The sequence below is a fragment of the Mycobacterium sp. E1747 genome (assembly GCF_001667775.1).
In the GTDB taxonomy this organism is placed as follows: Bacteria; Actinomycetota; Actinomycetes; order Mycobacteriales; family Mycobacteriaceae; genus Mycobacterium.
Window position 1 is genome coordinate 1 of record NZ_LZJI01000246.1, and the last position, 50,193, is coordinate 50,193.

Sequence of the window (50,193 nt, forward strand, 5' to 3'; positions counted from 1 at the left end):
CCGGCGGCGCGCGCGCTGCGGGTCGACAAACTCACGCTCGCCGCGCTCGAAGCCACCCTGACCGGCCCGCCCCCGCCCGTGGCCGAGGCGTTGGTCGCCGACGTCGGCGAGTTGCGGGCCCGCGCCGCGTCGCTGGCCGCCGCCCTGCCGGGGGCCGAGGCGGTGGATTGCGTCGCGGCCGTCGGCGGGGGCGGGGCCCCGGACGTGCGGCTGCCGAGCGCCGCCGTCAGCCTGCCCGAGTCCTACGCCGCCGCCCTGCGCGCCGCCAGCCCGCCCGTCGTCGGGCGGCTGGAGGCGGGCCGCTGCCTGCTCGACCTGCGCACGGTGGCGCCGGAGGACGACGCGCTGCTGGCCGCGGCGGTGCGGGCATGTTCGTCCTAGCCACCGCCGGCCACGTCGACCACGGCAAGTCGACCCTGCTGCACCGGCTCACCGGCATGTGGCCAGACCGGCTGGCCGAGGAGCAGCGCCGCGGCCTGACGATCGACCTCGGGTTTGCCTGGACCGAGATCGGCGGCCGGCAGCTGGCGTTCGTCGACGTGCCCGGGCACGAACGGTTCGTCGCGAACATGCTCGCCGGCGTCGGCCCGGTCCCGGCGGTCCTGTTCGTCGTCGCCGCCACCGAGGGCTGGATGCCGCAGTCCGACGAGCACCTCGCGGCGCTGGATGCCCTCGGTGTCCGCCAGGGACTGCTGGTGATCAGCAAAGCGGACCTCGCCGATCCCGGCCCGGCCATCGAGCAGGCGCGCGAAAGATTCTCCGCCACCTCGCTCACCGATGTTCCCGTCGCGATCGGCACCGACCTGGACCAAGTGCGCGCGGGGCTGCTGGCGCTGACCGACCGGCTGCCGGTCCCCGACCCGGACGCCGACGTGCGGCTGTGGGTGGACCGGAGCTTCACCGTCCGGGGCGCGGGCACCGTCGTGACCGGCACCCTGGCCGCGGGCACGGTACGGGTGGGCGACGAGCTCGAGCACGCCGGCCGGCGCGTGACGGTTCGCGCGGTGCAATCGCTGGGCCGCGACCAGGCGGCGGTCGCTCCGGTGGCGCGCGTCGCGCTGAACCTGCGCGGAGTCGACCGCCAGCACATCGGCCGGGGCGACGCCGTCCGGACACCGGGTGCGTGGCTTGACACGACGGAGGTTGACGTCGCGCTGCGGTCGGCGGGGGCGTTACACCGGCAGCTGGTACTGCACGTCGGGTCCGCGGCCGTGCCGGTGCAGGTGCGTACGCTCGGGGCGGCGGCGGCCCGGCTGCGGCTGGCGAAGACCTTGCCGCTGCGCGTCGGGGACGTCGGGCTGCTGCGTGACCCCGGCGAGCACCGGATCGCGGCGGGCGTCGAAGTGCTCGACGTCCGGCCGCCTGCGCTGCGCCGCCGGGGCGCCGCGCGGGAGCGGGCCGCGGAGCTGGCGACCGGCGCGGCCCGCCCGCCCGCCTGCGCGCGGGCGGCCGAGCTGCGCGCGATGGGTCTGCCGCTCGTCGGCCGGCGGGTGGGCGACTGGGTGGTGGATCCCGACTGGTGGGCCGGTCGGCGCGACCGCGCGACCACGGCGGTTCGGCGTTGGGCGGAAGACCACGACCTCGCGGCGGGGATGCCGATGGAGACGTTGCGGCAGCGGGCCGGGCTGCCGGGGGCCGAATTGTTGCCGAAGCTGCTCGAGGGCACCGAACTTCAGGTGGTCGACGGCGTGGTCCGCGCACCGGGGGCGGGCCTGCCGGCCCGCGTCGACAAGGCGGTGCGCACCGTCGAGGAGTGGCTGGCCGCCGAGCCGTTTCGGGCGCCGGAGGCCGACGAACTGGCCGAGCTCAAGCTCGGCCCCCGGGAGCTGGCCGCGGCGGTACGCGCCGGGCGCCTAGCCCGGATCGCCGACGGCGTCGTGCTGGGAGCCGGCGCGTTGGAGCGGGCGGCCGGCGTCCTCGCGGGGCTGCCGCAGCCGTTCACCGTCAGCGACGCGCGCCGGGCGCTCGGCACCACCCGGCGCGTCGCGGTCCCGCTGCTGGAGCAGCTCGACGCCCGGCGGGTGACCAGGCGGGCCCCGGACGGCACTCGGGTGGTGCTGGCTACAGCCGCTCCTTGACCGCCGCCGACAAGCGCGCTCCGTCGGCCTTGCCGGCCGCGATCGCGGTGGCCGCCTTCATCACCAGGCCCATCTGCTTCATGCTTGGGCGCTCGCCGATCTCCTCGGCAACCTGGGCGATCGCGGTGTCGGCGACGTCGGCGAGTTCGGCCTCGGTGAGCGGCGTCGGAAGATATTCGTCGATGATGCGGGCTTCGGCGTGCTCGTTGGCGGCGAGTTCCCCGCGGCCGTTCTGCGTGTAGATCTCCGCCGATTCAGCCCGCTTGCGGGACTCCCGCGCCAGCACCTTGATCACTTCGTCGTCGGAGAGGTCCCTGGCCTGCTTGCCGGAGACCTCCTCGGTTTGGATCGCGGCGAGCAGTAGGCGCAGCGTCGCCGTGCGCAGCTTGTCCTTGCTCTTCATCGCGTCGGTAAGGTCGGCCCGCAGCCTGGATTTGAGTTCGGCCATGCCGAAGACGCTACGCGCCGACCGCCTGGCCATGATTGAGAAATGCCCGGACCACCGACAGGATGGAGCCCATGACGAACGACGGGCCCGCTTGCGAACAACACGGAACACGGTGACCGCGCCGCCCCCTGGCTATCCGGTTGGCCCGCCACCGGCCTACGGCCCCCCGCCCGGCTACGGCCCATCACCGGCCTACGGCCCGCCACCGGGCTACGGCCCCCCGCCGGGCTACGGCCCGCCACCGGCCTACGGCCCGCCACCGGGCTACGGGCCGCCACCCGGCTATGGGCCGCCGCCCGCGTGGCAGTACGGCCCGCCGCACCTGACTCCCGGGGCGGTCAAGCCCGGCATCATCCCGCTGCGACCGCTGACCCTGGGCGACATCTTCAACGGCGCGGTCGGCTACGTCCGGGCCAATCCCAAGGCGACGCTGGGGCTGACCGCCATCGTGGTGGTGGCCATTCAGATCATCACGAAGGTCGCCTTCTTCGGACCGTTGGCGGCCTACGGCAGGCTGACGACGGATCGGGCCGACGAGCTGACCACCGGGGTGATCGGCGCGTGGTTGACGTCGGTGGGCGCCGGCGCGGTGGTGGCCTGGCTGGGCGGCATGCTGCTGTCCGGGATGCTGACCGTCATCGTCGGGCGGGCGGTGTTCGGCACCCCGATCACCATCGGGGAAACCTGGGCCAAGCTTCGGGGCCGACTGCTGCCCCTGCTGGGTCTGGCGGCGCTGGAGGGGGCCGCGCTGGCGGTCATCGCCGGCCTGGTGGCGGTGATCATCGGGGTGCTGGCGGCCATCGGCCGTGCCGCCGCGGTCGTGGTCCTGGGTCTGCCGCTGGCGCTGGCCGTGACCGCGTTGCTGGTGTACCTGTACACCGTGGTGTCGTTCGCACCCGTCCTGATCGTGTTGGAGCGGCTGCCCGTCCTGGACGCCATCACTCGATCGTTCAGGCTGGTCCGCAACGGCTTCTGGCGGGTGCTGGGTATCCGGTTGCTCACTTTCCTGGTGACCTCGGTCGTCGGGGGTGCGGTCGCGGTGCCGTTCAACATCGTCAGCCAGTTCTTCATGATCACCTCCTCCACGGCCGCCTTCCTGGTGAGCACCGCGATCGCGTCGGTGGGCGGCGCGATAGGCGAGATCATCACGGCCCCGTTCAACGCAGGAGTCATCGCGCTGCTCTACACGGATCGCCGAATGCGCGCCGAAGCATTCGATCTCGTGCTGCAGACCGGCGCCGCCGGCGGGCCGTACGCGGGCGCCTCCACCGACAACCTCTGGCTGACCCGGCCGGTCTGAGGACGAGTGGACAGTGCCCTCCATCGACATCGACCGCGATGCCGCGCATCAGGCCGCCCAGGACGAGCTCAACAAGCCGATCTACTCCAAGGGCTCGGCCGGGCAGCAGATGGCCGAGTGGCTCAACGAGCTCATTTACCGGCTGTTACAGAAGACCGCCTCATTTCCCGGCGGGTGGCTCACGGCCACTGTGCTTTTCATCATGCTGGCAATCGCATTGGCGGTCGCGATCCACATCGCGCGGCGCACCATGCGCACCAACCGCGGCGGTGACTACCAGCTGTTCGAAGCCGCGCAGCTCACCGCGGCCCAGCATCGTGCGACGGCCGAAGACTATGCGGCCCAAGGACAATGGGCCGCGGCGATTCGGCACCGGCTGCGGGCGGTCGCCCGCCAGCTCGAAGAGACCGGCGTGCTGAACCCGGCACCCGGCCGGACCGCCAATGAACTGGCCGTCGACGCCGGTGCCGCACTGCCCCATCTCGCCGGTGAATTAGCGCAGGCCGCAACGGCTTTCAATGACGTCACCTACGGCGAGCAGCCCGGAACCCAGAGCGCGTACCAGATGATCGCCGACCTCGACGACCACCTGCGCTCCCGCTCTGCGGCCGTTTCCGCGGATGCCGGGCGGCCCGCCGCACCCGACTCATGGGCGCAGGTGCGGTGATGACGACCACCACGCGTCCCTACGCCGCGAGCCCGACGGCATTGCAGCGCTGGCGATCCTGGCGCTGGGTGATCCTCACCCTGATCGTGCTCGCCGTCATCGCCGGCGTCGATGCCTACCTGACCGCGCCGCGTCCCGGAGCGCGGATGGATCCGGCGTCGACGGGTCCCGACGGTGCCCACGCGCTGGTCGCGCTGCTGCGCGGCGGCGGGGTCGACGTCGTTGTCGCCGACAGCATCGCCGATGTCGAACGGGCGGCGCGTCCGGACGCACTGATCCTGGTGGCCCAGAGCCAATATCTCACCGAGCCGCTGCTGGACCGGCTGTCCGGGGCGCCCGGCGATCTGCTGCTGGTGGAACCCACCTCACGCACCCGCGAGGCGCTGATGCCCGGCCTGCGCGTCTCGGCGGCCGACGCCTTCGACAGCGACCCCGATTGCCCTTTGCGCGAGGCGACCCGGGCCGGACCGGTTCGATTCGGCCCCAGCGACACCTACCGCGCCACCGACGGCCGGCCGTTAACCCGTTGCTACGACGGCGCGCTCGTCCGCTTCCGGGACGGCGGGCGGACCATCACCGCGGTCGGCAGCACCGACTTCCTGACCAACGGCGCCCTGTTGCAGGCGGGCAACGCCGCCCTGGCGATGAACCTCGCGGGTGCCCGCCCCCGGCTCGTCTGGTACGCGCCCCACCGCATCGAGGGCGAAGCGGCGCCGTCCGGCTCGATCGCCGACCTCATCCCGCAGAACGTGACGTGGATCGTCTGGCAACTGTGTTTGGTCGTGCTGCTAGTTGCCCTGTGGCGAGGCCGGCGGCCCGGCCCGCTGGTCGCCGAGGAACTGCCCGTCGTGGTGCGCGCGTCGGAGACCGTCGAGGGCCGCGGCCGGCTGTACCGGTCCCGCCGGGCGCGTGACCGCGCCGCCGCCGCGCTACGCACCGCCACGCTGCAGCGGCTGCTGCCCCGGCTCGGCCTGAACGCCGGCGCGTCGGCGCCCGCGGTGGCGGGCGCGGTGGCCGCCCGCAGCGGGGCGGATCCGGCGTTCGTGTCCTACCAGCTGTTCGGTCCGCCCCCGGCGACCGACAACGACCTGTTACAACTTGCCCGTGCGCTCGACGACATCGAAAGGCAGGTCACACGGACGTGACGCAGACCCCTTCCCCCGCAGAGGCCACCCCCACGGCTGAGTCGGCGCGAGATGCGCTGCTGGCGTTGCGCGGCGAGCTCGCCAAGGCCGTCGTCGGACAGGAAGGCGTGGTCAGTGGCCTGGTGATCGCGCTGTTGTGTCGCGGCCACGTGTTACTGGAAGGCGTTCCGGGAGTGGCGAAGACGCTGCTGGTGCGAGCGCTGGCGGCCGCGTTACGGTTGGAGTTCAAGCGGGTGCAGTTCACTCCCGACCTGATGCCCGGCGACGTCACGGGGTCGCTGGTGTACGACGCACGCACCGCCGCGTTCACGTTCCGGCCCGGTCCGGTGTTCACCAATCTCCTGTTGGCCGACGAGATCAACCGCACCCCGCCGAAAACGCAGGCCGCGCTCCTCGAGGCCATGGAAGAGCGGCAGGTCAGTGTGGAAGGCGTGGCCCAGCCCCTGCCAGACCCGTTCATCGTCGCCGCGACGCAGAACCCCGTCGAATACGAGGGTACCTACCAGTTGCCCGAAGCCCAGCTGGATCGCTTCCTGCTGAAGCTGAATGTGACTCTGCCGCCGCGGGATTCGGAGATCGCCATCCTCGGTCGGCACGCCCACGGATTTGATCCGCGCGACCTGTCGGCGATCAAACCGGTGGCCGGGCCCGCCGAACTGGCGGCCGGTCGCGACGCCGTGCGGCAGGTACTGGTCGCCGATGAGGTACTGGGCTACATCGTCGACATCGTCGGGGCCACCCGGTCCTCGCCCGCGCTGCAGCTCGGCGTCTCTCCGCGCGGGGCGACGGCGCTGTTGGCCACCGCCCGTTCCTGGGCCTGGCTGTCCGGGCGCAACTACGTCACCCCCGACGACGTGAAGGCGATGGCGCGCCCGACGCTGCGGCACCGGGTGATGTTGCGCCCCGAGGCCGAACTCGAAGGGGCCACCCCCGACGGCGTCCTCGACGGGATCTTGGCGTCGGTCCCGGTGCCCCGGTAGTGGTCCTGACCGGACGCACCGGGCTGGTCGCGCTGATGTGCGTCCTGCCCATCGCGCTGTCCCCTTGGCCGGCAAGGACTTTCGGTGTCCTGCTGATCACCCTTTTGGGGGTGGTGATGCTGGACATCGCGCTGGCGGCCAGCACCCGCAAGTTGCGTTACGTCCGGTCGCCGGACCGCTCCGCCCGGCTCGCGCAGCAGGTGGACGTCGGGCTGCTGATCCACAACGACGGCCGGCGGCGGTTCCGCGGCCAGGTTCGCGACGCCTGGCCGCCCAGCGCGGGCGCGCGGCCGCGCATCCATCCCGTGAACATCCCCGCCGGGCAGCATCAGCACGTGCAGTCCCAACTACGGCCGGTCCGCCGCGGCGAGCAGCGCGCGGCGGTGGTCACCGCCCGATCCATCGGCCCGCTCGGACTGGCGGGACGGCAGGGTTCGCAAGCGGTGCCGGGACTGCTTCGGGTGCTGCCGCCCTTTCTGTCCCGCAAGCACCTGCCGGCGCGGCTGGCCAAACTGCGTGAGATCGACGGACTGCTCCCCACGCTGATCCGCGGGCAGGGAACGGAATTCGACTCACTGCGCGAGTATGTCGTCGGTGACGACGTGCGGTCGATCGACTGGCGCGCCACCGCCCGTCGCGCCGACGTCGTCGTGCGCACCTGGCGCCCCGAACGCGACCGGCGCGTGGTGATCGTGCTGGACACCGGGCGCACCGCGGCGGGCCGGGTGGGCGTCGACCCGACCGCCGCCGACCCCGCGGGCTGGCCGCGGCTGGACTGGTCGATGGATGCCGCGTTGCTGCTGGCGGCGCTCGCGTCGCGGGCCGGTGACCACGTCGACTTCCTCGCCCATGACCGGGTCACCCGAGCCGGCGTTTTCGGGGCGTCGCGCACCGAGCTGCTCGCGCATCTCGTCGAGGCGATGGCTCCCCTGCAACCGGCGTTGCTCGAACCTGATTGGACCGCAATGGTTTCCGCCATCGCACGACGGGCCCGTCGGCGTTCACTCGTGGTGCTGCTGACCGACCTCAACGCGACCGCTCTCGACGAGGGTCTGCTGCCGGTGCTGCCGCAGCTGTCGGCGAAGCACCACCTGATGGTCGCGGCCGTCGCGGACCCGCGTGTGGATCAAATGGCCGAGGGCCGTTGGGATCCCGCCGCCGTCTACGACGCGGCGGCCGCCGAACGATCCCGCAATGACCGCCGCGCGATCGCCACGCGGCTGCGCCGCAGCGGTGTGGAGGTTGTCGACGCCCCGCCCGCCGAGCTTGCGCCCGCCCTGGCTGACCGCTACCTGGCGATGAAGGCCACCGGCCGGCTTTAGCCCGCCGACGATGCACGCCGCGCAACGGCGTGAGAAGAAAGCGGGCAATCGACTTTAGCCCGCCGACGATGCACGCCGGCGCAACCGCGTGCGAAGGAAGCGGGAAATCGGCTTTAGCCGGTGGGAATCACGTCCGGCGCGTCCTCGATGTCACCGGTCTCACCGGTCCGCACGGCGCGGCGACCGAAGTACACGATGTAGGCGAGGAACGCCACCTCGGCGATGACCCCGATACCGACCCGAACGAAAGTCGGCAGCGGCGAGGGCGTGACCAGCGCCTCGATCAGCCCCGAGACCAGCAGCACGCCGGCCAGCCCGATGGCGACCGAGACGACGGCGCGACCCTGTTCCGCGAGCGCCTGCCCCCGCGGCCGGTCCCCGGGGGCGATCACCGACCACCCCAGCCGCATCCCGGCGCCCCCGGCCAGGAACACCGCCGTGAGCTCCAGCAGCCCGTGCGGTATCAACAGACCCAGCAGCAGGCCGCCCTTGCCGGCCTGGAACATCAGCCCGGAGATCAATCCCAGGTTGGCGGCGTTCTGGAAGAGGACGAACGGAATCGGCAGCCCAAGTAGGACCGACGACGCGATGCACTGCGCCGACACCCAGGAGTTGTTCACCCAGATCTGCAGGGCGAACGCGGCGGCGGGATGTTCGCTGTAATAGGCGGCGATGTCGTGGTTGACCAATTGTTCGATGTCGCTTGGGTTTCCGGCGGCCGACTGCACTTCCGGATTGCCGGCCACCCAGAAGGCGATGACCACGGCCACGGCGTAGAAAGCCACCGCGGTACCCAGCCACCACCGCCACGACCGGTAGGCGACCACCGGGAAGGACACCGTCCAAAACCGCACGAAGGTGCTGCTCAACGGCGCATGGGCGCCGGTCACCACGGAGCGTGCGCGCGCGACCAGACTCGAGAGCCGACCGATCAGCAGCGAGTCTGACGACGCTGAGCGCAACGTCGACAGGTGGGTGGACACCCGCTGGTACAGCTCCACCAGTTCGTCGACTTCGGCGCCGGTCAGCGAGCGACGTTTCCCGACCAGCCGGTCCAGGCGGTCCCAGGTGCTGCGATGGGCCAGCACGAATGCGTCGACGTCCACCCTGCGCAGCCTAATCGCCCTGTACCGTTCGGTGTTATGTCGGAGGTGGTGACCGGTGACGCCGTCGTACTCGACGTGCAGATCGCCCAGTTGCCGGTGCGGGCTTTGAGCGCACTGATCGATATCGCCGTGATGGTCGTCTGCTATCTGCTCGGACTGATGTTGTGGGCCGCCACGCTGACCCAGTACGACGCGGCACTGAGCACGGCCGTGCTGCTCATCTTCACGGTGCTGGTGCTCCTCGGCTATCCGGTGACACTCGAAACGGCAACACGCGGACGCTCGGTGGGCAAGATCGCGATGGGCCTGCGCGTGGTGTCCGACGACGGCGGCCCAGAGCGGTTCCGGCAGGCCCTGTTTCGGGCCCTGGCCGCGGTGGTGGAGATCTGGATGCTGTTCGGGAGTCCGGCGGTCATCTGCAGCATCCTGTCGCCGAAGGCCAAGCGGATCGGCGATATCTTCGCCGGCACGGTGGTGGTGAACGAACGCGGGCCTCGGCTGGGTCCCCCGCCGGTGATGCCCCCGTCGCTGGCCTGGTGGGCCTCGTCGCTTCAACTTTCCGGCCTGTCCCCCGGCCAGGCCGAAGTCGCACGGCAATTCCTTTCGCGCGCACCGCAACTAGATCGCCAGTTGCGTCACCAGATGGCATACCGCATCGCCGGCGACGTGGTGTCCCGCATCGCGCCGCCACCCCCGCCGGGCGCGCCGCCGGAGCTGGTGCTCGCCGCCGTGCTAGCCGAACGGCACCGCCGCGAATTGGCCCGGCTGCGTCCCGCAATGCCGCAGCCTGCCCCCGCGCCGTGGCCATCCTGGTCGCCTGCGCCACCACAACAACCCGTGCCGTGGCCGGACGCGGGTGCGACACAGCAGGCCCCGTCGAATCCCGCCCCGGGCGGTTTCTCGCCGCCGAGCTGACGGGCCGCGCTAGCTGGAGACGCTCGCCGCCATCAGCAGGACGTCGGCGATCAACAGCGCCCAACCGAACAGGGGAACCGCGATCCCGCCGCGACGCTTGGCGGTGAACAGCGAAATGACGATCACCACGACGGCGACCGCGGGGGCGCCGTAGAACGCGACCCCGAAATTGATTCCACCGTGGCCCAGGTTGGGGCAACTGCGATCGGCGCAGCCGTCGGTGCTCATCACCGCACCCAGCGCGAAAAGCATCACGATGGCGGCGGCGGGCACTGTGGCCAGCGCCAGCGCCCAGTTGGCCCACGGCCACACGTTGCGGTTGCCACTTCTGGGACCGCTGCCACCCTGCGCGGGGCCGGTCACGCCGGACGTTCCGCCACCTACCGCAAGGTTGGAGTTATCAGCGTTCATCCCAGAGGTCCTACCCGCCGCCCGTCACGCGCAAACCGGACGGGGTATGCCGGTGGCGGGCCGGCGCAGTCGCCGAACCGCAGGTCATCGGCGCTTCCAACATCTGCTAGGCCCGACCGTTGCATCGCGATCGTTTCCGATATATCGTGATACTTCGAAGCGCACAGTCGGTGCGCAATACCGAGAACGTAAGGACTCCAACCATGAGCAACCACCCATTCATTCCACCCGTCGGACCGTTCGCCGGTCCGGGCTTCGGCTTCGCAGCCGGTCCGGGGCAACTGCGCGCCCTGCACGGCGCCAGGCGCCACGCCCGGCGCGAATTCTTCGAGAACCTCCGCGACCACGCGGGCGAACAGGGTTTCGGCCCAGGCTTCGGTCCCGGGTTCGGGCCGGGTTTCGGTCCCGGGTTCGGCCCGGGTTTCGGTTTCGGCCCGGGCGGCCGGCGCGGCGGATGGCGGCGCGGCGGCCCCGGCCGCGGCAAGCGCGGTGACGTCCGCGCGGCCATCCTGGCGCTGCTGGCCCAGCGGCCGATGCACGGCTACGAGATGATCCAACAGATCGCCGAGCGCAGTAACGGGCTCTGGAAGCCCAGCCCCGGTTCGGTCTATCCCACGCTGCAGTTGCTGACCGACGAGGGGCTGATCACCGCGAGCGAGAGTGAGGGCAGCAAGAAGCTGTTCGAGCTCACCGACGAGGGCCGCGCGGCGGCCGAGAAGGTCGAGACCCCGCCGTGGGACGAGATCGCCGAAGGGGCCGACCCGGGTCACATGAACCTGCGGGCGGCTATCGGTCAACTGTTCGGCGCGGTCGCGCAGTCCGCGCACACCGCCACCGCCGAGCAGCAGCAGCGGATCGTCGAGATCCTCAACAACGCGCGACGCGAGGTCTACGGCATCCTGGGCGAAGACTGAGCCCTGGCGCACAACGGACCCTGGATCAGGTCACTGATCAAGTTACCGAGACCCAATCCAGGGTCCGCTGCACCGCCTTACGCCAGCCCGCGTAGCCGGCGGCGCGCTGCTCGTCGGTCCACGCCGGCGTCCACCGCTTGTCTTCGTGCCAGTTCGCCCGCAGGTCGGACGGGTCGGCCCAGAAACCCACCGCCAGACCCGCCGCGTAGGCCGCGCCCAGCGCGGTCGTTTCGGCGACCACCGGCCGCACCACGTCGACGCCGAGCACATCGGCCTGAATCTGCATGCAGAGGTCATTGGCGGTGATGCCGCCGTCCACCTTCAACACCTCAAGGCGCACACCGGAATCCGCCGCCATCGCGTCCACCACGTCGCGGCTCTGGTAACAGATCGCCTCGAGCGTCGCGCGGGCGAGGTGCGCGTTGGTGTTGAACCGCGACAACCCCACGATCGCGCCGCGGGCGTCGGATCGCCAATAGGGCGCGAACAGTCCGGAGAACGCCGGGACGAAATACACCCCACCGTTGTCGGCTACCTGACGCGCCAACGACTCGCTTTGCGCGGCGCCGCTGATGATGCCCAACTGGTCGCGCAGCCATTGCACCGCAGCGCCGGTGACCGCGATCGAACCTTCAAGCGCGTACACGGGTTTGGCGTCGCCAAACTGGTAACAGACGGTGGTCAGCAGCCCGTTGTTCGACCGCACGATCGTCTCGCCGGTGTTGAGCAGCAGGAAATTTCCGGTGCCGTAGGTGTTTTTCGCCTCGCCCTCCGACAGGCACACCTGGCCCACCATCGCCGCGTGCTGGTCACCGAGGACCCCCGTGATCGGCACCTCGCCACCGACCGGCCCGGTTTGCGCGGAGACGCCGTATGGCTGCGGCGACGACGACGGCGCGATCGCCGGCAGCATCGCGCGCGGGATGGCGAAGAACGACAGCAGATCGTCGTCCCAGTCGAGCGTTTCGAGGTCCATCAGCATGGTCCGGCTGGCGTTGGTCACGTCGGTGACGTGCACGCCGCCACGCGGACCGCCGGTCAGATTCCACAGCACCCAGGTGTCCGGGGTGCCGAACAGGGCGTCGCCGCTTTCGGCGGCCTCGCGCACGCCGTCGACGTTGTCCAGGATCCATTGCAATTTGCCGCCGGAGAAGTACGTCGCCGGCGGCAGACCCGCCTTGCGGCGGATCACCTCACCGCGGCCGTCGCGTTCCAGCGCCGACGCGATGCGGTCGGTGCGGGTGTCCTGCCAGACGATGGCGTTGTAATAGGGCCGCCCGGTGCGCCGATTCCAGACCAGCGTGGTTTCCCGCTGATTCGTGATGCCAAGGGCAGCAATGTCTTTGGCAGCCAAATTGGCGCGGTTCAGCACCGACATCAGCACCGAGGAGGTACGCTCCCAGATTTCGACCGGGTCGTGCTCGACCCAGCCGGCGCGGGGCAGGATCTGTTCGTGCTCGAGTTGATGGCGAGCCACTTCGGCGCCGTCGCGATCGAAGATCATGCAACGCGTGCTGGTGGTTCCCTGGTCGATGGCGGCGACAAAGTCGGACACGTCAGGAGTCCATCATGGTCTGCCCGACCGGACAAGCTCACCGCGTAGCTTGCTTTACCGCCGACAACCCTGTTCCATCGGCGTTGTGGGCGAACAGGTCAAGCGCACCACGTACAACAGCGCACATCGGCGGGAATACCGGCGCAAGCTTCAGCTATGCCTGGACGTATTCGCGACGATGCTGGCGCGTTCGCGCTTTGACTCCGACAAGCCGCTCACCGGCATGGAAATCGAGTGCAACCTGGTCGACGCCGATTACCAGCCGGCGATGTCGAACCGCGACGTGCTGGACGCCATCGGGGATCCGGCGTTCCAGCCGGAATTGGGCGCCTACAACATCGAATTCAACGTGCCGCCCCACGCCCTGCCCGGACACACCGCGCTGGACCTGGAAGCTGAGGTGCGGGCCAGCCTGAACGACGCAGAGACCAAGGCCGGCCTGGGTGGGGCGCACATCGTGATGATCGGAATCCTGCCCACGCTGATGCCCGAGCATCTGGCCACCGGTTGGATGAGCGACTCACGCCGGTACGCCGCGCTCAACGACTCGATCTTCACCGCACGCGGCGAGGACATCCCGATCAACATCTCCGGCCCCGAACCGCTGAGCTGGCAGGCCGTGTCGATAGCGCCCGAATCCGCTTGCACCAGCATCCAATTGCACCTGCAGGTCGCCCCGGAGATGTTCGCCGCCAACTGGAACGCTGCTCAGGCGGTGGCCGGACCGCAGCTGGCGCTCGGCGCCAACTCGCCGTACTTCTTCGGCCACCAGCTGTGGTCCGAGACGCGCATCGAACTGTTCACGCAGTCCACCGACACCCGGCCCGAGGAGCTGAAGTCCCAGGGCGTGCGGCCGCGGGTGTGGTTCGGCGAAAGGTGGATCTCCTCGGTCCTCGACCTGTACCGGGAGAACATCCGCTACTTCCCGCCCCTGTTGCCCGAGGTGTCCGACGAGGATCCGCTCGCCGAGCTGGCCGCCGGGCGGGCACCGCGGCTGTCCGAGATGCGGCTGCACAGCGGCACCGTGTACCGGTGGAACCGGCCGGTCTACGACGTGGTCAACGGGCGGCCGCACCTGCGGCTGGAGAATCGGGTGTTGCCGGCCGGCCCGACCGTGGTGGACATGCTGGCGAATTCGGCCTTCTTCTACGGCCTGTTGCGCAGTCTGTCCGAGGATCACGATCCGGTCTGGGCGAGCATGGATTTCGCTGCGGCACAGTCGAATTTCCTCGAGGCGGCACGCAATGGAATCGATGCCCGGCTGCAGTGGCCTGGTGTGGGCGACGTGCGGGCCACCACGCTGGTTCTCGACACGCTGCTGCCCATCGCCGACGAGGGGCTGCGCCGCTGGGGCGTCGACGCCGAGGTGCGGGACCGCTTCCTGGGGGTCATCGAGGGCCGCGCCCGAACCGGCCGCAACGGCGCCAGCTGGCAGGTGTCGACAGTGCGCGCGCTGGAAGACACCGGAATGACCCGTCCCGCGGCGCTGGCCGAGATGCTGCGCCGGTACTGCGAGCACATGCACGCCAACGAACCGGTGCACACCTGGCAATCATGACCGCGGAGTACGTTGAAAATCATGCCGAACGATCAGGTCATGGATTGGGACAGCGCGTACCGCGAGCAGGCGCACTTCCAGGGCCCGCCGCCGTGGAACATCGGTGAGCCGCAACCGGAGCTGGCCGCGCTGGCCGCGGCCGGGAAGTTCCGCAGCGACGTGCTGGATGCCGGCTGCGGGGTCGCCGAGTTGTCGTTGGCGCTGGCCGCGCAGGGCTACACGGTGGTCGGTGTCGACCTCACGCCGACCGCCGTCGCGGCGGCGACCAAGGCCGCCCAGGAGCGTGGCCTGACCACGGCCAGCTTCGTGCAGGCGGACATCACGTCGTTGCGCGGTTATGACGGCCGGTTCTCGACGATCGTGGATTCCACGCTGTTTCATTCATTGCCCGTCGACGGCCGCGATGGCTACCTGAGCTCCATCCACCGCGCGGCCGCGCCGGGGGCCGGCCTGTTTGTCCTGGTGTTCGCCAAGGGCGCCTTTCCCGCCGAGATGGAGCCGAAGCCCAACGAGGTCGACGAGGACGAACTTCGCGCCGCAGTGAGCAAGTATTGGGAGGTTGACGAGATCCGCCCGGCCTACATCCTGTCGAACGCCGTCGAGATTCCCGACGCGCCCTTCGAATTCCCGCCGCATGACCGCGACGAGAAGGGCCGGATCAAGATGCCCGCCTACCTGCTGACGGCGCACAAGGCGGGGTGATCCTTCAGCCTGCTCAAGCCGATGTCGCCGCGGTCGCGGCGATCAGCGCCTCGGCGAAGGTCTCCAGATCGTCGGCCGTGGTGTCGACGTGTGGCGAGATCCGCAGCACGGGCCCGCTCAGCCGCAGGGGTGCCCGCTGCACGCCGACGAAGGTGGTCAGGATCCGCCGTTCGGCCTGCAGCCACGACCGCACCGCTTGCGGGTCGGCGCCGTCGACGGGGGCCAGCGTGGTGATGGCGCTGGGCTCGTCGACCTCCTCGACCACCGCCCAGCCGGCCACGTCGGCCAGTACCCGGCGGCTGTCGCCGCCCAGGTCGGCCAGCCGCACGCGCACCGTCTCCGGCCCGTACGCCAGATGCTCGCCCAGTGCCAGCGAAAACCCAAGGCGCGCAGCGACATTGGCTTCGCCGAATTCGAGCTGCTGGGCCACCGAGAACGAGCCCGCGAGCCAATCCGGCGCCGCCAGCCGCGGCCGCAGGCCCTCCAACAGCTCGCGGCGCACCGCGAGGGCCCCGACACCGCGCGGCCCGGCGAGCCACTTGCGCGACGACGCGTAGGTGACGTCGGCGCCGACCGCGCAGTCCACCTGGCCGAGCGCCTGGGCGGCGTCGACGACGAGCGGCAGCCCCAACTCGCGGCACAATTGCGCCACCATCGGCAGCGGTTGCACCACACCGCTGTGGCTGCCGACCGCGGTGAGGTGGACCAGATCGGGCGGGTCGGCTTCCAGCGCCAGCGCCGCGTCGTCGAGCGCGACCCGGCCATCCTCGAGCGTCGGCAGCAGCCGGCGGGCGAATCCGTGGGCGGCCAGCAGTGCCAGGTTGGGACCGTACTCGCCGGGCAGGCACGCCACCCGGCGGCGGTCCGCCGGCCAGGCGCCGAGCAGCAGATCCAGGGCGTTGCACGAACCGGTGGTGAACACCACCTCGGCGTCGGGCATGCCGGACAGCGCGGCGAACGCCACCCGACCGGCGTCGAGCGCGGGCGCGGCGGCCTCGGCCGCGACGTAGCCGCCGACTTCGGACTCGTTGCGCGCGTGCTGGGCGGCGGCGTCGATCACGGCAAGGCTTTGGCGCGAGCAGGCCGCGCTGTCCAGGTGCAGCCCGGCCACCGGCAGGCGGGCCGCCCGCCATCGGTCAGCCAGCGAACCCGCGGGCGTCACTTGACGGCCAACGACAACCCGAAGTCACCCGCGGCGTCCGTCCACCACCGAGTGGGCCGTAATCCCACGCCGGTCAATTCGGCGCTCACCCCGTCCGGGTGGAACTTGCACGACACCTCGGTGAGCATCTCCTCGCCGGCGGCGAAATCGACGGTCAGGTCGAGCGCGTCGACGCGGACCCGTTGGGCATGGCTGGCGCGCAACCACATTTCGATGCGTTCCTCCTGGGCGTTCCAGCGCGCCACGTGCTGGTAGGCCTCGACGTCGAAGTCGGCGTCGAGTTGCCGGTTGATCACCGCCAGCACATTGCGATTGAACGCCGCGGTCACTCCGGCCGAATCGTCGTAGGCGCGCACCAGCCGGTCGGTGTCCTTGATCAGGTCCGTGCCCAGCAGCAGGCTGTCGCCGGGGCGCATCTGGGCGGACAGGCCGGAGAGGAACTCCGCGCGCGGTCCGGGTGTCAAGTTGCCGATCGTGGAACCAAGGAACACGAACAGGCGCCGCCCGCCGGTCGGGATCTCGCTCAGGTGCTCCTCGAAATCACCGCAGACGGCGTTGATCTCGACTCCGGCATATTCCCGTTGGATGGCCGCCGCGGCCGTCGAGAGGATGCCGGCGTCGACGTCGAACGGGACGAACCTGCGCAGCGATCCGCGCTCGCGCAGCGCGTCGAGCAGCAGCCGGGTCTTCTCCGACGTCCCGCTGCCCAGCTCCACCAGCGTGTCGGCCTCGCTGGCCGCCGCGACGTCGGCCGACCGTGCGCGCAGGATCTCGGCCTCGGCGCGGGTCGGATAGTACTCGGGCAGCCGGGTGATCTGATCGAACAGGTGGCTGCCCAGCGAATCGTAGAACCATTTGGGCGGCAACGACTTCGGCGTCTGTTGCAGGCCTTCGAACACGTCACGGCGCAACGCCCGGTACGCGGAGTCAGCGGCCAGGTGGTTGGACAGCGTCAGCGTCATCGATAACCTTCCGAGTGATCCAGCGGGGTCAGCGCGACACCCGTCGCGGTGACCTCGACGAGGTGGCGGTCCGGCACTTCCTCCCAACCGGGGTCGTCGTCGTAGGGCTCGCTGGCCACCACGACGCCGTCGGCGCGGCGCAGGATCGACAGCGTGTCTCCCCAAGTCGTCGCCAGCAGGCGAGAACCGTTGGCGGCCAGGATGTTCAGCCGGGCGCTCGGGTCGGCCGCCGCGATCCCGGCGATGGTCTGGCCGAGCGCGTCGAGGCCGCGGTCGAAGATGGCCGCCGCGAGTAGTGCACTGTCGCAGACGGATTCGGCCCGCGAGGTCACCGGCAACACGGCGCGGTCGACGACCCCGTTGTGCGACAACAACCACTGGCCGTCGGTGAACGGCGCCGTCGCGCTGATGTCGATCGGCATCCCGACCGTCGCCGAACGCACCGCGGCCACCACGCAGTGGCTGCGCAGCGCTGGTGCGACCGAGTCGAACGACGCGTCACCCCACAGCGGCGCCGGGCTGCGCCAGCGGCGCGGCGCAAGGCCCTCCGCGGAGCGATCGAAAAACCCGACACCCCAACCGTCGGCGTTGAGCAGGCCGTGCTTCTGCAGGCGCGGGGCATACGACTGCACTCGCAGTCCATATGGCGGGTCCAGCACCAGCGAGGAGAGGCTGACCTGGGACCCGAGCCAACCGAGGTGGCGGCACATCAGGCGGAATCCTCGACGTCCCAAGCCAACCGGACGCCGGAGAAGATCTGACGCCGGATCGGGTGGTCCCAGTTGCGGAAGCTCGGCCGCAGGATGCTGGGCTCCACCGCCCACGAGCCGCCGCGCAGTACCCGGTAGTCACCAAAGAAGAACGGCTGGGAGTAGCGCTCGTAGATCATCGGGACAAAGCCCGGCCAGGGCCGCAGCGGGGAGGACGTCCACTCCCACACGTCGCCGAGCATCTGCTCGGCCCCGTACGCCGAGGCGCCGGCGGGGTAGGCACCGACGGGTGCCGGGCGCAGCGCCGCGCCACCGAGGTTGGCCAGGGCGTCGGACGGCGGCCGCGAGCCCCACGGATAGCGGCGACGGCTGTCGGTGGTCGGATCCCACGCGCAGGCCTTCTCCCATTCGATCTCGGTGGGCAGCCGCGCGCCGGCCCAGGCGGCGAACGCCTCGGCCTCGAAGTAGGTGACGTGCTGCACCGGTTCTTCGGCCGGGATGTCCTCGACGTTGCCGAATCGGGTGCGCGTCCGGATGTCGGGGTTCCAGAACTGCGGCGCGGTCAGGCCGGCGCGCTGGCGATGCTTCCAGCCGCGCTCCGACCACCAGCGCGGCTGCCGGTATCCCCCATCTTCGACGAAGTGCTGCCACTCGCCATTGGTGACGGGCACCCGGCCGATCCGGAACGCGGGCACGTCGACTACGTGGGCGGGACGCTCGTTGTCCAAGGAGTACGGTTCGCTAACGGCGTCGACGCCCAGCACGAACGGACCGGCGGGGACTAACACCGAGGTGCCGGCCACGCCGGGCCGGCCCGCCGGCAAGGGCGCGGGGTCGCGCAGCAACGGGGGGCCGCCGCGCAGGTTCAGTGCCTGCAGCATGGTTTCGTCGTGCTGGTTCTCGTGGCTGATCACCAGTGCGAACGGGAAGCTGTCGGCATCCTCGGGCAGGGCGTCGAGGGCGTCGAGGGCGGCCTCGCGCACCGTGCGGCAATAGGCCCGTGCTCGGTCCGGCGACAGCAGCGGCAGCTCGACCCGGCTCGCGCGGGAGTGCACGAAGGCGTCGTAGAGGCCCTCGACGGCGGGCGGCAACATGCCGGGCTGGCTGGGGTCACCGCCGCGCAGCAGCCAGAATTCCTCCTGCTGACCGATGTGCGCGAGGTCCCACACCAGCGGGCTCATCAGCGGGTCGTACTGCCGGTACAGTTCGGCGTCGTCGAACTCGACCAGCCGCAGGGTTCGCGTCCGCGCACGCGCGAGGTCGTCGGCGAGGCTTGCCCGGCATGACGATCGCAACCGCGGCGCAACCGGGCGCAGCGGGTCGGAATCATCCGCTGAAGTCACAGCTCCCCTTGCGCCAGGCGCGCCACGGTGGGCGCGATGCCGTGCTGGATCACCTGATCGGAGAAGTCGTCGCCGGGACATCGGCACCGCTCGACGGCGTCGACCAGCCGTTGCATCGAATCCCCGAGTTCGGGCGGCGCCAGCTCGGCGGCGACGGCCACGCACTTGTTGGCCGCGGCGTAAAGTCGCCGGTCCCGCAGGCCCACCCGGGCCGCGGTGTCCCAGGCGGTGGCCACCGGTTCGACCGCCTCGGCCGCCGTCTCGGCCGCGGCGGGATCGTCGAGCAGGGCCGTCAGGGTGAACACCACGGCCGGCCAGAACTCGTCCGACACGCTGTCGAGATAGCGGATTTCCAGCCACTGCCTCGGGCGCACCGGCGGAAACAGGGTGGTCAAGTGGTATTCCAGGTCCGCCACGGTGGGACGGCGATCGCCGAGCAACACCCGGCCGTCAACCCAGTCGGCGAAGGGCACCCAGCGCGTGACCGCGGCGGCATCCGGGGCGTGCACCAACATCACCGGGGCCTTAAGCGCGTAGCGCGCCCAGTCGGTGCCTGGTTCGTCGTCGCTGGCGCCGAGGATGGGCCCGCACCGCGCCGAGTCCATCTGCCCCCACACCCACTGCCGGGTGGAAGCCCACCCGGTGAACTCGCCGCGCAGCATCGGGGAGTTCGCGGCGATCGCGATCATCGTGGGGCCCAGCGCGTGCGCCAACCGCACCCGCGCCGCCCAGCCGGCCCTCGGCCCGGCGTCGAGGTTTACCTGGATGGACGCGGTGGACGTCATCATCGCCGAGCCCGCGTCGCCCGAGCGGCTGGACGCGAAGAACTGCTCCATCGCGCGGTAGCGCGCGCCAGGGTTGATGCGCTTGGGCGGCCGCAGCGGGTCCGCCCCGAGGAAAACCAGACCCAGCCCGGCGTCGGCGAACGCCGACCGCAGCACGGCCTGATCGCGCCGCATCCCGTCGATGGCGCTGACCACCCCATCGGCCGGCGGACCGGACAGCTCCACGGCACCGCCGGGCTCCACCGTGATCCGGCTGCCACCCGGCAGCTCGGACAAGCCCCCCACCACCTCCCCGATCTCGGCCCAGCCAGGCCTGCGGTGCGGGTCGGCCGGGTCGTGGCAGTGGCCCTCCAACTCAAGACCCACGCGACCCAACGGGGCGTCCACCAGACAGCCGTCGGCGATGTAGCGCGCGGCGGCCTGGGAATCGGCCATCTCGGAGCCGGCGGTAGTGATAGCGGCGAACGTCATATCACTATCCCTTCGGGCCTGAGCAAGCCTGAACACGCGTCTGCGGGCCTGTCTCCCCACCCAACCCGAGGGGACGGTGACCGCCATTCCTTCATCTAGCAGATGGCCCCGACATATTCCCGATCGCGCCGACTTTCACGCCTGCCGCCACGGCCCCGAAGCCCCGCTCACTGACCCAGCGCATTCTGCATCGCCCCAGCCAGCACGTTGACCGCCGGCCCGGCGTTGCCAGATTGGCAGACCTTGGCCTGCAGCAACACGTTTTCGCGCAGCCTGGTTTGATTGAAGCACCGCCGATCGGTGCCGGCTTCCTGCTTGGTCCAGTTCGCGTCGGCCGGACCGGGCGGCCCACCGTCGAACGACCACACCTGCGTCGCCCCGTTGTCCAGATGTATCGCGGTGGTCTGGCCCGAGCAGCCCACCGTCCGGTCCACCACGCGGTGGAAAGCTCGGTCGGCGGCCTCGTCGGTGGCGAACACCCCGACCGCCTGCTTGACGAAGTGGGTCTGGTCGTTGGCCGACGTCTGCGTGACGGCACCGTTGAACGATGCCAGGTCGGGGTCCTCGTACACCTCGGGCAGCCCGATGTCGGCCCAGTTGTTGCAGACGGGGACGTCGACCCAGTCGCCCTGGACCGGTCGGGTGAACACCGACTCCCAGGCCATGGGCCCGCCGACGACGTTGCCGACCGAGCCTTTGCCCAGGACGGCGTAGTTCACCACCCCCGGTTCCGAGGGGTGGGCGGTCGCGACGGGTAGCGCGACCCCGCACTGGATGGCCAGGCCGATGGTGATTGCGGCGCCGCGAACCCGCATGGTCATTCCAGCGATCATGCCAGGACGCCGGCGCGTTGGTCAGCCCCCGTTGCCCCGCACGCCCTCTTCGACCACCTTGGCGAGGTCGGGGTCGACGTTGCGCCAGTACTCGAACACCCGGGACAGCACCGGCTCTTTGACACCCTTGGAGACGTGTCCAATGATGTTGTGCGCCAACCTATCCCGGGCAGCGTCGTCGAGGACGTCGCGCACCATGGTGCCGGCCTGTCCCCAGTCGTCGTCCTCGGCGTGCAGGGTGTACGCGGCGCGGACCATGTCGCCGTCGGCGTGCCAGCGCACCTCGGCGGCGCGCGCCGGGTCGGCGTGCGGGCCGCCGTAGGAGTTGGGCGCATAGACGGGATCGGAAACGTTCTTGACCCGCATCGCCCCGTCCTTCGAATAGCTGTTCACCTCGACCTTCGGCGTGTTCACGGGAATCTGCCGATAGTTGGTCCCCAACCGGGCGCGGTGCGCGTCGGAGTAGGAGAACCCGCGGGCCTGCAGCATCTTGTCGGGGCTCAGCCCGGTGCCGGGCACGATGTTGTTCGGCTCGAAGGCCGCCTGCTCGATCTCGGTGTGGTAATCGGTGACGTTGCGGTTCAGCGTCATCTTGCCGACATCGATCAGCGGGTAGTCGCCGTGCGGCCACACCTTGGTCAGGTCGAACGGGTTGAACCGATAGTTACGGGCCTCCTCGTACGGCATGATCTGCATCTTCAGCGTCCAGCTGGGGTGATCCCCGCCCTCGATCGCCTCGTAAAGGTCGCGCTGGTGGTAGTCACCGTCCTCGCCGGCCAGCCGGTCCGCATCCTCCTGGGTGAGGAAGTCGATGCCCTGATCGGTGATGAAATGGTATTTGACCCAAAAGATTTCACCGCCGGCGTTGATCCAGCTGTACGTGTGGCTGCTGTAGCCGTTCATGTGCCGCCAGGTCTTGGGGATGCCGCGATCACCCATCAGCCAGGTCACCTGATGCGCGGACTCCGGTGAGAGCGTCCAGAAGTCCCACTGCATGTTGTGGTCGCGCACATTGCTTGCCTGCAGCCGTTTCTGGGACCGGATGAAGTGCTGGAACTTCAGCGGGTCGCGCATGAAGAAGACAGGGGTGTTGTTGCCGACCAGGTCGAAATTGCCTTCGCTGGTATAGAACTTGAGCGCGAAGCCACGTGGGTCGCGCCAGGTGTCCGGGCTGCCCCGCTCACCGGCGACGGTGGAGAACCGGGCCAGCATGTCCGTCTTGGTGCCGGGCTGAAAGACCGCTGCCCTGGTGTATTTACTGACGTCGTTGGTGACCTCGAAGGTTCCGAAAGCGCCGCCGCCCTTCGCGTGCGGCTGACGTTCCGGGATGCGTTCCCGGTTGAATTGGGCCATCTGTTCGATCAGATAGTGGTCCTGCAGCAGGATCGGACCGTCGGGGCCGATCGTCAACGATTGGTCGTCGCTGGGCGCAGCGATGCCGGCGTCGGTGGTGGTGAAACGCTCCGTCATGGCGCTATCTCCTCGTTTGGTGGGCTGCCCTCAGGTATCCGCGACGAATAGTCATGCGTACCAATGACTATTCCCCTTTCTGGACAAGGTCAAGAAACGCATCGGTGGTCACGGACGCGGTGCCGGCGCGGCGGGCGTTGGGCTGACGGCGCTCGCCGGTGGCTGGCCCGGGCCGCTGAGGCCCGGCCCGCCGGCCGGTCCGGCGGGGCCGCCGGGACCGCCGGGGGGCATGGGCACGATCAGGCCGGGGCCGCCATAGCCCCACTGGCCGCTTGGGCCCGGGCCCCACGGTCCGTTGCCCGGTCCGGGGCCACCGGGACCGCCGCCTGGTCTGAACATTGGGCCGTGGTGATCGTGACAGTGGTGGTAATGGCCGTACACGAACGCGCCGACGAAGAAGACCGTCGAGATGATGAAGACAATGCCGGCGACGATGATCACCCACGCCGCGGCCGTGTACAGCGCCGGCGGCTTCACCCGTTCGGCGGGTGGCGGCGCGGGTGAGGTCGTGGCGGCGGGGGTCGGCGGCGGCGTCGGTCCGGGTGTCTCGGTCATGCTTTGAATAGTGCCCAGGGCCCGTGCGGGCCTAACAGGTTCGCCGCAGAAAATTGCTGTGAATCGACCTGCGGGTGACAAAACGACGCGCAGCCCGGCACTCTCGCGAGCACCGGGCTGCTGGTTGTTTCAGTGAGAGCTTGGACTACGGCGTCCGGGACGGGGCGACCGACGTCGGGATCTGGCTCGGGCCGGGTGCACCCGGGGTGGCCGCGCCGGGCCCGCCCTGCTGGATGCCGGCCGGCCCACCCTGCTGCGCACCCGGGCCACCCGGGCCGCCCATGCGGTGCGGGTGCATCCACGCCGCGTGGTGCTTGTGGTGGTGATGACCGTGGTGGCCGCCGCGGTGGCCGAGGATGAAGCCGGTGAAGAAGATGACCGCGACGATGAACACGATCCCGGCGACGATGGCGACCCACGCGGCGAGGTGGAAGACGCGTGCCGCCCGGTAGGGGGCCGGTGCCGCCGCGGCGGCTGCCGGGGCAGTTGCGGTCGAGGACCGCGTGGTGGGGGTTTCAGATGTTTCACTCATGATGCAAATGATGAAGCCGTTAACAGTAGTTGCGGCTATGTGTCACTTATGTAGCAGCTGTGAGTGATTCGCCGCTTGCGCCCTCACCGGCCCGAAGCGGGTTCGACCCGTTCGGACAGCATGAACCGGTGGCCTTCGGGAGATCGCAGCCCCATCTCGCGCCTGCCCCACGGCTCGGTGGTGGGTACTTTGATGACCTCGGCCTGCTCAGAGACGGCGCGCCGGTAGAAGGTGTCGACACAGTCGACCGTCAGGTACGCAAGGTAACTGTGGTCGCCCAACTGGGCCGCAGGTAGGGCGTCAGGACATCGGCCAAGCCGGAAGGTCACGGGCCCCGCGGCGCAGAACGTCCAATTTCCGGGATCCGGTTCGGTGATGTCGCAGCCGAGCACCGACCGAAACCACTCAGCGGCCGCGTCCAGATCGTGCACCGCCAGGACCGGGTCGGCACTTAGGAATTCCATGGCAGCAGTGTGAACGACGAACCAAGCCGGCCGCACATTGGTCTAGCAGGCGACCGGACTTGTCCTTACTCCGGTTTGAGCGGGTTGACCGCGAACTGGATCACGCGGTAGGGCGCGGACACCCGCGCGCGGGTGTCCCACTGGCTCACGAAGATTCGCAGCTCGTCGAGCGTGGAACCGGGCGAGATGTACCCGCCGTACGGTTGCGCGAGCCGGTTGTCATACGGCGGCGGCAGGCTTTCCGCCGGATCCGGCCATTCGTCGTGCTGGACCACCGTGGTGACCGGCGCGTCGCCGAGTGACGTCGGATCGTCGGCGACGCGGACCTCCATGTTGCCCGTGACGGCGTTGAAATACGACAGCACGGCCTTGCCGTCGATCTGCCGCACGCACACCTCACCCACCGCCTCCGGCCACAGCGGGGTGGGCGGCTTGCCCCAGCCACCGCCCGGCCCGGCCGCCCAGCCTTGCCAACGGGACCGGTCGGTGAACGTTTGCGGGGTGGCCCGATACAGCACGACGGGATCCCTGCGGGTGAAGCTGTCGGCCACGATGTACACCCAGCCGGTCGGCGAATCCGGGGTGGGGATGGGGTCGTAGTAGCCGCTGATTTGCGTCTGTGAGCCGCCCTGGTAGGAGGCGGGCCGACGCGACCCGGGAATGGTCTGCCACCCGGCCCGCGCGGGTTCGGCCGTCACGAGCCGGGAGCTTTGCGGTTCCAGGTTCTTCGTCGTCGTCACCATCACGTAGTTGCGCCGGTTGATCTGCACCACCCCCGCGGGCAGCTGCGAGGCGCCCGGCGGGGTCGGATCGGCCAGCAGCGGTTTGCTGATGCCGGTGACGCCGGTGTAGCGCACGCCGGCCGGGTCGTCGACGGACGCGGTGTCCACATGAAGCGCCACTGGTGCGTACCAGCCACCGAACCCGACGCCCTGGCCGGCGAAGCTGTCGCCGCAGACCTGCAACAGTTCGGCGGGGAACTCAACGAACTCACAGAGGTCGGTCGCGCCGATGCCGTAGTCACCGGTGGGCGTGCCGGTGCCGGCGGTGGGGCCGATCCGCAACACCTGACCGGGCGCCAGCGGCCCCACGATGGGCTCGGGTTCCGGCGCGGGAGGGTCCGCGTGGGCGAGCCAAAACCATTGCGGCGCAATCAGAGTCAATGCAAGCGAGCACCGCGCGATCAGTCGAGTGTGGGCGGTGCTCACCCGCTTGTCATAGCTGGGCGGCCAGCAGCTCGGCGATCTGGATGGTGTTCAGCGCCGCCCCCTTGCGGAGGTTGTCGCCCGAGACGAACAGGGCCAGCCCGCGCCCGTCGGGCACTCCTGGGTCGTGCCGGATCCGGCCGACCAACGACTCGTCGACGCCCGCGGCGGCCAACGGGGTCGGCACATCGACCACCTTGACCCCGGGCGCACCGTCGAGCAGCTGCCGGGCCCGCTTGGGTGACAGCGGCCGGGCGAATTCGGCGTTGATGGACAGCGAGTGCCCGGTGAAGACGGGCACACGCACGCAGGTTCCGCTCACCGCCAGCTCCGGGATGCCGAGGATCTTTCGGCTCTCGTGCCGCAACTTCTGGTCCTCGTCGGTCTCGCCGGAGCCGTCGTCGACCAGCGAGCCGGCCAGCGGCACGACGTTGAACGCGATCGGCGCGACGTAGGTCTTGGGTGCGGGGAATTCGAGCGCGGAGCCGTCGTGCACCAACTGCTCGGCGCCGCCGATGACCGCGCGGGCCTGCGTGGCCAGTTCCTCCACCCCGGCCAGGCCGCTGCCGGACACCGCCTGGTAGCTCGAAACCACCAGGCGCACCAGCTCGGACTCGTCGTGCAGCACCTTGAGCACCGGCATCGCGGCCATCGTGGTGCAGTTCGGATTGGCGATGATGCCCTTCGGTCGGCGGTGAGCGTCCCTGTCGAAATTCACCTCCGACACCACCAGCGGCACGTCGGGATCCTTGCGCCAGGCCGACGAGTTGTCGATGACCGTCACCCCGGCCGCGGCGAAGCGTGGCGCCTGCACCAACGACATGGTTTTGCCGGCGGAGAACAACGCGATGTCTAGGCCGGCCGGGTCCGCGGACGCGGCGTCCTCGACCTCGACCTCCTGCCCGCGGAAGGGCAGTTTGCGGCCCTGCGACCGCGACGACGCGAAAAACCGCACCGATGCCGCGGGAAAGTCCCGCTCCTCGAGCAACCTGCGCATCACCTGGCCCACCTGGCCGGTGGCGCCCACGACCCCTATGGCAACCATCTACCTACCCGTCCCCGCATACACCGTCGCCTTCTCGTCCCCGCCAAGCCCGAAGGCCTCATGCAACGCAACGACGGCCTTGTCTAGTTCGGTGTCGCGGCACAGGACCGAGATGCGGATCTCCGAAGTGGAGATCAGTTCGATGTTCACGCCGACGGCGGCCAGGGCCTCACAGAAGGTCGCGGTGACGCCGGGGTGGCTGCGCATGCCCGCGCCGATCAGCGACACCTTGCCGATGTGGTCGTCGTAGAGCAGTTGGGTGAACCCGATCTCGTCCTTGAGCGCGTCCAGCTTGGCCACCGCCGTGGGCCCGCTGTCCCGCGAGCAGGTGAAGGTGATGTCGGTCTTGCCGTCCTCCACCTTCGAGACGTTCTGCAACACCATGTCGATGTTCACGTCGGCCTCGGCGACGGCCCGGAACACCCGCGCCGCGTAGCCGGGGATGTCGGGGATGCCGACGACGGTCACCTTGGCCTCGCTTCGGTCGTGCGCGACTCCGGTCAGGATGGGGTCTTCCATGGCTATGTCCTTGATCGATCCGACGACGACGGTGCCGGGCTTGTCCGAGTACGACGAGCGGACGTGCACCGGAATGTTGTAGCGGCGGGCGTATTCCACGCAGCGCAGCATCAGCACCTTCGCGCCGCAGGCCGCCATCTCGAGCATCTCCTCGAAGGTCACCTTGTCCAACCGGCGCGCGTTGTGCACGATCCGCGGGTCCGCGGTGAAGATGCCGTCGACGTCGGTGTAGATCTCGCAGACGTCGGCGTGCAAGGCTGCCGCCAGGGCCACCGCAGTGGTGTCCGAGCCGCCGCGGCCCAGGGTGGTGACGTCCCGGGTGTCCTGGCTGACGCCCTGGAAGCCCGCGACCAGCACGATGCGGCCCTCCTCGAGCGCGGCCTGCAGCCGTCCGGGGGTGACCTCGATGATCTTCGCGTTGCCGTGGGTGCCGGTGGTGATGACGCCGGCCTGCGAGCCGGTGAACGAGCGCGCCTCTGCGCCCAGCGATTCGATCGCCATGGCCACCAGGGCGTTGGAGATGCGTTCGCCGGCGGTCAGCAGCATGTCGAGTTCCCGCGGCGGCGGGGCCGGGCACACCTGCTGGGCCAGGTCCATGAGGTCGTCGGTGGTGTCGCCCATCGCGGAGACCACCACGACGACGTCGTTCCCCTGCTTCTTGGTCGCGACGATGCGTTCGGCGACGCGGCGGATCCGATCGGCGTCGGCCACCGATGATCCGCCGTACTTCTGCACGACCAGCGCCACGTTATGTTTCCCGCAATCTTCCCGCCCATAGGCCCCGTTTAAGTCCACAACAGAATACGTGGCTGCGCGTAATGGTTTACGCCCCGATGCTGACCGCCGCAGCCTGCGGTTTTGTCATGATTTTCGGCGATTTTCCTCCCGGGCGCCAATCGCGGTAGAGTTCAGGGCGTGCAGCGGGTGCTCCTCCTCGGACGCCGCGACGGGGTCTGATCCAGACCGGCTTCCCGTCGCGGGTGTTCGCGATGCGCCGGTCTGAGGTTCCTTCTGACACCCCCGGAGCAACTATCGTGACTTCCAATCCCGACGCCTATACGTCAGCCCGATCGATCGTCAAACCCGCGGGCCCGCCGGGCGCCGATCAGCCCGCGTGGAATCCCCAGCGTGGTTCGGCGATGCCGGTCAATCGGTACCGGTCCTTCGCCGAGGAAGTCGAGCCGATCCGGCTCCCCGACCGCAGCTGGCCCGACCGCGTCATCGACCGCGCCCCGCTGTGGTGCGCGGTGGACCTGCGCGACGGCAACCAGGCGCTGATCGACCCGATGAGCCCGACCCGCAAACGTCGCATGTTCGACCTGCTGGTTCGCATGGGTTACAAGGAGATCGAGGTCGGCTTCCCGTCGGCCAGCCAAACCGACTTCGACTTCGTCCGCGAAATCATCACCGACGGCGCCATCCCGGACGACGTCACGATCCAGGTGCTGACGCAGTGCCGTCCCGAGCTCATCGAGCGCACGTTCCTGGCGTGCGAGGGCGCGTCGCGGGTCATCGTGCACTTCTACAACTCGACGTCAATCCTGCAGCGCCGCGTGGTTTTTCGTGCCGATCGGGCCGCGGTGCAGGCCATCGCGACCGACGGCGCCCGCAAGTGCGTCGAGGAGGCCGCCAAATACCCTGGCACACAATGGCGTTTCGAATATTCGCCGGAGTCCTACACCGGCACCGAGCTTGAATACGCCAGACAGGTGTGCGATGCCGTCGGCGAGATCATTGCGCCGACACCGGAAAACCCCATCATCTTCAACCTGCCCGCCACGGTCGAGATGGCCACCCCTAACGTCTACGCCGACTCGATCGAGTGGATGAGCCGCAACCTGGCCAACCGGGAATCCGTCATCCTGAGCCTGCACCCGCACAACGACCGCGGAACAGCCGTCGCCGCAGCGGAATTGGGCTTTGCCGCGGGAGCCGACCGGATTGAAGGCTGTCTGTTCGGCAACGGCGAGCGCACCGGCAACGTGTGCCTGGTAACGCTGGGGCTCAACCTCTTCTCCCGCGGCGTCGACCCCCAGATCGACTTCTCCAACATCGACGAGATCCGCCGCACGGTGGAGTACTGCAACCAGCTTCCCGTCCACGAGCGTCACCCCTACGGCGGCGACCTGGTGTACACCGCGTTCTCCGGCAGCCACCAGGACGCGATCAACAAGGGCCTGGACCAGATGAAGATCGACGCCGACGCCGCGGACACCGACGTCGAGGACATGCTGTGGCAGGTGCCCTACCTGCCGATCGACCCCAAGGACGTCGGCCGCACCTACGAGGCGGTGATCCGGGTCAACTCGCAGTCCGGCAAGGGCGGCGTGGCTTACATCATGAAGTCCGACCACGGCCTGGCCCTGCCCCGGCGGCTGCAGATCGAGTTCTCCCAGGCGATCCAGAAGATTACCGAGGGCGAGGGCGGGGAGGTCTCCCCGAAGGAAATGTGGGACGTGTTCTCCGAGGAGTACCTGGCCCCGGTGTGGCCGCTGGAGCGGATGAAGCAGCGCGTCGAGGCGTCGGAAGAAGACAGCGGCGCCACCACAATCGCGGCGACCGTGAAGGTCAACGGGGTGGAGACCGAGATCAGCGGCGCGGGCAACGGTCCGCTCGCGGCCTTCGTCCACGCGCTCGGCGGTGTCGGATTCGACGTCGCGGTCCTCGATTACTCCGAGCATGCGATGAGCGCCGGCGACGATGCACAGGCCGCGGCCTACGTAGAGGCGTGCGTGAACGGCCGCACGGTCTGGGGCGTCGGCATCGCGCCGTCGATCACCACCGCGTCGCTGCGGGCCGTCGTGTCGGCGGTCAACCGCGCGTCCCGCTAGAGCTCGCGTTCAGCTGGCGCGGCCATTGCGCCGAGCCGACACCCAGCGGCGAACGGCGGTTCGCGGCGGCCTCGGGAAATAGGGCATCAGGTGCCGGGTCCGTTCGGTGTCTTCGTTGAGATCGTGCAGCCGGGCGGTGAGCAAATCGGTCATCAGCAGATGGCCCTGGTCGGTGCCCTCCGGCGACAACACCCGCAGGGGCCTGCCGTCCGATTCGGCGAAAACATTTGCGGCGTGCCGCAATGTGGCGTGGGCGCTTATCGTGCCGCCCGCCGGTGCAGCCGGCGGCCCGGAACGCACCACCTCGCCGACCAGAAATGCCTCCAGCGGGTCGGTGGTGTAGTCGCGGGTCAGGTGCATGCCGCTGCGGGCGATCTTTTCAGTGAGCACCGAACGCGCCAGCAAGAGAACGGAGATCACGTACGCGGTGACGGCAGCGATGATCACCGGAAGCATCGCGGGCCACGCGCGGGTGAGCTCCAGGGTGAACATGATGGCCATCAGCGGCGCCCGCATGATGCCGCACACGACGGCGGCCAGGCCCAACATCGCCCAAAAACCCGGAAACACGGGCGGCAACCAGTGCCCGACGAAGGCTCCGAGTGCACTGCCGATCATGAACACGGGGGCGAATACACCGCCCGAAGTCCCCGAGCCGAGAGATAGTGCCCAAATTGCGGTCTTCACCACGAGGATGCCGATGATCAGCGACAGTCCGGCGTGCCCGGAGAGAAGCGCACCGATCACGTTGTAACCGACCCCGAGCGCGCGCGGTTCGATCAACCCGCCGATGCCGATGATCAGACCACCGAGCGCCGGCCACCACATCCAATGGATAGGTAGCCGCGGAAAGGCCCTCTCGGCCCAGTAGACCAAGTGCGTCGCACCGATAGCCACCGCGGCGCCGGCGAGCCCGACAACGACCGCCAAAGCATCAATGGGCCAACGAATTTCGGCTGACCAAGTGGTCACAGGGAATATCGGTGCGCTCCCCAGGATCAGCAGTCGCACCACGGTGGCGACGGCGACCGAGCCGGCGACGGGTACCAGGCTGCGCGGCCGGAACTCGAAGAGCAGCAGCTCGACCGCCAACAAGACAGACGCCAGTGGAGCGTTGAACGTGGCTGCGATGCCACCGGCGGCACCGGAGGCGAGCAGAATCTTTCGCTCGTCAGCGGTCAGATGCAAGAACTGGGCGACAACCGAACCCGTCGCGCCACCCGTCATGACGATCGGACCCTCGGCGCCGAACGGCCCGCCTGTGCCGATACTGATTGCCGCCGAGATTGGTTTCAGGACGGCCACTTTGGGCTCGACACGGCTGCTACCCGTGAGGATCACCTCGATCGTCTCGGGCATGCCGTGGCCGCGAACCTGATCAGACCCGTAGCGAGCCATCAGGCCGATCACCACGCCACCCGCGACGGGGGCGCCCAGGATCAGCCACCACGGATGCTGATTAGCGGCGGGCGACACGAGGGCATCGGAGACTCGTTGATAGAAGACAAGATTGGTAACAAGTCCGATCAGCTGGAGCAGACACCACGCCACCCCCGCCGATAGTGCGCCGACGAACAGCGCGATGCCGGTGATCAGCAACACCCGCCGGTCGACGGCGAAATCGGCCAACGGTCCACTCACTGGATGCTTTGTCCTCACTGCTGGCTTGAACGACGCCGCCGTGCGGTCATCGCTTTGCGATCTTTCCCCGGAACGCCACGCGCAGGAGGGGGCGCTCGCACCCCGCGCTGGCCTACTGATGGCAATCATTAGCCTCGGGGCAACGCCTGGGGAGTTCCCGGATTCCAGCTGAGAAGTCGCTGGAATTGACCCGCGATTGGGCGGGCACTCACGGGGGCTATGCCGGGAAGTACGCGCGCAGCAGCCGGTCCACCAACTCGGCAGGGTCGTCGGCGCCGGGAAGCGTAAGACTGCTGAACGCATAGCCGTTGAGCAGTCGGCTCAGCTCGTCCATCTGCTCTGGCGTCGGAGTGAAGCCCGCGGCCTCGAGGATCAGCGTCGCGGAGTTCACCGCGGCGGCTTGCAGGTCCTTGAGGAACGGCTGCAACTCGGGCCGCCGGGTACCCTCCATGAACAGCTCGAACCGCGCCAGGGTGTACCGGCGGAACTGCTCGTCAGGCATTGAAAGCAGTTGCGTCATCAAGGCTTTGACGCCGTCGCGATCGAGTGATCCGAGCGCGCTTCGCAACGCCTCGACGCGCCGCCAGTGCAGGTCGACGGTGCGGGCCGCCGTGGCTTCGAGCAGGGCCTGGCGGGTCCGGAAGTAGTTCGAGGTCGTGCCCGCGGGCAGGCCCGCCCGGTCGTCGACCTGGCGATGCGTCAGGCCCCCGACACCCACGTCGGCGAGGATGTCGATCGCGGCGTCGAGCAGCTGCGCGCGGCGCTCGGGGTTGGGCGGCATCAGTCCTGGAAGCGCAGTCGCCAGAACATCGTCAGGAACGCCGGATACACGACGACCAAGAGTAGGTAGCTGAACCACATCGGAAACCAGGTCACGAATGTGAGGTCCTTGATCACATAGTCGAGGTAGATGTGGAGCGGCACGCTACCGGCGATATAGACCACCGACGCGGTGAACAGCGCCCGATGCCGGTTGCTGGAAAACCGGACGCGCCGCCACACCAGGATCCCGGTGATCCCGGCGTAGGTCATCGGAACGAGTAGGAGTCGGTCGTTGGTCAACGTCGCGGCGTGCTGCAGGGTGAGGGCATCGCCGGAGATCACGCGGTATAGATGCAGCGCGAACCCGAGCGAGATGGTCAGCGTGGCCGCCGGGCGGAAGAAATAGCCGTGGCGGCGATAGGACCCCCGCCACGACCCGGTGTGTACTACGCCAGTAGTGCTACCCATGCCGCGACCTTACCACTACGTCTGTAGTGGTACATCATCGCTCAGAACAGGGCGAGCTGCTGGTCGACCGTGGTCGTGTCGGTGAACTCCTCCATGCTGGTGCCACCGACGACCGCCCGGATGGAGTCCATGAACTGCGCGTCGGAGACCACCGGCACGCCGAGCTGCTTGGCCAGGTAGCCCTTGCCCTGATCCGGGGCCGGGTCGTTGCAGACCACCAGCGAGGTCTCCCCGTCGACGCCGTCGCTGTAGGCCAGCCCGGCATGCAGGATGCGTTCGACCAGTTCTTCGTGGGTGCGGCCGACCTCGGCCGCCAGGGCCACTCGCATGCCCTGCACCAGCGGTCGCCCGGACACGTAGAGCCCGGGATTGAGATAGGGGCAGGGCATCCGCGAAGCCAGCACCTTCAACGGGCGCAGCTCGTCGTGAGTGACCCGGCCGTTCGGCCATCGCCGTCGGGTCACCGGATGCACCGGCAGCCAGATGTCGCGCTCGCGGGCCCGCTTGAGCGCCGAAGCCAGCACACCGGTCAGGACCAGCGCGTCGTCGAAGGCGTCGTGCGGCCGTTCCTGCGTCACGCCCCAGTGGGCCGCGAGGGTCTCCAACCGCAGGTTGTCGATGCCGAGGTTCAACCGCCGAGCCAGCTCGACGGTGCACATGACGGAGTCGATCGGCAGTTCGGCCTCGGCGAGCTCGGCTTCCGCGGCCAAGAACGCGTAGTCGAACGCGACGTTGTGGGCCACCAGCGTGCGGCCGTCCAGCACCTTGACCACATCGTCGACGACGTCGGCGAATTGCGGCTGGTCTTCCAGCATGGCCGCTGTCAGGCCGTGCACGTGGGTTGGGCCCGGGTCCACGCCGGGGTTGAGCAGGCTGACGACGGAATGCTCCACGCGACCGTCGGCGTCGAGGCCCAGCACCGCCAGGCTGATAACCCGCGCCTGACCAGGCCGAAAACCCGACGTCTCGACGTCGATGACGGCCCAACCCCCGTCCGGCTCGCTGGCCGGCCGCCCCCAGGACACCCGGTTCATGTCGACAGGATGGCACGTCGGACCGACATTGCCGGGTCGCTGCGCTGCCGTGTCGGTCGCTGAATTCAACCAGGGCGACCCGCCACGCCCGGCACCCTGCGCCGCGCTCGCGATCGCCTCATACAACCAGGGCGACCCGCCGCGCCCGGCGCCCTGCGCCGAGCTTGCGATCGCCTCATACAACCAGGGCGACCCGCCGCGCCCGGCGCCCTGCGCCGAGCTTGCGATCGCCCTTAAACTGCCCGGGTGGTTACCACCCGTGCACGCCTTGCCCTCGCCGCGGGAGCGACCGCGCGCTGGGCATCGCGGGTGACCGGACGCGGCGCCGGCGCGATGATCGGTGGCCTGATCGCGATGACCCTCGACCGCTCGGTCCTGCGTCAGCTGGCGGCCGGGCGGCGCACGGTCGTCGTCACCGGAACCAACGGGAAGTCGACCACCACCCGGATGACCGCCGCCGCGCTGGGCACGCTTGGTCCGGTGGCCACCAACGCCGAAGGCGCCAACATGGACGCCGGGCTGGTGGCTGCGCTCGCGGCGAACCGAGAGGCGCCGCTGGCGGCCCTGGAAGTCGACGAGATGCACGTGCCGCACGTATCCGATGCCGTCGAACCCGCCGTCATCGTCTTGCTCAACCTTTCGCGCGACCAGCTGGACCGGGTCGGCGAGATCAACGTCATCGAACGCACCCTGCGGGCCGGGTTGGCCCGGCACCCCACCGCCGTCGTCGTCGCCAACTGCGACGACGTGCTGATGACGTCGGCGGCCTACGACAGCCCGAACGTGGTGTGGGTGGCCGCTGGCGGCTCGTGGGCGAACGACTCGGTCAGCTGCCCGCGCAGCGGCGAGGTGATCGTCCGGGACAAGGGGCATTGGTATTCCACCGGCGCCGACTTCAAGCGGCCCAGCCCGCAGTGGTGGTTCGACGACCACACCCTGTACGGGCCCGACGGGCTGGGCGTGCCGATGCGGCTGGCGCTGCCGGGCGCGGTCAACCGCGGCAACGCCGCCCAGGCCGTCGCCGCCGCCGTCGCACTGGGCGCCGACCCCGCGAAGGCGGTGGCCGCCGCGTCGAGCGTCGACGAGGTCGCCGGGCGCTACCGGACCGTCCGCGTCGGCGACCACGAGGCGCGAATCCTGCTGGCCAAGAATCCGGCCGGCTGGCAGGAGGCCCTGTCGATGGTGGACAAGCACGCGGCCGGGGTGGTCATCTCGGTCAACGGGCAGGTGCCCGACGGGGAGGACCTGTCCTGGCTGTGGGACGTGCGCTTCGAGCACTTCGAGCACACGTCCGTGGTGGCCGCCGGGGAGCGGGGCACTGACCTGGCGGTGCGGCTCGGCTACGCGGGCGTCGACCACACCTTGGTGCACGACACCGTGGCCGCGATCGCGTCCTGCCCCCCGGGGCGGGTCGAGGTCGTCGCCAACTACACCGCCTTTCTTCAGCTGCAACGGGCGTTGGCGCGCCATGGCTGATTCGACGGTGCGGATCGGGCTGGTGTTGCCCGACGTGATGGGCACCTACGGCGACGGCGGCAACGCACTGGTGCTGCGCCAGCGGTTGCGGTTGCGGGGCATCGCCGCGGAGATCGTCGAGATCACGCTGGCCGAGCCGGTGCCGGACTCACTGGACCTCTACACCCTGGGCGGGGCGGAAGACTACGCGCAGCGATTGGCCACCAAGCATTTGATCAGGCACCCCGGGCTGCAGCGCGCCGCCGAGCGCGGGGCACCCGTGCTGGCGATCTGCGCCGCTGTTCAGGTGCTCGGGCGATGGTACGAGACGTCGGCGGGTGAACGCGTCGACGGCGTGGGCCTGCTCGATGCGACGACCTCGCCGCAGAATGTCCGCAGCATTGGCGAACTGATCACCAAGCCGTTGCTGCCGGGCCTGACCCAACGGCTCACCGGTTTCGAGAACCACCGGGGCGGCACCGTTCTGGGCCCCGCCGCGTCGCCGCTGGGTGCGGTGGTCAAGGGCGCGGGCAACCGGGCGGGTGGCGGCTTCGACGGCGCGGTGCAAGGTAGCGTCGTGGCCACCTACATGCACGGCCCCTGCCTGGCCCGCAACCCCGAGCTGGCCGATCTGTTGTTGAGCAAGGTGGTCGGTGAGCTGGCACCGTTGGAGTTGCCCGAGGTGGAGTTGCTGCGCCGGGAGCGGATGGGGGTGCGCTGACGTGAACGTGGACATCGCGAGAGACAGATTCGCGGGCGTCGGCGCCGTGCTGGTCGCGGCCGCATTGATCACGCCGGCGCCGGCGCACGCCACCCCTGAGGTGCCGAGCGGTCGTTACACGGTGCTCTATACCGACAGCGACAAGACGACCACATGGCTTTTCGCCCCCTGCGGGTCGGACTGCACGCTGGCGACCTCCCAGGACGGCGGGACGTTCGTCATCAGCTGGGAGTTCGACCTCGCGAACGGACGCTGGACCCACAGCGGCGCAACGCAGGCACCGTGCGCGAACGGGTCATCGGTCCCGGCAACCGTCGACTACAACTTCGACGCCGTGTCGCTTGCCGGTGAGGGCCGGACGACCACGTCCGACGGCTGTGGCGGTCCAGGCTCGACGGTCACCCGGCCGTTCCGATTGATGAAGACCTGAGCGACTCAGACCATCGCCCGGCGGCCGGCGAGCGCGCGGCCGAGCGTCAGTTCGTCGGCGAACTCCAGGTCCCCGCCCATCGGCAGCCCGGACGCGATCCGCGTCACTGTCAGCCCCGGGATGTCGCGCAGCATCCGCACCAGGTACGTGGCGGTGGCCTCACCTTCGGTGTTCGGGTCGGTGGCGATGATCACCTCGCTGATGTCGACGTCGTCGACCCGCTCCCCGATCCGGCTCAGCAGCTCGCGGATCCGCAACTGCTCGGGCCCCACCCCGGACAACGGATCCAGCGCTCCGCCCAGCACGTGGTAGCGGCCGCGGAACTCGCGGGTGCGCTCGACGGCCTGCACATCCTTGGGCTCTTCGACGACGCACACCAGCGAGCCGTCCCGACGGGGATCCGAACAGATGCGGCACCGCTCGTTGTCGGAGACGTTGCCGCACACCGCGCAGAACCGCACGCCGTCGCGGACCTTGCCCAGCGCCGCGGTCAACCGGTCGATGTCCGGCGGTTCGACCGACAACAGATGGAAGGCGATGCGCTGGGCGCTCTTGGGTCCGATACCCGGCAGCTTGCCGAGCTCGTCGATCAAATCCTGGACCGGTCCTTCAAACATGTTGGAGGATCTACAGCTTCGGCGCCGGTGGCTGTCCTGGCGGCGGGCCGCCGAAACCGCCGGCCAGCGCGCCGAGCCGCTCCTGCGCCATCCGGGTGACCTGCGTGGAAGCGTCGGCCATGGCCCCGACGATCAAGTCCTGCAGCGTCTCGACGTCACCGGGGTCGACCACCTGGGGGTCGATCTGCACCCCGACCACCTCGCCGCTGCCCTTGACCGTCACCTTGACCAAGCCGCCGCCGGCCTGTCCGCGTACCTCGGCGTTGGCGAGCTGCTGCTGGGCCTCCATCAACTTCTGCTGCATCTGCTGCGCCTGGGCCAGCAGCGCCGACATGTCGCCTCCGGGTTGCATGACAGTCCCCTCGCATCTTGGTCTCGAGTTGGTTTCGCCTGCGTGTGTCCGGCGATTCGAAACACCCAGCGTAGACCGCGCGAGGCTACCTTTGCGCCGTGGACCTACGAGTGAGCAGGCGTGTCGGCATCAGGATGGTCATAGGTGTGTTGGTTGCCGCTTCGGCGGCGATCATCCCGACCGCAGGGGCGGTCCCGTCCAACATCGCCGGCATGGTGGTTTTCATCGACCCCGGCCACAACGGTTCCAACGACGCGTCCATCGGGCGTCAGGTGCCCACCGGCCGCGGCGGCACCAAGGACTGCCAAGCGAGCGGGACGTCGACCAACAGCGGCTACCCGGAACACACCTTCACCTGGGACACGGCGCTGCGGGTCCGTGCGGAGCTGAACGCCCTCGGCGTTAGGACCGCGATGGCGCGTGGCAATGACACCGGGCTGGGACCATGCGTCGACGAGCGCGCCAACATGGCCAACGCGCTGCACCCCAACGCGGTCCTGAGCATCCACGCCGACGGCGGGCCCGCGTCGGGCCGCGGATTCCACGTCAACTACTCGGCCCCGCCGCTGAACCAGGTGCAGGCCGGGCCGTCGGTGCAGTACGCCCGGATCATGCGCGACCAGATGCAGGGCTCCGGCATCCCGCCCGCCAACTACATCGGCCAGAGCGGGCTGTACGGGCGCTCGGATCTGGCCGGGCTGAACCTGGCGCAGTACCCATCGATCCTGGTCGAGTGCGGCAACATGAAGAACCCCGCGGACTCGGCGCTGATGGAGTCGGCCGAAGGCAGGCAGAAATACGCCGACGCAATGGTCCGCGGCGTCGCAGGTTTCCTGGCCTCCCAGGGCCAGGCGCGCTAGGCCCGGAAGCCGGCAGCCTCCCCCGGCCGGCGCGGACCCGGGGACCCGCCGCGGTGGCCCGCCCCGGCCGACGCCATCGCTCGGCAGTCGATACCGACGCCTGCACCTCCCGTCTCCGCCCGGCCGCCTGACCAATCGCGGCTTAACGTGGGGCTAACACACTTGTCACCCAGAAGAATTTGCCTCAACGCGGCGCGCGCGGAGGTGACCTTCTGTAGGGTCTGTTCTACGCATGTCGACTTGCGGTGTGGGAGAACCGATGATCAATCTGTCGACGACGACAACGACAACGTGTCCGTTGCGGCCGACGACCGGCGCGCGACACCTTCTGACCGGCCTACGCAGCGATTTCAGCCGACTGCGCAACGGCAGGAAACGCAGCCATCCGCGCTGCGCGTCTCCGCCCATCCGGGGCTCGGGGCAATCCCCCCCGAAGGGCCGGCCCCACCTCGGGGGGAACGCCCGCGCCACGGTGGACGCTCATTTGCTTAGGCGTCAATTCAGCAAACCACCGCAGCCAATGGTCGTGCCCGCCGAGCGATCAGGATTCATACGCGCTTACCGCCCCGTCGGATAAGAAGAGGGTGAGCGGCCGTGGAGACATCGGGTTTCACTTCCACTGCTGTTATCGGCATGGCCTGCCGGCTGCCGGGGGGCATCGACTCTCCCGAGCGGTTGTGGGAGGCGCTGCTGCGCGGGGATGACCTTGTCACCGAGGTGCCCCCGGACCGATGGGACGCCGACGAGTACTACGACCCCCAGCCGGGCGTGCCCGGCCGCTCGGTGACGAAGTGGGGAGGATTCCTCGACGACGTCGCCGGCTTCGATTGCGAGTTCTTCGGGATCACCGAGCGCGAAGCCACCGCGATCGACCCGCAGCACCGACTGCTGCTGGAAACCTCGTGGGAGGCCATGGAACACGCCGGCCTCACCCGAGAGGCGATGGCCGGCTCGCTCACCGGCGTGTTCGTGGGTCTGACGCACGGCGACTACCAACTGCTGGCGGCCGACGCGCACGCCGTGGAGGGGCCGTACGGATTCTCCGGCAGCAGCTTCAGTTTGGCGTCCGGCCGGATCGCGTACGCGTTGGGCGTGCACGGCCCCGCGGTCACGGTGGACACGGCTTGTTCGTCCGGGCTGACGGCGGTGCACCTGGCCTGTCGCAGTCTCGGCGACGGTGAAAGCGACCTCGCCCTGGCCGGTGGCGCGACCGTGATCCTTGATCCCCGAAAGTTCGTCGCGGGGTCGGCGGAAGGCATGCTGTCCCCCACCGGAAGGTGTCATGCGTTCGACGTCGGGGCCGACGGGTTCGCGTCCTCCGAAGGCTGTGTCGTGTTGCTACTCAAGCGATTAGCCGATGCGCTGCGTGACGGTGACCGGATTCTCGCGGTCATCCGCGGCACCGCCGCCAATCAAGACGGGCACACCGTCAACATCGCCACCCCGTCGGTCGCGGCGCAGACCGCGGTGTATCGGGCGGCATTGGCCGCCGCGGGCGTCGACGCCGCCACCATCGGCATGGTGGAGGCCCACGGTACCGGCACACCAATCGGCGACCCGGTCGAATACGCCAGCCTGGCCGCCGTCTACGGGGTCGACGGCCCCTGCGCGCTGGGCGCGGTGAAAACCAATCTCGGGCATGCGCAGGCGGCGGCGGGCGCGGTGGGGCTGATGAAGGCGATCCTGTGCCTGCAACACGGCGTGGTGCCCCAGAATCTGCACTTCACCGAGCTTCCTGACCAGCTGGCCGCCATCGAGACCAATCTCTTTGTGCCACAGACGGTTATGCCGTGGCCAAGGGATGGCGGTCATCCCCGACGGGCGTCGGTGTCGTCGTACGGGCTTTCCGGAACCAACGCTCACGCCATCGTCGAGCAGTCACCCGAATCCGGCTCCGTGCGCGACCTTTCGGTTGATTCGCCGAGCACCGAACCCCTGGTGTTTCTTCTGTCGTCCAGCTCGGCCGACGAGCTGCGCCGCACCGCCGGCAGGCTCGCCGACTGGGTGGCGGCACACGACGACGTCCAGTTACCGGATCTGGCCTATACCCTCGCGCGCCGGCGTGCGCACCGCCCGGTGCGCGGCGCCGTCGTTGCGGGCAGCCGTCCGGAACTGATTGCGGCTCTGCGGAAGACGGCCGCCGGCGACAGCCCCTTCCCGGCGGCGAGCGGCCATGACGACCGGGGACCGGTGTGGGTGTTCTCGGGGCAGGGGTCGCAGTGGTCCCAGATGGGCACCGAATTGCTCCGTACCGAACCGGTTTTCGCCGCGGCCGTCGCCGAGGCCGAGACCCTGATCGCGCGCGAAGCCGGATTCTCGGTCACCGAGGCGATGACCGCGGCGCAGACCGTCACCGGCATCGACCGAATCCAGCCGACGCTGTTCACCATGCAGATCGCGCTCGCGGCCGCCTTGCGCTCGTACGGCGTGCGCCCCGGCGCGGTCATCGGGCATTCCCTCGGCGAGGTCGCCGCGGCCGTCGTGGCCGGTGCCCTGTCGCTGGAAGACGGGGTGCGGGTCATCTGCCGGCGGTCGCGGTTGATGTCCCGCATCGCCGGATCCGGCGCGATGGCGACGGTGGAACTTCCTGCTCAGCAGGTTCTTTCGGAGTTCATCACCCGCGGTATCGACGACGCAGTGGTGGCGGCGGTCGCCTCGCCGCAATCCACGGTGATCGGCGGGGCCACCCAAACCGTTCGCGATCTGGTCGCATCCTGGGAGCTCCACGATGTGCTGGCCCGTGAGATCGCCGTTGACGTCGCATCGCATTCGCCCCAGGTCGACCCGATCCTCGATGACCTGGCGGACGAACTTGCGGACCTCCAACCGATGCCACCGGAAATTCCCTTCTACTCAGCCACCCTCTACGACGCCCGTGAGCGGCCGGTCTGCGATGCCGAATACTGGGTGCAAAACCTCCGCCAAATGGTGCGATTCGCCCCCGCGGTGCGGGCCGCGATGGAAGAGGGTTACCGGGTTTTCGCGGAGATGGCTCCCCACCCGCTGCTCACCCACGCGTTGGAGCAGACTGCCCGCAGTCTCGACACGCCGCTGGCCGCGCTGGCGGTCATGCGCCGCGGCCAAGCGCTGCCATTCGGGCTGCGCGGCTTCGTAGCCGACCTGCACGGCGCCGGTGCCGCCGTGGATTTCTCGGTGCTCCACCCCGATGGCAGGCTGGTGGACGCGCCGCTGCCGACGTGGGCCCACCGGCCGCTGTTGTTGCGCCGCGGTGATCACGAATCACCGACGCACGGTCGCAGCATCTCGGTCCACCCCCTGTTGGGTGCACACGTGCGCTTGCTGGAGGAACCGGAACGCCACGTCTGGCAGGCCGAGGTGGGCACCGCCGCCCAACCGTGGTTGGACGACCACCGGGTCCGCAATGTTTCGGTGCTGCCGGCGGCGGCATACGCCGAGATGGCGCTGGGCGCCGCGAGCACCGTGCTGGGTGACGAGGCTGAGGTCGGTGATTTGTGTTTCGAACGCGCGCTGTTGCTGGATACGCAAACCACCGTCAGCGCCTCGGCGGCGGTGTCAGCACCGGATGTCGTTGAGTTCGCGGTGGAGACCAAGCAGCAGGGGCAGCACGCGACCGCGGTTCTTCGCGCCGCCACCGGGCAGCAGCCGGCCGCGCGGAACATGCCCGCGCTGCTGGCCGCCCACCCGCACCACGAAGACGGCGCCGAGGTGCGCCGGCGCCTGGACCGACGCGGTCTTCAGTATGGCCAGGCCTTCAGCGGCTTGGTCGCGTTGCGCACCAGCGACCAAACGCCCGATACCGCGCTAGCCGAGGTCGCGCTGCCCGGCCAAATCCGTTCGAAGCAAGAGGGTTACGCGGTACACCCAGCGCTGCTGGACGCATGCTTTCAGTCCATCGCTGCACACCCGCGGGTGCAGGCGCTCGACGACGACGCGCTGGCGTTGCCGCTGGCGATCCGGGCGATTCGTCTCCACGGCGCCACCCGGTGCGCCCGCTACTGCTACACCCGGGTGACGCACGCCGATACGGCTGGGATCGAGGCCGACCTCGACATGCTCGATGAGCACGGGACCATCCTTCTCTCGGTGCTGGGGCTGCGGTTGGGCACGAGCGCAGCCGATGACGGCCACGCCCCACGGCTGCTGGCCGAGCGGCTGCTGACGGTCGACTGGCGACAGCGCGAGCTGGCCGACGACCAATACGCCGCCGCCGGAACGTGGCTGCTGATCACCACCGCTGGTGACCTAGGCGCCGCGTTGACCGATGCTCTGAAAGGGCATGGTGCGCAGTGCATCACTATGTGCTGGCCACCGCACGCCGACCATCATGCGACGGCACAACAGCTTCGAGACCACCTGCGTACGGGCGGATTCAGCGGGATGGTGATTCTGACGGGACCCAGAAACGGCGGTGCCGCTGACCAATCCACGCGCCTGGGTTCTGAGTCTGTGCAGCATCTGATCCGCATCACCCGCGATCTGCCCGACTTCCCTGGCGAACTCCCGCGGCTCTATGTCGTGACCCGCAACGCGCAGGCCGTGATCGCCGGCGACGTGCCCGACCTGGAGCAGGGTGGGCTGCGAGGTTTGGTGCGGGTGATCGGCACCGAGAATCCCCACCTCCGGGTCACCCAGATCGATATGGACCAAGCCACCGACCCGGAGCAGCTGGCTCGGCAACTGCTCGGCGGCTCGGAAGAGGACGAGACCGCGTGGCGCCAGGACACCTGGTATGCCGCACGCTTGTCCCTCACGCCGCTGCGGCCTGAAGAGCGACGAACCACCGCCGTGGATCCGGGCCGGGACGGGATTCGTCTGCAGATCCGTACACCCGGTGACCTTGCGTCGATGGAATTCGTTTTCCAGGAACGGCGTTCGCCGGGCCCCGGAGAGGTCGAGGTCGCGGTCAGCACTGCCGGCGTCAGCTACCCCGACGTGCTGGCCGCGCTGGGTCATGACCCGCAGCACGGGCTGGGCACCGATTTCGCCGGGGTCGTGACCGCGGTCGGAGAAGGCGTCGTGGAGCACAACGTCGGCGATCGCGTCGGCGGGTTGTGCGGCGGCTCTTGGGCCACCTTCGTCACGTGTGATGCCCGCCTGGCGGTCGCCCTGCCGGCCGACCTGTCCGACGGGCAGGCGGCCGCGGTGCCGACCGGGCACGCCGTCGCGTATCACGGCTTGCATGAGCTCGCCCACATCAAGGCCGGTGATCGCGTCTTGATCCACTCCGCGAGCGGCGGGGTGGGACAGGCGGCGACCGCGATCGCCCGTGCGGCGGGCGCCGAAATCTTCGCCACCGCGGGCAGTGAGGCGCGCCGGCAACTTCTGCGGGACAGGGGCGTCGGCCACGTTTACGACTCGCGTAGCACCGACTTCGCCGACCTGATCCGCCGCGACACCGATGGCCACGGCGTGGACATCGTGCTCAACTCGGCCTCCGGCGCCACCCAGCGAGCCGGGCTCGAATTGCTCGCGCCGGGTGGCCGATTCATCGACCTCAGCCGGTGCGAAGCCCGGCTCGGACACATCCCCGCACGCAATATCGCTTTCCACAATGTAGACATGGCGTTGCTGTCCGCCACCGAGCCGGACCGAGTGCACGCCCTGCTGACCACCGTGTACCGGTTGATCGCCGAGGGAGTACTGCCGGTGCCGGCCCCCACGCACTACGCACTTGCCGACGCGGACAACGCTATTCGCCTCATGGCGGGCGCCCGGCACGTCGGCAAGCTCGTGCTCGACATACCGCGAAGCGGTGTCCGACGAGTGCCGGTGCCGCCCGCGCAGGCCCCGGTCTTCCGCCGCGACGGCGCGTACCTCGTCACCGGCGGGCTCGGGGGCCTCGGGGTGTTCTTGGCCGACATGATGGCGGCCAACGGCTGCGGGCGCCTCGTGCTGTGCTCACGCTCGCAGCCGACTCGCGAAGCCAGGGAAACGATCGATCGCATCAGGGCAAGCGGCGCCGACGTCGCGGTCGAGTGCGGTGACATCGCCGAACCCTCCACCGCGCGCCGCTTGGTGGCCATCGCGACCGCCACGGGGCTCCCGGTGCGCGGCGTGCTCCACGCGGCCGCGGTGGTAGACGACGCCACCCTGAGCAACATCACCGCAGAGATCGTCGAACGTGATTGGGCGCCAAAGGTTCACGGTGCGTGGCAGCTCCACGCCGCCACCCTCGACCAGCCGTTGGACTGGTATTGCTCGTTTTCCTCGGCCGCCGCCCTGGTGGGATCTCCCGGCCAGGGCGCCTACGCCGCGGCCAACAGCTGGCTGGACGCCTTCACCCACTGGAGGCGCGCTCAAGGCCTGCCGGCGACAACCATCGGCTGGGGACCCTGGGCCCAGATCGGGCGCGCCACCACCCTGGCGGAGACTTCGGACATGGCGATCCGGCCGGACGAGGGCGGGTACGCGTTCGAAACACTGCTGCGTCACGACCGGGCCTACACCGGCTACGCACCGATCACGGGCGCTTCGTGGCTGAAGCTGCTGGCCGAGCGCAGTCCCTTCGCCGAGGCGTTTCGCCCCGTCGGAAACGGCACGGGCACAGGCAAACTACGCGCCGAGCTGAACAAGCTCCCCATTGACGAGTGGCCCGCCTCCCTACGGTGTCTGGTCTCCGATCAGGTCAGCTTGATTCTGCGTCGTAGCGTCGATCCCGATCGGCCGCTGTCCGGATACGGCCTGGACTCACTCGGTGCGCTCGAACTACGTACTCGCATCGAAACCGAAACGGGGGTTCGCATCCCGTCCGCCGACCTCTCGACCGTCACGATCCGAAGTCTGGCGGGGCTGTTGTGCGAAAAACTGGCACCCGCGGAAGTCGCCTGATCTCGGGTGGTGATGGATGCAACTTGACGAGCGCGCGCTTCCCCTGACGCGGGGGCAGCTGGACATCTGGCTGGCGCAGGAGACGGGCCGCTCCGCCACCGACTGGCAACTTGGCCTCTTCGTCAAAATCCAAGGGCGCGTTGAGCGGAAGCCACTCGAGTGGGCGATCCGCCGGGCGCTGCGGGAGGCCGAGCCCATCAGGGCGGCATTCTATTCCGAGGACGGGCAGGTTCTGCAGCGGGCGATTGACGATCCCGAGGTTGACCTTGCGTTCCATGACCTGCGCGCCTCGGAAGATGCCGTGCGCGAGGCCGAGGACATCGCGGCGTCGATCCAGCGCACACCCATGCCATTCACCGGACCGCTGTTCAAGTTCGCGCTTTTTCGGACGGGCGTCAACGAATTCTATTGGTTCACCTGCTGCCACCACATCGTCGCCGACGCGTCGGGCATTGCGCTCGTCGGTCATCGGATCGCGACCATCTACTCCGCGGTTATCTCGGGCGCGCCCATGCCGTCCCCGTTCTTCGGCTCGCTGGCGGATTTGGTCTCGTGCGAATCGGAGTACGAAGCGTCGGCCGACTACGCCGAGGATGAGGCGTACTGGTCGGAGAATCTTCCGTCTGACGGAGCACCGGACCGCTGGTTCGGTGTGAGTGAGCGCGGACCGTACCGTTCCTCCGCGCCGATCCAGCTGGACCCTGCGGTCCTTCGCCGAGTCGAAGAGTTGTCCCACGGCTTGGGAATGCCTCGGTCATCGGTCATCACCGCCGCGTGCGCACTGTTGGTGCGGGCGTGGAGTGGCAACGGTTCTGAGGTGGTGCTCGACTTCCCGGTGAGCCGGCGGGTTACCCCGGAGTCGAAGACCCTCCCCGGCATGGTCTCTGACGTCGTTCCGCTGGTGTTGAAACTCTCGCCGGAAGCCACGGTCAGCGACCTCTGTCGGCACGTCGACGCCCGGATACGGGAGGCGTTGCGGCACCAGCGTTTTCCGGTGCGGGCGTTGGAGCGCAAGGTACGCTCCGGCGACCCTCGGCAGTCCGCCCAGCGAGTGAGCGTCAACTTCCTACCCGCCGTGTTCTCCTTGGACTTCGGTGGCCTGGCGGCCTCGGCGTCCTACACCAATTCCGGCCTCACCGACGGCTTCGGGTTGTTCTTCTCCGCCGTCGGAGACCGGCTGCTGTTCGGCATCGAGGGTGCTGGGCAGCGGTTTGCGGGCTTCGCCGTCGCGGACCTGGCTGAACGCTTGATGCGGGTGCTGGCGGCAATGGCCGGCGATCCAGAACGTCGGCTGTTGTCGATCAACTCATGCAGCGCAGACGAGTACGCGCGGCTCGATGGGTGGGGCAACCGGTCGGTGCTGACCCGGCCCGCACCCGGACCGGTGTCGATCCCGGAGCTGCTCGTCGAGCAGGTCTCGCGCGCGCCGGCGGCCGTGGCGCTGTCGTTCCAGGGCTGCTCGATGACGTACCGGGAACTTGACGAGGCCGCCAATCGGTTGGCTCATTTCTTGATCGGGCGGGGCGCGGGCCCCGGGCATTTCGTAGCTCTGCTGCTGGCGCGTTCGCCCGAAGCCGTCATCGCGATGCTTGCGGTGCTCAAGACTGGAGCGGCGTACCTGCCGATCGATCCAGGGCTGCCGCAGGCGCGGATCGAGTTCATGCTCGCTGACGCCACCCCGATCGCGGTCGTGACGAACGCGGGTTTGCGGTCGCGGCTGGACGGGTGCCAGCTGACCGTCGTGGACATCGCCGACCCCGCGGTGGTGACACAACCGGCTACCGCAGCATTGCGGCCGCCCGCACCCGACGACATCGCCTACCTGATCTACACCTCCGGGACCACCGGGGTTCCCAAAGGTGTCGCCGTCACCCACCACAACGTGACGCAGCTCTTGAAATCGCTCAACCCTTCAGGACGAGTCTGGGCGCAGTGGCATTCGTTGGCGTTCGACGCCTCCGTCGAAGAGATCTGGAGTGCGCTGCTGTTCGGGGGCCGGCTGGTGGTGGTGCCCGAATCGGTGGCCCGCTCACCGGACGGCTTCCGCGCCTTGCTGGTCGCCGAAGAGGTCGGGATACTGAGCCAAACGCCCTCAGCGCTGGCGGCCTTGCCCACCGAAAGCTTCGGAGCGGCAACGCTGCTGGTGGCAGGCGAGGCGTGCCCTGCCGAGGTCGTCGATCGATGGGCGCCCGGACGCGTGATGGTGAATGGCTACGGGCCGACCGAAACGACCGTGTGCGCGACCAGAAGCGCACCGTTGACGCCGGACTCGGGCACACCGCCGATCGGTGCGCCGGTATCCGGGGCGGCGACGTTCGCCCTCGACGAGTGGTTACGTCCGGTTCCGGTCGATGTGGTTGGCGAGCTGTATGTTGCGGGCCGCGGCGTGGGCGTCGGATATTGGCGCCGGGCCGGCCTTTCCGCTTCGCGGTTTGTCGCCTGTCCGTTCGGATCGCCCGGGGCGCGCATGTACCGCACCGGGGACCTGGTGCGCTGGGACGCCGATGGGCAGTTGCACTACGTCGGCCGCGCCGACGAGCAGGTCAAAATCCGGGGATATCGCATCGAACTCGGTGAAGTTCGCGCCGCGTTGGCGGCGCTGGACGGGGTCGAGCAGGCGGCGGTCATCACCCGTGAAGACCAACGCGGCGACCAGCGCCTGGTCGGCTACGTCACCGGGACGATCGACGCGGCCGGCGTGCGTGCCGCGCTGGCCGAGCGACTGCCCAGTTATATGGTGCCGGCCGCGGTCGTGGTGATGGATGCGCTGCCGCTCACGGTCAATGGCAAACTCGACAAGCGAGCCCTTCCTGCGCCGGAATACGGTGATACCAATCGGTTTCGCGCCCCAGCCACCGCCGTGGAGGAGGTGCTGGCCGGCGTCTTCGCGCAGGTGCTCGGCCTCGACCGGGTCGGGGTTGAGGAGTCGTTCTTCGACCTGGGCGGCGATTCACTGTCGGCCATGCGTCTCGTCACCGCCATCAACAAATCGTTGAAAGCCGGTCTGTCGTTACGCGCGTTGTTCGACGCGCCCACGGTGGCGCTCCTGGCGCCGCGCCTCAATGACGACGGCGCTGGGCGCGAGCCGCTGGTCGCGCGCGACCGTCCCGAGGTCATCCCACTGTCGTTCGCCCAGAACCGGCTCTGGTTCCTCGAGCAATGGCAAGACCGCGCCGCGACCTACAACATGCCCACCGCCTTCCGGATAAGCGGGCCATTGAACGTGGTGGCCCTTGGGGCGGCCCTCGACGACGTCATCGGCCGCCACGAATCACTGCGCACGGTGTTCCCCGATACTGGCGGGGTCCCATGCCAGCGGGTGCTGGCGGCCAGGAGCGGGATGTGGCAACGCGGGAACGTCGCGGTGACGTCGTTGCCGGAGCAGGATGTGACCGCCGAGTTGATGACCCTCGCCGACCACCGATTCGACCTGTCGAACGAGATACCGATTCGCGTGCAGATCTACTCGATCGGCCCGGAGCGGCATGTGGTCGGAATCGTCTTGCACCACATCGCCTTTGACGGGTTGTCGCTGGCGCCGATGGTACGAGACATCAGCGTGGCGTATCGGGCGCGCGAGCGGGGCCGTGCGCCCGATTGGGTCGAATTGCCGGTGCAGTATGCGGATTACACGTTGTGGCAGCGGGCGCAGTTCGGTGATCTGGCTGACGGCGGCAGCCCCATCGCCACGCAACTGGCGTTTTGGGAGGGTGCGCTGGCGGGGATGCCGGAGCGGTTGGCGTTGCCGACGGATCGGCCTTATCCGGTGGTGGCCGATCAGTGTGGGGCGACGGTGGCCGTGGAGTGGCCGGCGGAGTTGCAGCGGCGGGTGCGCGCGGTGGCCCGTGAGTGCAATGTGACGAGTTTCATGGTGGTCCAGGCCGCGTTGGCGGTGTTGCTGTCGCGCCTGTCCGCGAGTTCCGATGTGGTACTTGGATTCCCGATCGCCGGCCGTCGCGACCCGGCACTCGATGGCCTGGTGGGATTCTTTGTCAACACCCTGGTGCTGCGCGTGGATGTGACGGGTGATCCGACCGTTGATGAGTTGGTCGCCCAGGTTCGGCGGCACAGTCTCGCCGCCTATGACCATCAAGACGTGCCGTTTGAGGTTCTTGTGGAGCGGCTGAATCCGGTGCGGTCGTTGGCTCATCATCCGCTGGTGCAGGTGATGTTGGCGTGGCAGAACCTGCCGGGGTCCGGTGGTGATTCGGGGTTGGCGTTGGGGGATTTGCAGGTGTCTCAGGTGCCGGTCGCCACCCGGACGGCCCGGATGGATCTGACGTTCAATTTGGCCGAGCGATTCAGTGAATCCGGTGAGCCGGACGGTATTTCGGGGGCGGTGGAGTTCCGCACCGACGTGTTCGACGCCGACACCGTCGCCGGCGTGGTAGCGCGGTTGCAGCGGGTGTTGGTGGCGATGACTGCTGACCCGGGGGCGCGGGTGTCCTCGATTGATGTGCTCGATGCCGACGAGCTGACCCGCTTGGACGAGATGGGTCATCGGGCGGTGTTGGCCGAGTCGGTGGCGGGGGTGTCGCTGCCGGAGTTGTTCGCGCGCCAGGTGTCGCGGGCGCCGGGGGCGGTGGCGCTGCGGTGCGGGGCGCGGTCGTGGACGTATCGGGAGGTGGATGAGGCGTCGAATCGGTTGGCGCACGCGCTGGTCGAGTGTGGGGCGGGGCCGGGTGGGTGCGTGGCGGTGGTGTTCCCGCGCTCGGGTGAGGCGATCATCGCGATCTTGGGCGTGCTCAAGACCGGGGCGGCCTACCTGCCGATCGACCCCGCAGTACCCGACGAGCGGATCGGCTTCCTGCTGGCCGACGCGGCGCCGGTGGCCGTGCTGAGCACCTCCGCGCTGCACCCACGGCTCGTCGGGCGTGGCGTCACCGTCCTCGACATCAACGACCCCCGCATCGCAGCCCAGCCTGACGCTGGGCTCCCGTTCCCGGCACCCGATGAGGTCGCGCACGTCATTTACACCTCGGGCACCACCGGGACCCCGAAAGGGGTGGCCGTCACCCACCGCAACGTCACCCGCCTGTTCGAGGACCTCGACGC

40 protein-coding genes and 1 pseudogene are annotated in these 50,193 nt (G+C 69.2%); 18 read left to right on the plus strand and 23 right to left on the minus strand.

The window, feature by feature from the left end:
* Nucleotides 1-381, plus strand: a pseudogene (locus tag A5695_RS25600) (L-seryl-tRNA(Sec) selenium transferase); the annotation flags it as partial.
* Nucleotides 369-2,078: a SelB C-terminal domain-containing protein gene (locus A5695_RS25605; protein ID WP_068089215.1), complete on the plus strand. Its 1,710-nt coding sequence runs from the start codon at nt 369-371 to the stop codon at nt 2,076-2,078. The pseudogene A5695_RS25600 and the gene A5695_RS25605, both read left to right, overlap by 13 nt.
* Here A5695_RS25605 and A5695_RS25610 read toward each other — a convergent pair.
* Nucleotides 2,062-2,526, minus strand: a complete 465-nt coding sequence (locus tag A5695_RS25610; protein ID WP_067270850.1) for a GatB/YqeY domain-containing protein — start codon at nt 2,524-2,526, stop codon at nt 2,062-2,064. The two genes, A5695_RS25605 and A5695_RS25610, sit on opposite strands and share 17 nt — an antisense overlap.
* Here A5695_RS25610 and A5695_RS25615 point away from each other — a divergent pair.
* From A5695_RS25615 to A5695_RS25635, 5 genes are read left to right on the plus strand one after another with little or no spacing between them, the layout of a single operon-like run.
* A complete protein-coding gene (locus A5695_RS25615) occupies nt 2,525-3,826 on the plus strand; it encodes a hypothetical protein (protein ID WP_197515621.1) in 1,302 nt (433 codons plus the stop codon). The two genes, A5695_RS25610 and A5695_RS25615, sit on opposite strands and share 2 nt — an antisense overlap.
* A 13-nt stretch (nt 3,827-3,839) precedes the next feature.
* Nucleotides 3,840-4,493 (plus strand): DUF4129 domain-containing protein, encoded by a 654-nt coding sequence (locus A5695_RS25620; RefSeq protein WP_068089218.1) that lies wholly within the window; start codon nt 3,840-3,842, stop codon nt 4,491-4,493.
* On the plus strand, nt 4,493-5,638 hold the full coding sequence (locus A5695_RS25625) for a DUF4350 domain-containing protein (protein ID WP_068089312.1): 1,146 nt from the start codon (nt 4,493-4,495) through the stop codon (nt 5,636-5,638). Before A5695_RS25620 ends, A5695_RS25625 begins: the two co-directional genes overlap by 1 nt.
* Nucleotides 5,635-6,618, plus strand: a complete 984-nt coding sequence (locus tag A5695_RS25630) for a MoxR family ATPase (RefSeq protein WP_068089221.1) — start codon at nt 5,635-5,637, stop codon at nt 6,616-6,618. Before A5695_RS25625 ends, A5695_RS25630 begins: the two co-directional genes overlap by 4 nt.
* A complete protein-coding gene (locus tag A5695_RS25635) occupies nt 6,618-7,940 on the plus strand; it encodes a DUF58 domain-containing protein (protein ID WP_068089224.1) in 1,323 nt (440 codons plus the stop codon). The genes A5695_RS25630 and A5695_RS25635 overlap by 1 nt, the downstream gene beginning before the upstream one ends.
* A gap of 113 nt (nt 7,941-8,053) precedes the next feature.
* Here the strand turns inward: A5695_RS25635 and A5695_RS25640 are convergent, their stop codons facing one another.
* Nucleotides 8,054-9,046 carry a stage II sporulation protein M gene (locus A5695_RS25640; RefSeq protein WP_068089227.1) on the minus strand — a complete coding sequence of 331 codons (993 nt, stop codon included), beginning with the start codon at nt 9,044-9,046 and terminating at the stop codon, nt 8,054-8,056.
* A 36-nt stretch (nt 9,047-9,082) separates the two neighbouring features.
* On the opposite strand from A5695_RS25640, the gene A5695_RS25645 reads away from it, so the two are divergent.
* Nucleotides 9,083-9,961: an RDD family protein gene (locus A5695_RS25645; RefSeq protein ID WP_068089230.1), complete on the plus strand. Its 879-nt coding sequence runs from the start codon at nt 9,083-9,085 to the stop codon at nt 9,959-9,961.
* Nucleotides 9,962-9,970: 9 nt separating this feature from the next.
* Here the strand turns inward: A5695_RS25645 and A5695_RS25650 are convergent, their stop codons facing one another.
* Complete coding sequence (locus A5695_RS25650) at nt 9,971-10,372, minus strand: hypothetical protein (RefSeq protein ID WP_068089233.1); 402 nt, start codon at nt 10,370-10,372, stop codon at nt 9,971-9,973.
* Nucleotides 10,373-10,575: 203 nt separating this feature from the next.
* Here A5695_RS25650 and A5695_RS25655 point away from each other — a divergent pair, with 203 nt between their 5' ends.
* Nucleotides 10,576-11,286 carry a PadR family transcriptional regulator gene (locus A5695_RS25655; protein WP_068089236.1) on the plus strand — a complete coding sequence of 237 codons (711 nt, stop codon included), beginning with the start codon at nt 10,576-10,578 and terminating at the stop codon, nt 11,284-11,286.
* Nucleotides 11,287-11,323: 37 nt separating this feature from the next.
* On the opposite strand, the gene glpK is transcribed toward A5695_RS25655, so the two are convergent.
* Nucleotides 11,324-12,841, minus strand: a complete 1,518-nt coding sequence (gene glpK / locus A5695_RS25660; RefSeq protein ID WP_082946305.1) for a glycerol kinase GlpK — start codon at nt 12,839-12,841, stop codon at nt 11,324-11,326.
* An 85-nt stretch (nt 12,842-12,926) separates the two neighbouring features.
* On the opposite strand from glpK, the gene A5695_RS25665 reads away from it, so the two are divergent.
* Nucleotides 12,927-14,399: a glutamate--cysteine ligase gene (locus A5695_RS25665; protein ID WP_068089239.1), complete on the plus strand. Its 1,473-nt coding sequence runs from the start codon at nt 12,927-12,929 to the stop codon at nt 14,397-14,399.
* 21 nt (nt 14,400-14,420) lie between these two features.
* Nucleotides 14,421-15,101 carry a class I SAM-dependent methyltransferase gene (locus A5695_RS25670; RefSeq protein WP_068089243.1) on the plus strand — a complete coding sequence of 227 codons (681 nt, stop codon included), beginning with the start codon at nt 14,421-14,423 and terminating at the stop codon, nt 15,099-15,101.
* Between the two features lie 13 nt (nt 15,102-15,114).
* Here the strand turns inward: A5695_RS25670 and egtE are convergent, their stop codons facing one another.
* The 13 genes from egtE to A5695_RS25735 all read right to left on the minus strand — a co-directional run bounded on the left by egtE (nt 15,115) and on the right by A5695_RS25735 (nt 27,904).
* Nucleotides 15,115-16,263 (minus strand): ergothioneine biosynthesis PLP-dependent enzyme EgtE, encoded by a 1,149-nt coding sequence (gene egtE / locus A5695_RS25675; protein WP_068089246.1) that lies wholly within the window; start codon nt 16,261-16,263, stop codon nt 15,115-15,117.
* Nucleotides 16,260-17,225, minus strand: a complete 966-nt coding sequence (gene egtD / locus A5695_RS25680) for an L-histidine N(alpha)-methyltransferase (protein WP_068089249.1) — start codon at nt 17,223-17,225, stop codon at nt 16,260-16,262. Before egtD ends, egtE begins: the two co-directional genes overlap by 4 nt.
* On the minus strand, nt 17,222-17,935 hold the full coding sequence (gene egtC / locus A5695_RS25685; protein WP_068089252.1) for an ergothioneine biosynthesis protein EgtC: 714 nt from the start codon (nt 17,933-17,935) through the stop codon (nt 17,222-17,224). The genes egtD and egtC overlap by 4 nt, the downstream gene beginning before the upstream one ends.
* The gene (egtB, locus tag A5695_RS25690; protein ID WP_068089319.1) at nt 17,935-19,230 is read right to left on the minus strand and encodes an ergothioneine biosynthesis protein EgtB; all 1,296 of its coding nucleotides are present in this window, start codon (nt 19,228-19,230) and stop codon (nt 17,935-17,937) included. Before egtB ends, egtC begins: the two co-directional genes overlap by 1 nt.
* A gap of 44 nt (nt 19,231-19,274) precedes the next feature.
* Nucleotides 19,275-20,534, minus strand: coding sequence for an ergothioneine biosynthesis glutamate--cysteine ligase EgtA (gene egtA / locus A5695_RS25695; protein WP_068089255.1), 1,260 nt, complete (start codon nt 20,532-20,534; stop codon nt 19,275-19,277).
* A 167-nt stretch (nt 20,535-20,701) separates the two neighbouring features.
* Nucleotides 20,702-21,349, minus strand: coding sequence for a sensor domain-containing protein (locus tag A5695_RS25700; protein ID WP_156749857.1), 648 nt, complete (start codon nt 21,347-21,349; stop codon nt 20,702-20,704).
* A gap of 39 nt (nt 21,350-21,388) precedes the next feature.
* Nucleotides 21,389-22,837, minus strand: a complete 1,449-nt coding sequence (locus A5695_RS25705; RefSeq protein ID WP_068089260.1) for a catalase — start codon at nt 22,835-22,837, stop codon at nt 21,389-21,391.
* A gap of 108 nt (nt 22,838-22,945) precedes the next feature.
* Complete coding sequence (locus A5695_RS25710; protein WP_068089263.1) at nt 22,946-23,392, minus strand: hypothetical protein; 447 nt, start codon at nt 23,390-23,392, stop codon at nt 22,946-22,948.
* A 145-nt stretch (nt 23,393-23,537) separates the two neighbouring features.
* A complete protein-coding gene (locus tag A5695_RS25715; protein WP_068089266.1) occupies nt 23,538-23,924 on the minus strand; it encodes a hypothetical protein in 387 nt (128 codons plus the stop codon).
* A gap of 83 nt (nt 23,925-24,007) precedes the next feature.
* The gene (locus tag A5695_RS25720; protein ID WP_068089269.1) at nt 24,008-24,388 is read right to left on the minus strand and encodes a VOC family protein; all 381 of its coding nucleotides are present in this window, start codon (nt 24,386-24,388) and stop codon (nt 24,008-24,010) included.
* 65 nt (nt 24,389-24,453) lie between these two features.
* On the minus strand, nt 24,454-25,596 hold the full coding sequence (locus tag A5695_RS25725; protein ID WP_068089271.1) for a DUF4185 domain-containing protein: 1,143 nt from the start codon (nt 25,594-25,596) through the stop codon (nt 24,454-24,456).
* 7 nt (nt 25,597-25,603) lie between these two features.
* Nucleotides 25,604-26,638, minus strand: coding sequence for an aspartate-semialdehyde dehydrogenase (locus A5695_RS25730; protein ID WP_068089274.1), 1,035 nt, complete (start codon nt 26,636-26,638; stop codon nt 25,604-25,606).
* Entirely contained in the window at nt 26,639-27,904 is a 1,266-nt protein-coding gene (locus A5695_RS25735) for an aspartate kinase (protein ID WP_068089277.1), read from the minus strand.
* A gap of 242 nt (nt 27,905-28,146) precedes the next feature.
* On the opposite strand from A5695_RS25735, the gene leuA reads away from it, so the two are divergent.
* Nucleotides 28,147-29,988 carry a 2-isopropylmalate synthase gene (leuA, locus tag A5695_RS25740; protein ID WP_197515622.1) on the plus strand — a complete coding sequence of 614 codons (1,842 nt, stop codon included), beginning with the start codon at nt 28,147-28,149 and terminating at the stop codon, nt 29,986-29,988.
* A 9-nt stretch (nt 29,989-29,997) separates the two neighbouring features.
* Here the strand turns inward: leuA and A5695_RS25745 are convergent, their stop codons facing one another.
* The 4 genes from A5695_RS25745 to A5695_RS25760 form a co-directional block, all read right to left on the minus strand.
* Nucleotides 29,998-31,629 carry a chloride channel protein gene (locus tag A5695_RS25745; protein ID WP_231974979.1) on the minus strand — a complete coding sequence of 544 codons (1,632 nt, stop codon included), beginning with the start codon at nt 31,627-31,629 and terminating at the stop codon, nt 29,998-30,000.
* 217 nt (nt 31,630-31,846) lie between these two features.
* A complete protein-coding gene (locus A5695_RS25750; RefSeq protein WP_068089283.1) occupies nt 31,847-32,410 on the minus strand; it encodes a TetR/AcrR family transcriptional regulator in 564 nt (187 codons plus the stop codon).
* Nucleotides 32,410-32,859: a hypothetical protein gene (locus A5695_RS25755; protein WP_068089286.1), complete on the minus strand. Its 450-nt coding sequence runs from the start codon at nt 32,857-32,859 to the stop codon at nt 32,410-32,412. The genes A5695_RS25750 and A5695_RS25755 overlap by 1 nt, the downstream gene beginning before the upstream one ends.
* A gap of 41 nt (nt 32,860-32,900) precedes the next feature.
* Complete coding sequence (locus A5695_RS25760; RefSeq protein WP_068089321.1) at nt 32,901-33,893, minus strand: DEDDh family exonuclease; 993 nt, start codon at nt 33,891-33,893, stop codon at nt 32,901-32,903.
* Nucleotides 33,894-34,139: 246 nt separating this feature from the next.
* Here A5695_RS25760 and A5695_RS25765 point away from each other — a divergent pair, with 246 nt between their 5' ends.
* From A5695_RS25765 to A5695_RS25775, 3 genes are read left to right on the plus strand one after another with little or no spacing between them, the layout of a single operon-like run.
* A complete protein-coding gene (locus A5695_RS25765; protein WP_068089290.1) occupies nt 34,140-35,369 on the plus strand; it encodes a Mur ligase family protein in 1,230 nt (409 codons plus the stop codon).
* The gene (locus A5695_RS25770; protein WP_068089293.1) at nt 35,362-36,069 is read left to right on the plus strand and encodes a type 1 glutamine amidotransferase; all 708 of its coding nucleotides are present in this window, start codon (nt 35,362-35,364) and stop codon (nt 36,067-36,069) included. Before A5695_RS25765 ends, A5695_RS25770 begins: the two co-directional genes overlap by 8 nt.
* A gap of 1 nt (nt 36,070) precedes the next feature.
* A complete protein-coding gene (locus A5695_RS25775) occupies nt 36,071-36,499 on the plus strand; it encodes a hypothetical protein (RefSeq protein ID WP_231974980.1) in 429 nt (142 codons plus the stop codon).
* 5 nt (nt 36,500-36,504) lie between these two features.
* Here A5695_RS25775 and recR read toward each other — a convergent pair whose 3' ends face one another.
* Together recR and A5695_RS25785 are read right to left on the minus strand one after the other, a co-directional pair.
* On the minus strand, nt 36,505-37,116 hold the full coding sequence (gene recR / locus A5695_RS25780) for a recombination mediator RecR (protein ID WP_067270973.1): 612 nt from the start codon (nt 37,114-37,116) through the stop codon (nt 36,505-36,507).
* 10 nt (nt 37,117-37,126) lie between these two features.
* A complete protein-coding gene (locus A5695_RS25785) occupies nt 37,127-37,468 on the minus strand; it encodes a YbaB/EbfC family nucleoid-associated protein (RefSeq protein WP_068089296.1) in 342 nt (113 codons plus the stop codon).
* 98 nt (nt 37,469-37,566) lie between these two features.
* On the opposite strand from A5695_RS25785, the gene A5695_RS25790 reads away from it, so the two are divergent.
* The 3 genes from A5695_RS25790 to A5695_RS25800 all read left to right on the plus strand — a co-directional run.
* A complete protein-coding gene (locus A5695_RS25790; protein WP_197515623.1) occupies nt 37,567-38,328 on the plus strand; it encodes an Rv3717 family N-acetylmuramoyl-L-alanine amidase in 762 nt (253 codons plus the stop codon).
* 594 nt (nt 38,329-38,922) lie between these two features.
* Nucleotides 38,923-45,138, plus strand: a complete 6,216-nt coding sequence (gene pks2 / locus A5695_RS25795) for a type I polyketide synthase (RefSeq protein ID WP_068089302.1) — start codon at nt 38,923-38,925, stop codon at nt 45,136-45,138.
* A 16-nt stretch (nt 45,139-45,154) separates the two neighbouring features.
* Nucleotides 45,155-50,193: non-ribosomal peptide synthetase (locus A5695_RS25800; protein ID WP_068089306.1), on the plus strand; the 5,039-nt coding region annotated here is incomplete at its 3' end.

Coding starts and splice junctions, on each gene's coding strand:
- A5695_RS25605 (WP_068089215.1), top strand. CDS start 369: ATGTTCGTCCTAGCCACCGCCGGCCACGTCGACCACGGCAAGTCGACC.
- A5695_RS25615 (WP_197515621.1), top strand. CDS start 2,525: ATGCCGAAGACGCTACGCGCCGACCGCCTGGCCATGATTGAGAAATGC.
- A5695_RS25610 (WP_067270850.1), bottom strand. CDS start 2,526: ATGGCCGAACTCAAATCCAGGCTGCGGGCCGACCTTACCGACGCGATG.
- A5695_RS25625 (WP_068089312.1), top strand. CDS start 4,493: ATGACGACCACCACGCGTCCCTACGCCGCGAGCCCGACGGCATTGCAG.
- A5695_RS25645 (WP_068089230.1), top strand. CDS start 9,083: ATGTCGGAGGTGGTGACCGGTGACGCCGTCGTACTCGACGTGCAGATC.
- A5695_RS25650 (WP_068089233.1), bottom strand. CDS start 10,372: ATGAACGCTGATAACTCCAACCTTGCGGTAGGTGGCGGAACGTCCGGC.
- A5695_RS25655 (WP_068089236.1), top strand. CDS start 10,576: ATGAGCAACCACCCATTCATTCCACCCGTCGGACCGTTCGCCGGTCCG.
- A5695_RS25670 (WP_068089243.1), top strand. CDS start 14,421: ATGCCGAACGATCAGGTCATGGATTGGGACAGCGCGTACCGCGAGCAG.
- egtD (WP_068089249.1), bottom strand. CDS start 17,225: ATGACGCTGACGCTGTCCAACCACCTGGCCGCTGACTCCGCGTACCGG.
- egtC (WP_068089252.1), bottom strand. CDS start 17,935: ATGTGCCGCCACCTCGGTTGGCTCGGGTCCCAGGTCAGCCTCTCCTCG.
- egtA (WP_068089255.1), bottom strand. CDS start 20,534: ATGACGTTCGCCGCTATCACTACCGCCGGCTCCGAGATGGCCGATTCC.
- A5695_RS25700 (WP_156749857.1), bottom strand. CDS start 21,349: ATGCGGGTTCGCGGCGCCGCAATCACCATCGGCCTGGCCATCCAGTGC.
- A5695_RS25705 (WP_068089260.1), bottom strand. CDS start 22,837: ATGACGGAGCGTTTCACCACCACCGACGCCGGCATCGCTGCGCCCAGC.
- A5695_RS25710 (WP_068089263.1), bottom strand. CDS start 23,392: ATGACCGAGACACCCGGACCGACGCCGCCGCCGACCCCCGCCGCCACG.
- A5695_RS25715 (WP_068089266.1), bottom strand. CDS start 23,924: ATGAGTGAAACATCTGAAACCCCCACCACGCGGTCCTCGACCGCAACT.
- A5695_RS25720 (WP_068089269.1), bottom strand. CDS start 24,388: ATGGAATTCCTAAGTGCCGACCCGGTCCTGGCGGTGCACGATCTGGAC.
- A5695_RS25730 (WP_068089274.1), bottom strand. CDS start 26,638: ATGGTTGCCATAGGGGTCGTGGGCGCCACCGGCCAGGTGGGCCAGGTG.
- leuA (WP_197515622.1), top strand. CDS start 28,147: ATGCGCCGGTCTGAGGTTCCTTCTGACACCCCCGGAGCAACTATCGTG.
- A5695_RS25750 (WP_068089283.1), bottom strand. CDS start 32,410: ATGCCGCCCAACCCCGAGCGCCGCGCGCAGCTGCTCGACGCCGCGATC.
- A5695_RS25755 (WP_068089286.1), bottom strand. CDS start 32,859: ATGGGTAGCACTACTGGCGTAGTACACACCGGGTCGTGGCGGGGGTCC.
- A5695_RS25760 (WP_068089321.1), bottom strand. CDS start 33,893: ATGAACCGGGTGTCCTGGGGGCGGCCGGCCAGCGAGCCGGACGGGGGT.
- A5695_RS25770 (WP_068089293.1), top strand. CDS start 35,362: ATGGCTGATTCGACGGTGCGGATCGGGCTGGTGTTGCCCGACGTGATG.
- recR (WP_067270973.1), bottom strand. CDS start 37,116: ATGTTTGAAGGACCGGTCCAGGATTTGATCGACGAGCTCGGCAAGCTG.
- A5695_RS25785 (WP_068089296.1), bottom strand. CDS start 37,468: ATGCAACCCGGAGGCGACATGTCGGCGCTGCTGGCCCAGGCGCAGCAG.